Origin of the sequence: Bartonella sp. AP88HLJMH, from assembly GCF_042195605.1 — a bacterium.
GTDB lineage: Bacteria > Pseudomonadota > Alphaproteobacteria > Rhizobiales > Rhizobiaceae > Bartonella.
This window is the reverse complement of record NZ_JBHIOR010000013.1, coordinates 1-56,425: the sequence shown is the minus strand read 5'-3', so window position 1 is coordinate 56,425 and position 56,425 is coordinate 1. Positions and strand designations below refer to the sequence as shown.

Sequence of the window (56,425 nt, the reverse complement as noted above, 5' to 3'; positions counted from 1 at the left end):
TCTTCCCATGATCAACGTGACCAATCGTACCAATATTAACATGCGGTTTTGTTCGTTCAAACTTGCTCTTCGCCATTGCTATTAATCTCTTGTTTTATTCCCTATTTTTATTAGCACCTAGGGACAGTTCTGCAAAACTTAAGTCTGACCAGACTGAAAACAGCCCAATCACCACAACTCTTAGACGGAAAACCCCACCAAATCTATAAATGGAATATCCTCCATCATACCTATTTGCCCAATCATCAACAACCATTTGGAGCGGGTAGCGGGAATCGAACCCGCATATTCAGCTTGGAAGGCTGCTGCTCTACCATTGAGCTATACCCGCATGACCCACGTACTAACTCTCCTTCGATGAATGGTGGAGGGGGTTGGATTCGAACCAACGTAGCATACGCAACGGATTTACAGTCCGCCCCCTTTAACCACTCGGGCACCCCTCCATTACACCGATAAAGTCGCGCAATGAGACATCACGACAACCATCTTGAATACCCATTCAATTCAATCTGATTGCGAAGTGGTTATGACGATTACTATTGTATCTGTCAACAGAATAAATACAATTCTGTACAAATTTCCTGCTCATAATTTTAAATCATAGATTTTTTCTCTCTATTTTTCTTATTAACACGTTATAAAGAAGCTATGAAAGAAAAAACATCACAAAATTCTCATTATGCTCGTTTGCGTCGCCGATATCGCGATACAAAAGGCTCTCCTTCTCGATCTTTTACACACCCAAAGAAGAAAGCTGCTTCTTTACAGCAAGAGATCATCCATCTTTATGGCATTCATTCTGTTCAGGCTGCTTTAGAAAACCCAAAAAGAATTTTAAAATGTCTTTACGTTACACAAAATGCCTTAAAACGATTAAATATATCCGAATCAGATTATCCTTGCTCTGTTACATTATGCACCCCCAAATATCTTGATTCGCTTGTTGGAAGTGAGGCTGTTCATCAAGGTATTGTTTTGGAAACTCTCCCCCTCAAACCATGCAAACTGTCGGAACTAACCAATACTGATCTGGTCATTGTCATGGATCAAATTACCGATCCACATAATGTTGGCGCTATTATGCGCTCTGCAGTTGCATTGAAAGCTAAAGCACTTATTACAACTTGCCGTCACTCTCCCCACGAAAGCGGTGTTCTTGCGAAAGCGGCATCTGGAGCTCTGGAAATGATTCATTATATTACCGTACGAAACCTTGCTGAAGCTCTTCAAGAACTTCATCAAACAGGTTTTACAAGCTTTGGTCTCGATTCAGAAGGTGACCAACCTCTAGAAACAGCATTAACAGGGAATAAAATTGCTCTTGTTTTAGGAGCAGAAGGTAAAGGTTTGCGTAAAAAAACACGCGAAACCGTTTGCGCTTTAACACGCCTTGACATGCCTGGAAATATTAAATCATTAAATGTTTCAAATGCAGCAACAATAGCTCTTTATGTGGCACATCAATATCTTAGATTCTAGTTTTTAATTTTTTGTGAAACATCAAAAAAACCAACCAACAAAAAACCCGCAAAAAACCCGCCAATATGAGCTTCCCATGCTATTGAGATGCCATTTTCTTCAAACAAAATAGAAGAAATACCTATGATCAAATCAGTCGTCAGCCATACACTCATATAAACAAGAACCCCCTTAGAACACAGAGCTTTTTTGACAGATAATAAAGGTCCTAAAAGTTTTTCGTTCTGCGCATTGACAGCTAGATTACCACTAGGAAAACCATAACGTGCAATAGCACCCATCATTCCAGATACGGCACCTGACGCCCCAATAAGTGATATGGTACTTTCTTGATGAAATGTAAAATAAGTCAAAACAGAAATAACTGCCGTTAACACCCAAAAAATTAAAAAACGTAAAACACCAAAATGCCTTGCTAAAGGAGAGCCGAAAACCAAAAGCCAAACCATATTAAGAGCAACATGTTTAAAACTACTATGCATAAATGAATAACTCACCATGGTATAACAAAATGCTACAGGATCCCTCTTAAACAATGCTGGTATAAATGAAAAAAGCTCAAGGCTTTCAACATAAACCTGATGAGAAAAAAAATACTGAGAAATGCAATAAAGACAAAAACAAAATACTATCAAAACAACTATAATAAATGGAACATTCAATAAGGGTTCTTTAGGTTGTTTTGGCAATCGGGAAACATCATTATGTTGGTGACTAGAAACTTTCATTGTATAAAATCTCGTATTTTTTAGAAAATGGGTTATACTTTATACAAAATAAATATACCATTCCCAGTGATGCAGAATCTTCTCAACGCCTTTTCGAAACCCCTTTTTAAATTTTCAATAGCTCTACATGAAAACACGTGTATTTTATACAAAAGATTTTAAAAAGCATGGATATCAAGAATATGATTTACAAACTTAGTGGTATCCCGCTTACTTAAATGTGAAGTTACCATGCAATATACAAGAACTTACGAATAGACAAACTCACTTATGAGGTGGTGTATAATAAAAATATATAAACATTATTTTCTTACTAGAAATATATTGATTATTGCATTTTTTAACCACGCTATACTTCGATTGATAAACTTTAAAGAATCTTAAATCTCAATTTTTCCATTAATATGGCCTGCATTGCTTCTATGCTTTGAACGAAAAACGACATCTCTATGAGAAAAAATACCAATACAGCGTTCTCTAGATATAATAATTAGTGTTTCATGATAAATTACTTACTTGATAATCTGTTTCCCTCATACATGCAAAAGCGTCAATTCATCTCTTTAACAAATATAAACAAGCCTTTCATTTCAATCTTTAACAGATATAATTCAAGAACTGTCTCTTATGAAACACTTAAAAAATATGTTGATTCTAATGATGCATCTTTGAATTTAAACAGTTCATGACGGAATTTTTTATTCCTTTTTTAGACAGTGTTATTGACACATCCGCCACTTGTAACGCGCAAGAGAATAGTTTGGATTATTCAATATAAAAAAAATTAAATGAGGTAATCATAGGAATTTGCTATTAAGTTGTAAAATGATAAAGGACCATTATAAATCAATGTATTATAAATAGATAACACACTAATTATTGAAGAGGAAGATCTTGAGCATTCTGCTTGCAATCCTTTAACCACACATCATAAATAGGATGCTCAACAGCGTTCAAACCAGGACTATCTGCAAACATCCATCCCGTAAAAATACGCCGTACTTTTTTATCTAATGTTACTTCATTGACTTCAACAAAACCAGTTGTACGCGTGGGTTCATCTTTAGAGCTCGTATAACACGCACGTGGTGTTACCTGTAATGCACCGTACTGATAAATTTTACCAAGAGTAACTTCAAAACGTGTTGTCCGTCCCGTGATTTTGTCAAGACCTGCAAAAACAGCAATTCCATTGCTAATACGCTCAGCCCGCACCCCATTATTTAAGGATAAAAACACTAAAATTCCCATTAAAAAAATATATATAAAATGCCTCACCCCTAACAATAAAAAAAATCTCATCATATCAAAATCAATCGCACCTTAAAAAATAATTCTTTTCATAACATAGAGTCAAATAAGACAAAAATACACACGCACATTAAAACATGTTATTTTTTAGGTGACCACGCATCATAATCTTCATGCACACAAAAACGCTCTCCATTGGAGGTGATAGCTCCCTTTGGTCGATAGCCCTCACTTGTTCCTGTCATATTTGCAACATGAGGCTTTTCCCATTCATAAGGATGATAATCCTCTTGTGTTGGTGGACACTCACAGCGATGATGAATCCAGCCATGCCAACCTGGTGGAATAGTAGAGGCCTCAGAATAGTCTTTATAGATAACCCAACGGTGCGGATAACCATCCTTATGAAGTCCTCCTTCATAATATATATTTCCAAACTGATCTTCCCCTATCCGCTTACCTTTGCGCCATGTGAAAAAACGCGTACCAATGGTATTACCATTCCACCATGTGAAGATTTGCTTAAAAAAACGAGCCATCTGCTATTCCATTCATTTAGTGCGCTCATGAAATTAATCGTTGGAATAAAATTATTAACGATTGAAATTATCGAAAAAGTTACTAGTAAATTCAACTACAATTCCAATTGATAGGTTAACGTGCTATCCTTTAATTTCAAGAAGATATCATATGTATGGCTTCTTCTCCACCCCATAAAATTTAATCTATGCCAAGTTTCATCTTAACCAATTCATTAACAGCTTGGGGATTTGCCTTACCACCTGTTACTTTCATTACCTGTCCAACAAACCAACCAGCTAAAGCAGGTTTGTGCTTTGCTTGCGCAACTTTATCAGAATTATTGGCAACGATCTCATCAACAGCTCTTTCAATAGCCTTTGTATCCGTTACCTGCTTCATATTTCGTTCTTCTACAATTTGGCGTGCATCTCCCTCCTCATTCCAAATAATCTCAAAAAGATCTTTGGCAATTTTTCCAGAAATAACTCCTTCTTTTATAAGATCAATAATGCTTCCCAATTGATTTGGCGATACTGGTGACTCTTCAATCTCACGATTATCTTTATTTAAAGCCCCTAAAAGGTCGTTAATCACCCAATTGGCAACTATTTTTCCATCACGCCCACGCGCTACCTCTTCAAAATAATCAGCAATAGCCTTTTCTGTCACAAGAATGGAAGCATCATACACTGTCAATCCCATTTCCTTAATAAAACGTGCTTTTATAGCGTCAGGCAATTCCGGTAAGTCTGCTGCCAAAGCATCCACAAATGCTTGATCAAATTCTAATGGTAAAAGATCAGGGTCAGGAAAATAACGATAGTCATGCGCTTCTTCCTTTGAGCGCATAGAACGCGTTTCACCTTTAGCGGCATCAAAAAGCCGAGTCTCTTGATCTATGACGCCTCCATCTTCTAAAATTGCGATCTGACGACGCGCTTCATATTCAATTGCTTGACCAATAAAGCGAATAGAATTAACATTTTTAATTTCACAGCGCGTTCCAAAATCTTCACCAGGACGACGAACAGATACATTGACATCTGCACGCATAGAACCTTCATCCATATTGCCATCGCAAGTGCCCAAATAACGAACAATCGTACGCAATTTTGTCATATAGGCTTTGGCTTCATCTGATGAGCGCATATCAGGCTTGGAAACAATTTCCATAAGAGCAACACCAGAACGATTAAGATCTACAAAAGACATCGTTGGATGTTGATCGTGCATCGATTTTCCAGCATCCTGTTCAAGATGCAACCTCTCAATTCCCACTTCAATATCCTCAAATTGGCCATTCGAATCTGGACCAACAGATATAATAATCTTTCCCTCTCCTACAATGGGATAGCGAAATTGAGAAATCTGATACCCCTGCGGTAAATCTGGATAAAAATAGTTTTTGCGATCAAAAACAGATTTTAAATTAATATGCGCCTTTAATCCTAACCCCGTTCGAACCGCTTGACGAACACATTCTTGATTAAGAACAGGCAACATACCTGGCATGGCTGCATCAATAAGTGATACATGATTGTTCGGCTCTGCACCAAATTTGGTTGATGCTCCTGAAAAAAGTTTCGAATTTGATATGATTTGCGCATGAACTTCCATGCCAATGATGACTTCCCAATCACCTGTAACTCCAGAAATAAAACGCTTAGAATCAGGAGTACGCGTATCAATGATGCTCATTGCCAATCCACTACCAATATTTTAAAATTCACTCATGGCTTATCTAAAACCATTCTCTCAGTGCAATCCTAGGATATAAATCTTACAACACAAGCCCGATTTTATCGGGCTTGTGTTGTTTGCATAAATATTAAGCTTTTTTAGGAGCCTTTTTCTTAGCTGGTTTTTTCTCTGTAGACTTTTCTTTCACTTCAGACTTTTTCTTTGCCTGCTTTTCTTCAGGGACATCTGATTCGTCATATTCTTTCATCAACTCTTCAACCGTCACTTCTTTATCTGTGACTTTTATCTGTGCTAATAAATGATCAATGACCTTTTCTTCAAAAATCGGAGCACGTAGATTTTCAACAGCTTCCGGAGTCTTACGGAAAAAATCCATAATCTCTTTCTCTTGTCCAGGATATTGGCGAACCTGATCAAAAACTGCTGCTTTTAGCTCATCCTCACTAACTTTAACACCAACCTTCATTCCAATTTCAGAAAGCACCAAACCAAGACGAACACGACGCTGCGCAAGGACACGATATTCCTCCCGTGCCTTTTCTTCTGTAATACCTTCATCTTCAAAACTGCGCCCAGCCTTTTTCAAATCATCATTAACCTGAGCCCATATATTGTTAAACTCAACCTCTAAAAGTTCTTCAGGAATCTCAAAATTATAATCAGCATCTAAAGCATCAAGAATTTGACGCTTAACTTTTTGACGTGTCACTGAACCATATTGGCTTTCAATCTGCCCACGAACGACCTCACGTAAGCGATCTAGAGACTCTAAACCAACTTTTTGCGCTGCTTCATCATCAATTTTTAATTCATCTGGTTTAAAGACAGCTTTGACAGTAATGGCAAATTCCGCTTCCCGTCCCGCCAAATGTGCCGCACTGTAATTATCAGGAAATTTAACAAAAATCGTTTTTACATCCCCAGCTTTCACACCAACCAATTGCTCTTCAAAACCAGGAATAAATTGTTTTGACCCAAGAATCAGTTGTGCATCACTATCTGTCCCACCTTCAAATGGAACGCCTTCAAGCTTACCTTGATAATCTATGGTAATGCGATCACCTTCTTCAGAATTCCCCTCTTTTAGGGAATAATTACGCGTAGAAGAAAGGACGCGATTGACTTGATCATCAATATCCTGTTCAGGAATAGTTGCAATTTCACGAATAACCTTAATATGTTCAAAATCTTTAATGTCAATTTTTGGTAAAACTTCATACTTTAAACTAAAAGTAAAATCAGCTTTGCCATCTAGAATTTTTTCATCTTCATCTATATCAATTTTTGGCTGCATCGCTGCACGTTCATTGCGGTCTGCTAAAATAGAACGGGGTGCATCACTGAGTATCTCATTGAGAATCTCCGCCATAAAGGATTTACCATACATTTTTCGCAAATGCCCACTAGGCACTTTACCGGGACGAAAACCATTAAGCTTGATTTTTCCCTTGGTATCATCCAATCGTTCATTCAACTTTTCTTCTAAATCTTTCGCTGGAACCACGATCTTAATTTCGCGCTTCAGTCCTTCATTAAGCGTCTCGGTAACCTGCATTAAACACCTTCATTTTTCTAAGGAGAGGGATCAACCCACTCTAATAATCATTACATTCTAACACTTCGAGTGTTACATTTACCATGAAGCGGAATTTCAGACACGTAGAAATCCGTAGCACTTAAGGGATTGCTTTGGTGCGGATGGAGGGACTCGAACCCCCACGGTCTCCCGCCAGAACCTAAATCTGGTGCGTCTACCAATTTCGCCACATCCGCTCAAACTTACAAGCTAATAACCTTATACAAGCGGCGTTTCTATACCATTAATTACAGAAAAAAAGCAAACAAATATATTAAAAAAAACAAAATCTATGCTTTTCATACATAACTGCTTACGCTAAAAGTCAATTATGTTAAAGACATTTGATATCCCAATTCATATCATCGGTGGCGGTCTTGCGGGGTGTGAAGCAAGCTGGCAAATCGCTCAGTCAGGAATTTCTGTTGTTTTGCATGAAATGCGACCCGAAAAAAAATCAGATGCCCATAAAACCGATAAATTGGCAGAACTGGTTTGTTCAAATTCGTTTCGTTGCGATGATTCATTAACAAATGCCGTAGGGCTTTTACATGCTGAAATGCGATTAGCAAAATCGTTAATTATGAAAGCTGCTGATGCCAACAAAGTTCCCGCAGGTAGTGCTCTTGCTGTTGACCGTGATGGATTTTCAAAAACCGTTACGACAGCACTTGAAAACCACCCTCTTATAACAATCAAACGTGAAGAAGTTCAAGAAATTCCTAAAGCTTGGAAACATGTTGTCATTGCAACAGGCCCCCTTACATCGCCTGCACTTGCTCAAAAATTACAAGCAATAACCGGTATAAAAGCTCTTTCTTTTTTTGATGCAATTGCACCTATTATCCATACCGATAGTATTGATATCAACATTTGTTGGTATCAGTCTCGCTATGATAAAATTGGTCCTGAGGGAACAGGAAAAGATTATCTTAATTGTCCCCTCAACAAAGAACAATATGAAACATTCGTTGAAGCGTTAAAAAATGCTGAAAAAACAGAGTTTCGTGACTTTGAAAAAACGCCCTATTTTGATGGATGCCTCCCCATTGAAATTATGGCTGAGCGCGGACTTGAAACGTTAAGACATGGTCCTATGAAACCTATGGGCTTAACTAATGCCCATAACCCTACAGTTAAACCCTATGCTGTCGTTCAATTACGCCAAGATAATAAACTTGGAACGCTTTATAATATGGTCGGCTTTCAAACAAAACTGAAATATGGTGAACAAATTCGTATTTTTAGAATGATTCCAGGTCTTGAAAAAGCAGAGTTTGCGCGTCTTGGTGGTCTTCACCGCAATACCTACCTCAACTCGCCAATTATTCTTGATCAAACCCTTCGTTTAAAACAAAAAAAACAACTACGCTTTGCAGGGCAAATTACCGGATGTGAAGGTTATGTAGAATCAGCGGCAATAGGGCTTCTTGCTGGACGTTTTGCTGCTGCCGAATATCATCATATTTCCCCTTGCCTACCCCCACAAACTACAGCATTCGGAGCCCTTTTGAATCATATTACGGGGGGACACATCATAGATGAAAAAGCAGAAACACAGTCTTTTCAGCCAATGAATATCAATTTCGGACTTTTTCCCCCTATTGCTTCTATTAAACATTCAGGGAAACGTTTACCAAGTAAAGAAAAAAAATTAGTAAAAAAACAAGCCATAACAGCGAGAGCTCTCAATGATTGTACTCAGTGGTTAGCAAATAAAGAATCAAAGAGCTCCTGTTTATAAAAAACACACGATTCGCCTCTCTCCTACTGAATAGATCTTTATAACTCTCGTGAAAAAATCATTCTAAAGCCTTTTAAAGACTGTCTCCCCCAATCAATAAATACTACCCTACGTTTCATCATTTATTCAATTATGTAGATGCTGTAAAATAACTTTTGGCTATAAAAAACTTTACCGCTATCAATAATTTAATATGATTTAATGACTAAAAACAAAATAATTATATAAACATATTATGAATAATCAAAATAAATAAATGGAAATACACAAGTAATACTGTACTATCTTTATTAATAGTTTTTATATTACGTAATGTATATTATTTTATAAGAGTAATTTTTCTGTTTTTTAACTTCCTCCCTCAAAGTTTGTGATGTTCTCTCATTTTAACTCTTGTATGATAAAGGAAAAATACTCGCTTGCATATCACAAGTGAAATAACGATATGGAAAAAATATTTGTAGGATAGAGCTGGAGCTATCTCTCCCCTCTCAAATGCCAAGAAAAATCCCAATATTAAAAACCAAATCTGAATATCAAAAGATTTTTTTATTTCAGGATCTTATAATAAATCAATAAAATTATCCTCTTGGTGCGTCACAAGAAAGGTTGGCGTATAAGAGTAAAAGAATAAAACTATCCCTTATGCACTCGACTCAGATATCTGGGGCTAGTCGCAACATTATAGGAACTGAGAAAATAGATAGCACGGTGGCACCAACATGCACTTTTATTAAGCGTAAATGGTGATATATAATAACTTTTATGGACTTTACAGAGTTTTCCGCTTCATATTATTTACGGATCTTGTTTTGAAATAAATACCGTAACACTTCAGCGTAATAAAAGTTAATATTACATTTTATAAGCCATACCCGCGCTCAATTAATACAGTACAATATTTCATTGAAAAGACTAAAAACAATATATTTCAGCAATACATGAAAATAAAAAATATCGCAAGGATCTCAAAGTTTTATGTGAAAAACAAGCATAACACATGTGTTAAAAAAACCCGCTTATAAATAAATCGGGTTTTTTTAATGTAGCTTAAATTATTTTTTATTAACTGCTTCTTTAAGGCTTTTTCCTGCAGAAAATTTGGGTACAGAACGTGCTGGAATATCGATTTCAGCACCAGTTGAAGGATTACGCCCCTTTGTTGCAGCACGATGAGAAACTTCAAAAGTGCCAAAACCTGGAAGACGAACATCTCCCCCTGAAGCCAAAGCTTCTGTCACAGAAGCCATAAAAGCATCAACAACAGCACCAGCTTGCGCTTTCGAAACACCTGCCTTTTCAGCAACGGAGCTAACGAATTCACTTTTATTCATAAAATATTTCCTTTCCCTATATTACCTGAACATGACTTAATCATGTTATTGGTCAGTTTATTGAAAAGTACAGCAAACAGAAGTCTTATTTTTATCCAAAACATTGTTTTTTTAGCAATAATCACAGTTATTCACGGAATTTTTTACTTTTTCCAACAAAAAACAGAATAATAACCTCAACAACACCTTCTACCACCTAAAAAATGCCGTTATAAATGAGATAAGTGAATCAGTGCGCAATCTGTATCCCTTCACTATCACTGCTCTCTGACCGGATTGGCACAGCCCCTGTAGAGGGTTCTTTCCATTCAATAGTGTCTGGAAAACGAACCAAAGCGTGTTTCAAAACTTCACTCACATGATTTACCGGAATAATTTCCATATTATTTTTGACATCATCAGGAATATCAACCAAATCTTTTGCATTTTCTTCAGGAATAAGTACTTTTTTTATCCCTCCTCGAAGAGCTGCTAAGAGTTTTTCTTTTAATCCACCAATGGGTAAAACGCGTCCACGTAAAGTAATTTCACCAGTCATTGCAATATCTTTATGCACAGCTACTCCTGTAAGGACTGAAACAATTGCCGTCACCATTGCAATCCCAGCCGACGGGCCATCTTTTGGTGTCGCACCCTCTGGAACATGAACATGGATATCGCGTTTTTCAAAAAGTGGAGGTTCAATACCAAAATCAACAGCACGAGAACGTACATAAGATGCTGCCGCTGAAATGGACTCTTTCATAATATCACGTAAATTTCCAGTTACAGTCATCTTCCCTTTGCCGGGCATCATAACTCCTTCAATGGTCAATAACTCTCCACCGACTTCTGTCCACGCAAGACCTGTTACAACACCAATTTGATTTTCTCCTTCAATTTGATTGTAATGATAACGTTTAACACCCAAGAAATCATGAATATTACTTTCTGTAACTTTTACAGATTTTTGATGCGTTTTGAGAATTTTTGTAACGGATTTGCGGGAAATTTTCATGAGTTCACGTTCAAGGTTACGAACGCCTGCCTCACGTGTATAAAACTGAATAATTGACCTTAGTGCTCCATCAGAAATACTGAGTTCTTTTTTAGACAAACAGTGATCTTTTAGTGCCTTTGGTAAAAGATGCTGTTTAACAATTTCCATTTTCTCACATTCAGTATAACCAGCGATACGAATAATTTCCATACGATCCATTAACGGAGCTGGAATATTAAGCGTATTGGCAGTTGTGATAAACATGACATCAGAAAGATCATATTCAACTTCCAAATAGTGATCAATGAATGTACCATTTTGTTCAGGATCAAGAACTTCTAATAAAGCGGATGAAGGATCGCCACGAAAATCTTGGCCCATTTTATCAATTTCATCAAGCAAGAAAAGCGGATTAGATTTTTTTGCTTTTTTCATAGACTGGATAATTTTTCCAGGCATCGATCCAATATATGTTCGGCGATGTCCACGAATTTCTGCTTCATCTCGGACACCTCCCAATGAGATACGAACATACTCACGTCCCGTTGCCTTTGCAATAGAGCGCGCTAATGATGTTTTCCCTACACCTGGAGGACCTAACAAACAAATAATGGGACCTTTTATCTTTGACGCGCGACTTTGTACGGCCAAATATTCAATAATTCGCTCCTTAACTTTTTCAAGACCAAAATGTTCATTATTCATGACCTTTTCAGCAAAATCTAAATTGTTTTTAATCTTAGATTTTTTACCCCAAGGCATTGCTAATAACCAATCAAGATAGTTACGTACAACTGTCGCTTCTGCAGACATAGGAGACATATTCCGTAATTTTCTCAATTCTGCTCCAGCTTTTTCCTGCGCTTCCTTGGATAGTTTTGTATTTTTGATACGTTCTTCTAATTCAGAGAGTTCATCTCGGCTATCATCACCTGCTCCTAACTCTTTTTGAATAGCCTTCATCTGCTCATTGAGATAATATTCTCGTTGGTTTTTTTCCATTTGCCGTTTAACATGCGAACGAATACGTTTTTCAACCTGCAAAACAGAAATTTCTCCTTCCATGAAGGACAAAACACGTTCAAGACGGGCCCGCACAGGTAAGAGCTCTAATATTTCCTGTTTTTCTGCCAGTTTAATCATCAAATGAGAAGCAATCGTATCGGCAAGCTTAGAAGGATTATCAAGCTGGCCAATCGCATTCACAACTTCAGGAGAGATTTTTTTATTAAGCTTTACATAGTTTTCAAAATAAGTAATCACTGACCTTGAAAGAGCTTCAATCTCAACATCACTCTCTCTAGGTTCTTCTGTAACAGTTGCAAAAGCCTGATGATAACCTTCACTTAAAGCAAATTGACTAATTTTTGCACGTGCAGTTCCTTCAACCAAAACCTTTACAGTACCATCAGGAAGCTTTAAAAGTTGAAGAATATTAGCAAATGTACCAATATGATAAATATCCTCTGATTTTGGATCGTCATCAGAAGCATTTTTTTGTGTCACCAATAGTATTTGCTTATCAACCGCCATCGTTTCTTCAAGAGCACGAATTGATTTTTCGCGGCCCACAAAAAGTGGAACAATCATATGGGGGAAGACAACAATATCACGAAGAGGTAAAACAGCATAAACCCCATCTCTTACTTCATCTGTCTTTTCATCAATATATTGCATAACTCTCCTTTCTGGAGCCTATGAGCTATCTACAACAATTAGCCCACCTTTAGAAAATCTCAGCTCTTCACTGTACATGAAGTGGTAATTACTCATACATAAATCAAGCATTATAATGATATTATTAGAAACACCTATCAAATACCGTTCACTACCACCTTTTATATTGTGCATCGCACAATGTCATGCTGATACATTTTCTTTATCTTCTGCACGTTCTGAGTAAATATAAAGAGGACGCGCTTTACCATCAACGACATCACTCGAAATAACCACTTTTTGAACGCCTTCAAGAGCCGGTAGCTCAAACATCGTCTCAAGAAGGATCTTCTCCATAATAGAACGTAAACCACGAGCACCAGTTTTACGTTCAATTGCTTTCTTTGCAATAACACGTAAAGCATCTTCATGAAATGCTAACTCAACATTCTCCATTTCAAAAAGACGCTGATATTGCTTTACTAACGCATTTTTAGGTTGGGATAAAATTTGCATGAGGGCGTTAACATCTAAATCCTCTAAGGTAGCGACTATAGGAAGCCGCCCAATAAATTCTGGTATTAAACCAAATTTAATAAGATCTTCAGGCTCTAAATCACGAAAAATTTCACCGACACAACGCTCATCCGGAGCCTTAACAGTCGCAGAAAAACCAATAGAAGTTTTTTCACCACGCCCTGAAATGATCCGTTCTAAACCTGCAAAAGCTCCCCCACAAATGAATAAGATGTTTGTGGTGTCAACCTGAAGAAACTCTTGTTGCGGATGCTTACGTCCACCTTGAGGAGGAACAGAAGCAATCGTTCCTTCCATAATTTTTAATAATGCTTGCTGAACTCCTTCCCCCGAAACATCTCTTGTAATAGAAGGATTGTCTGCTTTACGAGAAATCTTATCAACCTCATCAATATAAACAATACCACGCTGCGCACGTTCAACATTATAATCTGCTGCTTGAAGAAGCTTCAAAATAATATTTTCAACATCTTCTCCCACATAACCCGCTTCAGTCAAAGTGGTCGCATCCGCCATCGTAAAAGGCACATCAATAATACGTGCTAATGTTTGTGCAAGATAAGTTTTACCACAACCCGTTGGACCAACAAGAAGAATATTTGATTTAGCCAACTCAATATCATTGCTTTTAGACTGATGCGCCAACCGTTTATAATGATTATGAACAGCAACAGAAAGAACACGCTTTGCATGCTGCTGACCAATAACATAGTCATCAAGAACTGTTATAATTTCCTGTGGCGTAGGAACACCATCACGCACCTTAACCCCAGAAGACTTATTTTCTTCCCGAATAATATCCATGCAAAGCTCTACACATTCATCACAGATAAATACAGTAGGCCCCGCAATGAGCTTACGCACCTCATGCTGACTCTTGCCGCAGAACGAGCAATAGAGAGTATTTTTTGATTCGTTCCCGCTATTGCTAATTTTGCTCATTTTTCTTTCCTTTCACCACAATATATGAACACTTTGCCTTTTCAAAGGAAGCCTTTCATCATGAAAACTAAAAGACATATAGAAAACCATGCATGTCTCAATACTTTTAGGTGTTTCTCTTATTTTGCGATATTTTTTATAAAACTCTTGATTTAAAGTAGCTGTTTTTTCTATAAAAACTCTTAATCTTTTTCTTCTTTTTCAGTTTCTGCACGGTATTGTATAACATCATCAACTAAGCCAAACGCTTTGGCTTCTTCTGCTGTCATAAAATGATCGCGATCGAGAGTTCTCTCTATAACCTCATAATCTTGACTCGTATGTTGAACATAAATTTCATTTAAACGCCGTTTCATCTTTATAATATCTTGCGCATGTCGCTCAATATCTGAAGCTTGACCTTGAAAACCACCAGATGGTTGATGCACCATAATACGTGCGTTTGGCAATGTAAAACGATGACCTTTTGCTCCAGCCGTTAATAATAAAGACCCCATAGATGCCGCTTGCCCCATGCAAAGCGTAGAAACAGGAGGGCGAATAAACTGCATAGTATCATAAATAGCCATACCAGATGTTACGACACCACCTGGAGAATTAATATAAAGACTAATTTCTTTTTTAGGATTTTCCGCTTCCAAAAAAAGCAATTGTGCACAAACAAGCATTGCCATACCATCTTCAACAGGTCCATTAATAAAAATAATCCGTTCCTTTAAAAGACGGGAAAAAATATCATAGGCCCGTTCACCACGATTTGTTTGTTCAATAACCATAGGAACAAGGCTTAATGCTGTTTTCATTGGATCACTCATATTTTTACTTTCCGTTCATATAACAACCGCTCTTTACACATTCAATGTTTTTGTCCATATGTTAACATTACTCTCTTGTGCAAGCTACAATCAAGAGATTGTATAAGATAGATTAAAATCTCAATAGTTAAAATAGCAATAATAACTCTACCTAAACAAATGATGAACATCCGGAATGCGAGATACCGCCCAATGGTAAAAACTTCCTTCCTGAGGTCTTTTCGTAGTCTTTGTCTTTCTGTGAATATGAAAACCTATCAAGCGTGAATCTGTAAGCGGCTTTACGCCAAAAGCTGGTTCAAAAATACGTTCAGTTTTTCGCCCAGTCCAATAATAAAAAGTTTCCTTTTCCTTTGCTTCATGAAAAAAACCATATCGTTTTGCTAATCGTGAAATACCATCATTGCCAAATATTGTAACGCCAAGATTTCCCGGTAAAATCGGCATTTTTTTCCTCTTTAACCAGAACGGTCTCCAAACACGACGCTTAAACCCAAGCCAATGAGGAATAATTTCTGCACCTGCCCAATAATCCTCAAATATTTTTATAATAGGGTTATTGGGCGGAAAATAAAGTGCAGAAACGCCTACTCTTGTATTATTTTCTCTTGCCAACCAAACCTTATCCGCATCTGGATGAAATTGTTTAACAAGGTAAACATCAGTATCTAACCAAACACCTTGTTGATATTTCATCAGCATAACACGAAAAAAATCCGAGAACTGAACAATTGTACACCCTAGTTTATCATCAGAAAAATCGGGATCAAGGCGATAAATTGCTGAGCGTGGTAAAATTGATTCGGCTTCATACAGCTCAACACCAGCAGGGAGATTATCTATTTTTTTATCATAACTAAAAAGTTTAACGCGCTGTCCAGTTTTAACCATTGAAGACAAACAAAGCCTATCTACCAATCTTAATTGTCCACTATACCAAAAAGTACAAATATCCATAGATAATACATCAAAAATATTCTAAACTTACGCGAAAGAGTTGTTCAACATCACGAACCCTATCAGCAAGAGCAAAAATCACTATTCTATCACCAGACAAAATACGCGTATCTGCCGAAAGCTGTATTATTGTCTTATTGCGATAAATTGCACCAATTCTCAAACCATCTGATAAATTGAGCTCTGATAATGACTTACCAACCAATGAAGATGTTTGCATCACTTCAGCTTCAATAATTTCTGCTCGGCCATTAAAAACTGAATGAACAGAACGAATACGCCCACGGCGCATTTGTTGCAAAATTCTCGATATTGTAACACTATGGGGATTAAGATATGCATCCACACCAACAGCACGACTAAATTCTTGATAGGCAACATTATTAATCAATACCATATTGGCTTTGCAGCCCAATCTTTTAGCAATAATAGCGCTTAAGAGATTAACCTGATCTTGATTGGTCAATGTAATCATTAAATCGGACTGATCAATTCCCGCATCTTGAAGAATCACTGGATCTAACACGTTACCGTATAAAACTGTTGTTTTTTCAAGCTGATCAGCAATTGTGAGGGCTCTTTCTCTATGCGCTTCTATAATCTTCAATTTTAATTTATGAAAACGCTTTTCAATAGCCTGTGCAACATAAAGGCCAATGTGACCACCCCCTGCAATAATCATGCGGTGGGCATCTTGTTCTTTATGACCAAAAAGCCCAACAGCACGACGCATCTGTTCACGAGAAACAACAAGATAGGTTATATCACCAACGCGTAATTGCGTTTCTGAATGTGCAACCAATAATTCCGCGCCACGTTTAATAGCAGTAACCGTCGTATGAAGATCTGGAAAAAGCTCTGTTAATTGACGTAAAGGTGTATTAATAACTGGACAATCTTCCATGCATTCCAAAGCTAGTGCCACAATATCATCATTACAAAAATAAAGAACATCTATTGCACCAGGTAAAGCAATACGGCGCAAAACCATTTCCCCAACTTCAACTTCTGGCGAAATAACCACATCAATGGGAATATTCTCTCTGGAAAAAAGCGTCTTATAACGTGGTTCTAAATAAGATTGTGAGCGAATACGAGCAATTTTTGTGGGCACATTAAATAATGAATGTGCTACTTGGCAAGCTACCATATTAACTTCATCAAACAAAGTGACAGCAATCAACATATCAGCTTTGTCTGCATCTGCAGCCAAAAGAACTTCAGGCCGTGAACCGTGACCAACAAAACCTCTCACATCCAATGTATCGCGAATCTTTTCAATTAATCTCGTTTCAATATCAATAACAGTAACATCGTGATTTTCAGCAGCAAGACGCTCTGCTATCCCATAACCAACCTGTCCTGCTCCACAAATAATAATACGCATCGCTTTAAGAAACTCCAAGCGCTTTAAGTTTACGGTGCAAAGCTGAACGCTCCATGCCTATAAATTCAGCAGTACGTGATATATTTCCACCCAAACGCCCAATCTGCGCCACTAAATATCTCTTTTCAAATAATTCTCGAGCTTCACGTAACGGCAAATCCATTATACTTTCATCTGAATCCATTTGAAGACGTGGCAAAGAATCACTTACTTCACTGGGAAGAAAGTCCGCTGTTATAGGACCATCACCATCCCGCACAAGAATAAGAAGACGCTCAATATTATTACGTAATTGCCGCACATTACCCGGCCAAGCGTGCGTTTGCAAAATAGCAATCACATCATCACTGATTGCACGCGGTTTAATCCCAACCTGCTGTGATATTGTTTTTACAAAATGATGTACAAGTTCTGGAATATCTTCACGACGCGCTGAAAGGGGCGGAACAACAATAGGAACAACGGAAAGACGGTGAAAAAGATCCTCCCTAAAGCGCCCATCAGAAATGAGGTTTTCAAGATTTTGCGCTGTCGAAGAAATGATACGGACATCCACCTTAACACGTTTTGTGCCGCCAATTCTCTCAAATGTTTGCCCCGTTAAAACCCGAAGAATCTTCCCTTGAGTCTCACGCGGCATGTCAGCAATTTCATCAAGATATAAGATACCGCCATGAGCTTCCTCTAAGGCACCAATTTTACGCTCTCTTCCCTCCATTTCGCTGCCAAACAGCTCTATTTCCATTCTTTCCGGAGTAATCGTTGCAGCATTTATTGTAACAAATGGCCCATTCGAACGCGTTGAGAGCGCATGAATAGCTCGTGCAACAGTCTCTTTTCCTGCCCCTGAAGGACCTGTTATCATGATGCGACTATTGGTTGGTGCTACTTTTTCTATGATTTGACGCAAATTTTTTATAACTGTCGATTTTCCGAGCAACTCTAATGTCTCGTTCGAACGCTTTCGCAATTCTAAAAGCTCACGTTTTAAATTTGAATTTTCAAGTGTTCTCTCTGCAACCAATACAAGTCTATCAGCTTTAAAAGGTTTTTCAATGAAATCATATGCCCCTCGCTTTATAGCGGAAACAGCCGTCTCAATATTACCATGACCAGAGATCATAACGACCGGAAGAGCCGGATATTGTGTTTTAATTTCATCAAGCAGTGCTAAACCATCGAGACGACTACCCTGTAGCCAAATATCCAAAAAAATGAGCTTTGGAATACGCTCACTAATTTGAGCCAATGCTTCATCAGAGTTACAAGCAACACGCGTTTCATAACCTTCATCATCTAAAATACCAGCAACAAGCTCACGAATATCTGCTTCATCATCAACAATCAAGATATCTGATACCATACTATTCCCCTATCTTATGATTTATGGCTTGTATAATATTACCCTGCTTACCCCCATCCGCTGGAAATATCAAACGGATCATCGCACCACGACCTTCATAAAAACTCTCCGGTGCATCATGAAGCTCCATGAAACCACCGTGATCTTCAATAACTTTGCGCACAATAGCTAACCCCAGCCCTGTTCCTTTTTCCCGCGTTGTTATATAGGGTTCTAATAACTTTTGTCTTTGCTCTTTAGGAAGTCCTTTCCCGTTATCAACAACATCCACAACCACCCATTCTTCCTGACGATAAGAACGGATAAGAATATGACCGTGAATATTTTCCTCTCGCATAACTGAATCTATGGATTCGCTCGCGTTTTTGATAACATTGCAAAAAGCCTGTACAATGAGACGGTTATCAAATGCACCCATAAGTGGTAGAGTTCCTAAATCTTGCTCAAAATGAATATCATGTCGCGTCACTTCTATCAAGAAACATGCTTCGCGCAACAATTCTCGTATATCTAAAATATGCATTTTGGGTTTGGGCATACGTGCAAAAGAGGAAAACTCATCAACCATACGCCCAATATCTCCAACCTGCCGAATAATTGTGTCAATACACCGCTCAAAGACCTCTCTATCTTGTGTAATAGCTTTGTTATAACGTTTACGAATGCGTTCAGCGGATAACTGAATAGGTGTAAGAGGATTTTTAATTTCGTGTGCAATACGCCGCGCAATATCCGCCCACGCCGCTGTACGTTGCGCTGCAACAAGGTCTGTAATATCATCAATTGTTAGAACCCAAGATTGCCCTTGTCCATCATCCTCCTCCATCGTAACTTGGACATTACAGACACGCTCTTTTCCTGCAACGTTTAAAGTGACCTGCTCACGATGGTTTTTACGATCCAATGAACGCACAAACTGAAAAACCTGCCAAATTTCAGCGCTTAAAGATAAAAGACTTTTTCCAACAACGTGCTCTGAGCGAATATCAAACATCGCTTCAATAGACCGATTGATAATGGTGATATCACCATTATCATCTATACCTGCTACTCCCGCTGTTACACCCGATAACACAGCTTCAGAAAAACGCCGTCTTTCATCAATTTGATCACGCACTGCAATCAATTCATTACGCCGACTTTTCAATTCACTGACCATGTAATTAAAAGTTTTGGATAATTGCCCAATATCTCCATCTTTTGCTCGTACTGGCACGAAAATTTCCATATTTCCAGAAGCAACATCATCGGCAGCACTAATGAGAAGACGAATAGGACGTACTAAGCGATCAGCAACAGCAATAGCAGCCCAAATGGCTGATAAGAATAAACTAAAAAAAAGACACAAATAAAGCATACCAAATGCAATCTGTGTCAGCAGGCGATTCTCATTTAAATCACGATAACGATCTGTATTAACTTCTGTCAAACGCAAAGCAGATAAAACACCTTTATCAACGTCACGCACCAAATATAAAAATGTGTTTGGAATATTGGTAAATTTTAAAATAATACCAAAATAATCATGAACGCCTGGTTGAAAAGAAAAAGGTCTCGCACTGGTTGCACGTTCAATAAGATGAGAAGGAGGAATTGGCAGTTTATCTTCATCACCAAGAGCACTCGATACAAAAATAGCTCCACTAGAACTTAACAAAAATGCACCACGCAAATTGCGTCCTAGAGCATGACGCGTCAATTGCATCCTATATTCAGCTGGATTACGTTCTAAGAGTTTTTTGTTATCAAGTGCAAATGCCATCGCATAGGATAAATTTTTTAAATTTTGGAGCATTTCATCTGCATAAGCATTTGCTAAATCAATAGAAGAGCCCACAATTTGCCGCGTTGTTGTATCAAACCATCGATCAAGTCCCAAATTTAGTGCTGGACCCGATACAAGAGCTACAGCAACAGCTGGCATTGTCGCAACAAGTGCAAACAATGAAATAAGGCGCACATGAAGACGCGATCCTGCACGCCTTGAACGCCAAGCACGAATGATCGGTATCATCTCATAAAAAACGATGACAATAAGCCCTAAAACCCAAAAACTATTAATTCCTATAAGAATAAGGGTTACTGTTCTACTGGGAACAACAGGAGTTAATCCAATAAGAATAATAAATGAAACAGAGGCCGTAAGTAAAGCCAATACAATAATTGTAATCCCTAAAAAAATATATACCTTACTTAAACGATACAACTCATCGTTATAAGTATTTTTATCTATGTCTTGAAGATTCGTCACAGATGTTATATTCGTCATGAGCTTACATACCCTTATCCCATTATTCTCATATAACCTTTTGTAGCAAAAATTGACAATACTAATACTACATTTAAAATAGGCAAATATAGTCAACGAGAAAAAACTTCTACATTTTGCAAAATATCTTTAAAATAGACTGTGTTCGACGATACTTTACGAAGGAAATGAGATGCGATTAACAAAACAAACAAATTATGCTCTTCGAATGCTTATGTATTGTGCAGATAATCAGGGAACTCTCAGTCGTGTTCCAGAAATTGCTAAAGCATATGCCGTTTCAGAGCTTTTTTTATTTAAAATCCTTCAGCTGCTTGTTCAAGCAGGTTTTATACAAACAGTGCGTGGACGCAATGGTGGAGTTAGATTGGCTAAACCCGCAGCAGAAATTTCAGTCGCGGATGTTGTGAAAGTAACAGAAGACAACTTTTCCCTCGCAGAATGTTTCGATACTGCAGAACCAACTTGCCCCTTGTTTGATTTTTGTGGTTTAAATACCGCACTTCAAAAAGCATTAAATGCTTTTTTTGAGGTGTTATCCGTGATATCCCTTGCTGATCTACAACAACCATCCTTTCAAAATCATTTTAAAATTAATGACAAAAAAGCAAACTAAGATTATAATACAAGGAGATTAAGTATTTCTATTGCAGCAATAATATTAGCCGCTGGACGGGGTGAAAGAGCAGGATCTCCCCATAAAATTCCAAAACAATATCGGCTTCTAGGACAAAAGCCAATTATTTATCATACCGTGCATTGTTTTTTGCAGCATCCAGCTATCACAACAATTATTCTTGTTATTCATCCAGAAGATCGTCAAATCTGTGAACAAGCTATTGACGATTTTAAAGAGCGCCTTACTATCGTTGAAGGAGGCAATACACGTCAAATCTCTACCTTATATGGACTTCAGGCACTCAAAAAATTTGCCCCCCAATATGTGCATATTCATGATGGTGCACGCCCTTTTATCGAAAACAAGCTTCTTAATAACATTCACAACACTATCACGCCTCAAGAAGGTGTTCTTCCTGTTCTGCCCATCTCTGATACCCTTAAACGTATAAATAATCAGCATGTTTTAGAAACAATTCCCCGTACCCATCTTTATAGTGCACAAACTCCACAGTGTTTTCCCTTTGAACATATCTTAGCGGCCCATAAACAAGCAAAACAAGCTTGCAAACAAGAATTCACTGACGATTCTGCAATTGCCGAATGGTTTGGAATTCCTATGCGTACCGTTCCTGGGGATCCTAACAACATAAAAATTACATGGCATGAAGATTTTAATGCTGCACATTTATATCTCCAAAAGAAAATGCAAATATTTCCTGATATTCGCACCGGCAATGGTTATGATGTTCACTCTTTTGAGGATGGTGATTTTCTTATATTATGTGGTATAAAAATCCCTTTTCATAAAAAATTAAATGGACACTCCGATGCGGATGTTGCTCTTCATGCATTAACAGATGCCCTTCTTGCAACTCAAGGTGCTGGAGATATCGGTACACATTTTCCTCCCTCTGATCCTCAATGGAAAAATGTATCATCAGAAATTTTTCTCCGTCATGCTCTTGATATTATAAAACAAGCAGGTGGTCGTATCGCCAATGTTGATATCACAATTATCGCTGAAAATCCTAAAATTAGTCCATATCGTCATGCCATGACAGAAAATCTTATAACAATACTTGCAATAACACCTGATCGAATCTCTATCAAAGCAACAACAAATGAAAGGCTTGGATTTATTGGTCGTGGTGAGGGAATTGCTGCTCTTGCAACAGTGAGCGTCCTTTATTCAGGAGAAATTCCCCAATGACATATCTTTGTGAAAAACACGCACATGAAGTCCTTAATACCTTTCGCCAAAAAGGTTTGCTGTTAACAACTGTAGAGTCTTGTACAGGGGGACTCATTGCTGCATGCCTCACAAATATAGCAGGATCGTCAGATGTTCTCGATTGTGGATTTGTTGTTTATTCAAATGAATCCAAAACACGCCTTGTTGGCGTTTGTGCTAAACTTATAAGAACCCATGGTGCCGTTTCAAAAGAAGTTGCTCTTGCAATGGCTGAGGGTGGATTAAAACATTCACAAGCTGACATTGCAGTTTCTGTAACAGGAATTGCTGGTCCAGGAGGTGCAAGTCTTGATAAACCTGTAGGACTTGTGCATTGCGCAGTTGCTTACAAAAACCACTCCCCCCTGCACAAAGAAATGCACTTTGCTCATCTTAATCGCAATGCTATCCGCCACGCAACTGTTGAAAATGCTTTTAAAATGATTCTGGAATTGCTTCACTGAATTCCCCATACTAATTTCAAAATTCTTTATTCCCCATCGTGTCTATAATCGTCAACATCTTGAAAAAATTTTATTGTATCACAACTTGAAAATGAAAGATCTGAATAGCGTAAAGTTATCTCACTTCAGTCCTGTGTAGGTTGAATTAATCAAATTTATTCACTTGCACGCCACAAGAGAAAAAACTGTATAAATAAAATGATTAAAGAAAGAGACACTTGTACTTCTCTTAAGTGCTAAGAGCTGGCGCGCAACATCTTGAGAGATAGCAAATAAATGATGCAGGAGGACTTCTTCATAAGTGTACAGATGTAGATTTTATATACTTTTACGAGAATCTATACTATTTATTATGAGCACTATTATGAAATGGGTATGACGCAAGCAGGTTCTATTTGGGCGTTTTGTTTAACGAGTGTGCATCCATTAAAAAAGAGAGAAACAAAAGCATGAATCTGTGCATCATCTTCATCATTTAAAATGATATTCCTTCAATATGCTTTTGAAAGCTGAATTAAAAACAAATAGTAAAGATGAAAACCAGTTTTCACCTTCACGCTGTTTAAGCAATAGGTATTGTTAAAAAATAACAGAATAGACTATGTTACCGTAGAGCCATAAATCTGATGCGCACGCTTCTCAAAAGCCTCGGTAAATTTACGAAACGCAATATCAAACATTGAGCCCATCACTAATCCAAGCGTTTTACTTTTAAATTCATAATCAATAAAAAACTCTACATTACATGCATTGGTATTCTCAATATCATGAAAGGCCCAACGATTTTCAAGATATTTGAATGGACCATCAATATATTTAACTTCTATAAGACTTTTTTCCGGCTGAAGAAATACTTGAGTCGTAAAAGTTTCACGAATAATCTTATAGCCAACGGTCATATCTGCAAGAAGCAATATTTTTTTTCCATATTCTTTTCGAGAACGTATTATTAAAGACTCACACATTGGTAAAAATTCAGGATAACGCTCAATATCTGAAACCAGATCAAACATTTCACTGGCACTATGGGTGATCTGCCGATGTATTGTAAAAATCGGCATAATTATCTCTGTAAGGAAAATTTTTCATCACGCGCTTTTTGCAAAATGGCAAAATCATCTCCAGCATGATGAGATGAACGCGTTAGAGGATTGGAGGCCATATGTAAAAATCCTTTTACTTTACCAATCTTGGCAAAAGACTCAAATTCTTCAGGAGGCACAAAACGAACAACTGGATGATGTTTTCGTGTAGGCTGCAAATATTGTCCAATTGTCATAAAGTCAACATCAGCAGCGCGCAAATCATCCATCAATTGCAAAACTTCATTTCGCTCCTCCCCAAGGCCAACCATAATTCCCGATTTTGTAAAAATTGTTGGATCAAGTTCTTTAACACGTTGTAATAAACGAATTGAATGAAAATAACGTGCCCCTGGACGGACCTTCAAATATTTAGAAGGAACTGTTTCTAAGTTATGATTAAAAACATCAGGCTTAGCAGCAACAACAACTTCTAAAGCGCCATCCTTATGACGAAAATCAGGTGTAAGAACTTCAATTGTTGTCTTAGGAGTTTTTTGACGAATCGCATAAATAACTTTTGCAAAATGCTCAGCACCACCATCAGCAAGATCATCACGATCAACAGATGTAATGACAACATGTTTTAATTCCATCCTTGCAACAGCATCAGCGACACGTTCTGGCTCATTATCATCAACGGCAAGTGGAATACCTGTTGCAACGTTACAAAAAGCACAAGCACGCGTACATATTTCACCTAAAATCATAAAGCTAGCATGCCTCTGGCTCCAACATTCGCCAATATTAGGACAACCAGCTTCTTCACATACAGTCACTAACTTATGCGTACGTACAATACCATGTGTTTCCTTATAAATTGGTGATGTTGGCGCTTTTACACGAATCCAATCTGGCTTTTTTTGAACGCTTGTATCAGGACGATGTGCCTTTTCAGGATGACGCAATCGTCTATTTGCAACTCTATCAACAACCGTAACCATTTAAGCCTTTGCCTTATAAATACGAAGTAACAATCAAAAATATAAAATTTTTCATACAATCCAGTCATCAAGCGTTTAAAACTTGACCATAAGCATCTAATACACTTTCTTTCATCATTTCCGATAAGGTCGGATGTGGAAAGATAGTATGCATTAATTCTTCTTCTGTTGTTTCAAGATTCATAGCAATAACAAAACCCTGTATCAATTCTGTTACCTCAGCCCCTACCATATGGGCCCCGAGAAGCTGTCCTGTTTTTTTATCAAAAATCGTTTTTACTAACCCCTGATCTTCACCCAAAGCAATCGCCTTACCATTCGCAGCAAAAGAATAACGCCCAATACGTATATCATAACCTGCTTCTTTTGCTGCCGCTTCTGAAAGCCCTACAGAGGCAACCTGTGGTGTACAATATGTACACCCTGGAATTTTTCTTTTATCAAGCGGATGAGCACTCTTCAAACCTGCAAGATGCTCAATACATATCACACCTTCTTCTTCTGCTTTATGGGCCAACATAGGAGGACCTGCTACATCACCAATAGCATAAATGCCTTCCACCCCCGTCCAACTCCATTCATCAGTTACAATGCACCCGCGATCGGTTTTTATTCCCAAAGCTTCTAAACCAAGATTCTCAATATTACCTTGCACCCCAACAGCGGAAATCAACCGGTTAACAGTCATTGACTCTATTTTACCTTGAACATCAATATGTACACTTACAGAATCGGAAGATTTTTCAACCTTTGTTACTTTTGCTTGACGAAGAATGCGTAAACCTTTTTTCTCTAACTGTTTACGAGCAAACGTTGAAATTTCAATATCTTCAGCAGGCATGATATGGGGCATCATTTCAACAACAGTTACTGTCGCCCCCATATCATGATAAAAAGAAGCGAATTCAATGCCAATAGCCCCAGACCCTATAACCAAAAGCGATTTTGGCATTGCTGGCGGTATCATAGCTTCAAAATAAGTCCAAATGAATTTTCCATCTGGCTCAATACCAGGAAGGACACGAGGACGTGCGCCCGTTGCAATAATGATATGCTTTGCTTGATAAGTTCCCTCCCCTAACGTCCCTTTAGGGACTGGATTTTGCGGTTGCATAATCGGTTTGGAGGATGAAGAAACCATAATTTCCGCAGGAAGGCTTCCCTTTGCTTCTTTAGTAAGCTTTGCTTCACCCCAGATAATATCAATTTTGTTTTTTTTCATTAAAAAACCAACACCAGCATTTAAACGTGCTGAAACACCCCGTGAACGTGCCACAACATCTTTGATGTTTGCCTCAATTGAACCATTAATTTTTAATCCATAATTTGTCGCATGTTCAGCAAAATGTTTCATTTCCGCTGAACGTAGAAGGGCCTTTGTTGGAATACATCCCCAATTTAAACAGATCCCTCCCAAATGTTCACGTTCAACAATCGCAGTCTTAAAGCCACATTGTGCTGCACGAATTGCGGTTACATATCCGCCTGGACCTGATCCAATCACAATTACATCATAAAGATTTACCACAGTAATTCCTCCATGGATATATATAAAATGGATATGCATTTTTTGAACTTAAGTCTGTAAAAAAACATGAGAGAATTATCTTATGTCTTTGCTTTAAGCTTCACGCAAATGCTTTATCCAAACCAGAAATAGCAATAACATTGCTCTTTAAACTCTTTAAATTTGTTTCTATTCTCTTAACACGCTTTCTCACAATTTACGTGAAGAACTGTTAAACAGTTCAAACCAACATTGCTAATGGATTTTCAATCATCTTCTTAAAAGTCCGCGCGAGCTCTGCTGCTAAAGCACCATCGACAGCACGATGATCCGCAGAAAGCGTAACTGACATAACTGTCGCAACAACTAATGCACCATTTTTAACAACGGCGCGTTGCTCCCCTGCACCAATCGCAAAAATCGTCGCATGCGGTGGATTAAGAATAGCCGAAAAACTTTTTATACCATACATCCCCATATTTGATACAGCTGTTGTTCCACCCTGATATTCTTCCATTTTTAACTTGCCCTCGCGCGCACGCTTTGCAAAATCCTTCATCTCTTTGGAAATAAGTGATAACGGCTTTTCCTCTGCATGGCGAATAATCGGTGTAATTAATCCATTGGGAATAGAAACAGCAACCCCAACATCACAATGTTTATGATGAAGCATCCCGCCTTCAAGCCAAGAAACATTCGCATCGGGAACCGCTTTCAAAGAAAGTGCGACAGCTTTGATCACCATATCATTAACAGAAAGCTTATAAGTAGGCTGAGTTTCTTCCTGCCCCTTAACCATTGGAGCAGCAGCATTCAGTTGTGTACGCAGTGCTAATAGCGCATCAAGTTCACAATCTACCGTTACATAGAAATGTGGGACTCTCTGTTTTGATTCCACCAAACGTGTCGCGATTGTTTTACGCATATTATTATGGGGAGCGAAGCTATATTCATCCTCTTTGAAGAGTTTCAATATCTGTTTGTCCGAAGCACCTGTAGCTATTAGCTCCCCTATCGATGATGAATAAGACACTTTAGACATATCGCTGCTCACAGCTTTTTCTACATCGCGCTTAATAATACGCCCATGCGGACCACTTCCAGAAATAAAGGATAAATCAAGACCTGCCTGAGATGCTAATCGCCGCGCTAAGGGAGAGGCAAAAAGACGAGCTTCTTTTTTATCTTGCTGTATTAATTGCCCAGTTGATGATTCATGAGACATTTTTATTCCCTTTGAGTCCGTCTGTTTCAGAGAATCTGTCTGTTTGATGCCCTCTGATTCTTGTCTTGTAGAAGAAGAGATTTCTTCTGTAACTTTTGCAGCTTCAGCTAAATCTTCACCTTCTTCTGCTAAAACAACAATTAAAGCATTTACTTTAACGCCTTGTGTTCCAGCAGGAACAACAATTTTAGCAACCCTACCTTCATCAACGGCTTCGACTTCCATTGTCGCTTTATCCGTCTCAATTTCAGCAATAACATCACCAGAGGAAACCTTATCTCCCTCCTTAATATTCCATTTTGTTAAATTTCCCTCTTCCATCGTAGGGGAAAGCGCTGGCATTGTAATTTTAATGGGCATTATGCTTTCCTCCGTTATGCTCTGTATGTCACAGCCTTAACGGCCTCAATAATTTCAGCAGTATTAGGCAAAGCCAACTTCTCAAGATTAGCGGCATAAGGCATCGGAACATCTTTACCAGAAATCGTAGCAATTGGCGCATCAAGATAGTCAAAAGCCTGCTGCATAACACGCGTTGCTATTTCAGTTCCCACAGATGACTGAGGAAATCCCTCTTCAATTGTGACCAAACGACCTGTTTTTTTAACTGACGAAAGAATTGTTGGAAGATCCATCGGGCGAATGGTTCGTAAATCAATCAATTCAACATCAATACCAAGTTTTTCAATTTCTGGTAACGCTTGAACAGCATAATGCATCCCAATTCCACATGCAACAATCGTCACATCTTGTCCAGACTTATGAATACGTGCCTTACCAATAGGCAAAAGAAAATCATCCAGTTGAGGAACATCAAATTGATGCCCATACAAAATCTCATTTTCAAGGAAAATAACAGGATTATCATCACGAATAGCAGATTTCAGCAAACCTTTTGCATCTGCAGCACTATAAGGCATGACAACTTTCAGACCTGGTACATGACTATACCATGCAGCATAACATTGAGAATGTTGAGCACCAACACGGGCAGCCGCGCCATTGGGACCTCGGAAAACCATAGGAGCGGTCATTTGTCCACCAGACATATAACGTGTTTTGGCTGCTGAGTTAATAATTTGGTCCATCGCCTGCATCGCAAAATTAAAGGTCATAAACTCGACAATAGGACGTAACCCACCAAAAGCAGCCCCGACAGCCAGCCCAGCAAAGCCGTGTTCTGTAATTGGGGTATCAATAACTCGGCGTTCTCCGAATTCTTCCAACAAACCTTGACTAACCTTATAGGCACCTTGATATTGCGCGACTTCTTCCCCCATAAGAAAAACTGTTTCATCACGCCGCATTTCTTCAGCCAAAGCCTGATTAAGCGCTTCACGAACTGTCATTGTAACCATTTGTGTTCCCGCTGGAATATCAAAATTAAGAGATGTATCAAAAGTAGGAGCAGCCTGCGGAACTGACAAAGGCAGAGAAAGAGCAGATTCCTTAGTTTTTTGTGCTGTATCAGTAGGTTGCGAAATATCCTCAGCACGCTCACCTTCTTCTAACAAAATTGCAATAACAGTGTTAACCCTTACGCCTTCTGAACCTTCAGGCACAAAAATTTTACCAAGAGTACCTTCATCAACGGCCTCTACTTCCATTGTAGCCTTATCCGTTTCAATTTCAGCAATAACATCGCCAGAGCTAACCTTATCACCTTCTTTCTTGAGCCATTTAGACAGTTTACCTTCTTCCATAGTTGGTGAAAGCGTCGGCATCAAAATATCAATAGACATACTTGCTTCCCTCGCATCAAACTAAAATATCAGTATAGAGCTCAGAAGCATCTGGCTCTTGATCACTTTGTGCAAAATCTACCGCATCAGCAACAATTGCACGGACCTCTTTCTCAATAGATTTTAAATCGTCTTCGCTCGCCCAATTTTTTTTAAGAATCCGACTTTTTACTTGATCAATCGGATCGTGCTCCTCTTTTATTTTTTGGACTTCTTCCTTTGAACGATATTTTGCTGGATCAGACATGGAATGACCACGATAGCGATAGGTCTGCATATCAAGAATGATCGGTCCTTTACCTGAGCGTGCCCAAGAAATTGCTTCATCAGCAGCTCCTTTTACTGATCGAACATCCATACCGTCAACAACAATACCTGGAATTTCAAAAGAAAGACCACGTCGTGAAAAATCAGTTTCTGCAGATGCACGTGAAACTGACGTTCCCATAGCATACTGATTATTTTCAATAATATAAACAACGGGAAGCTTCCAAAGTGAAGCCATATTAAAACTCTCGTAAACCTGCCCCTGATTTGCAGCACCATCACCAAAATAAACCAATGTCACATTATTTTTACCAAGGTACTGATTCGAAAATGCCAAACCTGAACCAATGGGAACCTGCGCACCAACAATACCATGTCCTCCATAAAAGTTCTTTTCTTTAGAGAACATATGCATCGAGCCACCTTTCCCTTTGGAAAAGCCACCTTGACGTCCCGTTAATTCTGCCATAACACCACGCGGACTCATCCCAACGGCTAACATATGACCATGATCACGGTAAGACGTAATAACCTGATCACCTTCTTTTGCCGCTTTCAATGTTCCTATAACAACGGCTTCCTGACCAATATAAAGGTGACAAAATCCCCCAATAAGCCCCATACCATAAAGTTGTCCTGCTTTTTCTTCAAAACGGCGAATTAAAAGCATTTCACGATAGGCATCAATTTCTTCTTCTTTTGTAAAATCTGCTATTGGTGCTTTCTTTGTGGTGCTTGATAATGCAGTGCGCGCCGCCGACGCAGAATTTTTTTTAAGTCGTTCTGCCATATTAAACTCCCTTTTATGATTATTTAGGAATAACCTTTACGAACAAAAGTTACAAGCCTTATCAATCGGCTTAAACAATATCATTGCTGATTGTTGTTTAAATTAAGCGATTTTTCATTTACCTTTGGTATCATTTCAAGGTATTAAGATTGTCAATTCATTTGGCTTAGAAAAGTTCAAATTCTTTCGGACATACTCATCCAACATATCTTTTTCTATATGCCCATTGCGTAAAAGAGAAATACGCTTTTCCATGAATATCCGCTCAGCTTCTATTTCATGAAGCTCCTTTTCTAATTCGCTAATATGCTGATTAACTTCACTGCGTGAATACAATCCATACTCACCATGATAAATGTGATAACTGAAATAGCTTAAGACTCCCACCGTCATAAGAGGTAGTACAAAGCGTACTTTGATTGATCGACGTTTCTGCTTTGTCCACATAAAATAGCACAGTCTTTACAGCACAAATTTCTTGATATTTTGCCCAACTATGCATGATTTTGATTAATACCTCATTACCAAATCTACACCAAAATAATTTGTTATTTCAATTTATCCCCCCCTTAATACGATCAAAGTAAGTTGAATGCCTCACTTTTTATATTATAAATATTGGATATCCTCTAATTTGTAGCTTTTTTCCTAAAATTTCCTATTAAAATGAAGATAAAATCAACGGTATCCCCTATGCTTGGTGGTTTTTTCCTAACCAATTCCAATCCTCAAATTGATAACGCTTATCATCACCTCCCAAAACGAAATAAACCCCTTGATTTTGAACAATAATTTTACTCTTCATCCTTACCCACGCTCCTTATGTGTTATTCATAAAGAGATTATTTCTAATTTGATAATATGCGGATTAACCTCACGGTGTAAATACAATTTGTAGCAGCCGTAATAAACGTGAAATTAGGATAGTTTGAAGCCTCCAATAATCCAATGCTATCCACTGCTATAAGCAGAAAAATAATGCACGCCTTAATTAATTTGCGTCTTTTCTTTACCCGTATAAAATAGCATTACCTTTTTCAATACTTTTACTTAGCTATACATGTTTTTTAATATCTCATATCAAATAAATATAGTACAATAATTTCGCATAATGCAACTTAATTATTTATAAAAATAAAAAGCGAACTGAATTACTTTCTCTTTATTATAAAATTTTTAAAAATCTGTAATCTGATTCCCATCTTTATCCGTAAATCTTCCTCCAAGAATGACTATAAAATCAACAACTGCCCAAATTCCGGTAATTATCAATCCAAACAATGATAAAGATAGAACCAGCATTAAAGCACCAGTCCTAACTTTACCAACCATAAAGCGATGGACACCAAAGATACCTGCAACCCAACAAAGCAGTGCGAACATTATCTTTGTGTTCTCTGTACCTGGTCTCAACAATGGGAAAACAGAACTGACAACACCTCCTTCACAGACAAAATCAACAGCATTACCAATCCTTGGTGGATTCTTTCCCAACCAATCCCAAGTCGCAAACTGATAACGTTTACCATCATCACCCGAAACGAGATAATTTCCTTGATCTTGACTAATAATTATACCTCTCATCTTAATCCCTATAAATTTAAACACTTAAAAATTATTGCGTATATGCCTTTGATAAGAAATATCAATTTCATAATCTAAATGATCTTATACTTTCATATTTTGTGCTCACAACTATACACGATATAAATCACCAGCATAATGCGCTTGGGCTCCTAGCATTTCTTCAATACGGATAAGTTGATTGTATTTTGCTAATCTATCCGAACGTGCAAGAGAACCTGTTTTAATTTGTCCACAATTCGTTGCAACAGCAAGATCTGCAATGAAAGAATCCTCTGTCTCGCCTGAACGATGAGATATAATGGCACGATAACCTGCTTTATGTGCTACTTCTACAGCATCAAGTGTTTCACTCAATGTACCAATTTGATTAACTTTTATGAGAATAGAATTGCCTACCCCCATTTTGATACCATCACGCAAACGTGCTGAATTCGTTACAAACAAATCATCGCCAACAAGCTGACATTTTTCTCCAATTGTGTCAGTAAGTAGCTTCCAACCTTCCCAATCATCCTCTGCCATTCCATCTTCAATTGTAATAATAGGATAATTTTTCACAAGCTGCGCTAAATAATCTACCTGCTCTTGGGTGTCACGGCATTTCCCCTCACCTTTATAAAAATACGAACCATTTTTATAAAATTCGGTTGAAGCACAGTCTAAACCAATGGCAATTTGTTCACCTGGTTTATAGCCACATATCATGATAGATTCCATAATAAAATCAATTGCTTGATCAGCACTTTTAAATTGAGGAGCAAAACCACCTTCATCACCAACATTGGTATTATAACCCGCATCTTTTAAACGCTTTTTCAATGCATGGAAAATCTCAGCGCCATAACGGATAGCTTCTTTTACAGTAGGAGCTCCTATAGGAATAATCATAAACTCTTGAAAATCAATCAAATTATCAGCATGAACACCACCATTAATAATATTCATCATGGGGGTTGGAAGAATATGCGCTTGTGTACCACCAATATAACGATACAAAGGTAAATTTAATGAATCCGCAGCTGCTTTTGCAACAGCTAATGAAACACCAAGAAGTGCATTGGCACCAAGACGGGCTTTGTTTGGCGTTCCATCCAAAGCAATCATTGCTTGATCAATAGCAATTTGATTTGTTGCATCCCGCCCACCAAGTTCTTCAAGAATTTCGCCATTAACTGCAGCAACCGCTTTTTCAACACCTTTCCCTTGATAGCGCAAACCACCATCACGAAGCTCTATAGCCTCGTGTGCTCCTGTTGAAGCTCCCGAAGGAACCAGAGCGCGACCAAAAGCTCCATTCTCCAAATGAACATCAACTTCTACCGTTGGATTACCACGGCTATCAAGAACTTCACGCCCAATGATATCGACAATTATAGTCATATGTGTTTCCTTATCCAATAAAAGTCTCGATTCATTTATAATGCCCTATTAATGAAATATTTTTTCTCTTCTCAACTCAACTTTTTTGACAGATAATCAAATTCCATTAAAGTCTCAAGCAATCTTTGTAAATCATCAACTTTAACCATATTGGGTCCATCAGAAGGTGCATTATCTGGATCTTGATGTGTTTCTAAAAAAATACCAGCTACCCCAACAGAGACAGCTGCACGCGCTAAAATTTCAACAAATTGACGCTGTCCACCAGATGAAGCCCCCTGCCCCCCAGGTTCTTGAACAGAATGCGTTGCATCAAAAATAACAGGAGCACCAAATGAACGTAAAATAGGCAACGAACGCATATCAGAAATAAGTCGGTTGTAACCAAATGACGTGCCTCGCTCACAAAGCATAACATTCGGATTACCACTGTAAACAACCTTTTTTAAAACATTCTCCATGTCCCACGGCGCTAAAAACTGACCTTTTTTAATGTTAATAACACATTCTGTTTTGGCGGCTGCTACCAAAAGATCTGTTTGACGACATAAAAAAGCCGGTATTTGTAAAATATCAACTGTAGAAGAAACAATTGTACATTGCTCTTCTGTATGCACATCAGTTAATATGGGACAATTAAACTCTTTTTTTAAATCAGAAAAAATGGACATTGCTTTTTCAAGACCAATACCACGTGCCGCCCCCAAAGAGGTTCTGTTGGCTTTATCGTAACTTGATTTATAAACAAACCCGATACCAAGCTGATCGGTAATTGTTTTAATACGACCAGCCATTTCAAAAGCATGATCACGACTTTCCATCTGACACGGCCCTGCAATTAATGAAAGAGGCATTTCATTTGAAAAAATCATATTTCCAACTTTCACACGGGCATTTGGTTTAGTCATTTTATCCCTCAAAAGCAAAGTAATCCAATTTACGCATTAAACCAATCGACTTTGTTCTACAGCGGCTTCAATAAAAGAAGAAAAAAGCGGATGTGGATCAAAAGGACGTGATTTTAATTCTGGATGATATTGAACACCAATAAACCATGGATGATCTACATATTCTATCGTTTCTGGTAAAATACCATCAGGAGACATCCCAGAAAAAATCAAACCACACTGTTCTAACTTATCCTTATAATCAATATTGACCTCATAACGATGACGATGTCGCTCGACAATCTTGGTCATCCCATAAATTTGAGCAATATGACTCTCTTCTTTTAACTCAGCAGCAAAAGCACCAAGGCGCATTGAACCGCCGAGATCACCATTTCTTGTACGTTTTTCAAGAACATCTCCTTTAAGCCATTCTGTCATTAAACCTACAATTGGATTGTCTGTTTCGCAAAACTCACTTGATGAAGCATTCTCAATCTGTGCAATATTGCGCGCAGCTTCTATACAAGCTAATTGCATCCCAAAACAAATCCCTAAAAATGGAACTTTACGCTCTCGCGCAAATTGAATTGCTCGAATCTTCCCTTCTGCCCCTCGTGCCCCAAAAGCACCTGGAACTAAAATTCCATGGGCTTTTTGTAAAGCTGAAACAGAATCTTCTTTTTCAAAAAGCTCCGAATCAATCCACTCAATATTAACCTTCACTCTATTCGCTAAACCACCATGCGCAATCGCTTCAATAAGAGATTTATAAGCATCCTTTAAGCCCGTATATTTTCCCACAACAGCAATCGTAACTTCTCCTTCAGGATGATGAATACGATGCGTAATATCTTCCCAACGATCCATCTTGGGGGAAGGTGCCGAATCGATTCCAAAAGCGCAAAGAACTTCAGAGTCCAAACCCTCCTTATGGTATGCCATAGGAACATCATAAATTGTTGGCATATCTAATGCCTGAATGACTGCATTGGAGCGAACATTGCAAAAAAGTGATAATTTGCACCGTTCTGTTTCTGGAATAGATCGATCTGCACGTACAAGCAAAATATCAGGAGAAATACCAACTGCTTGCAATTCTTTGACAGAATGTTGTGTTGGTTTCGTTTTTAATTCACCTGCTGAAGGAATATAAGGCATTAATGTGAGATGGACATAAACGACATTTTGTCTCGGTAGCTCATTGCGAAGCTGACGAATCGCTTCTAGAAAAGGCATTGCTTCAATATCACCAACCGTTCCACCTATCTCACACAAAACAAAATCAAATTCTTCATTTCCCATCGTAATGAATCTCTTAATTTCATCTGTAACATGAGGAATAACTTGGACTGTTGCCCCCAAATAATCACCACGCCGCTCTCGTTCAATGATATTGCGATAAATACGCCCTGTTGTAATATTATCTTGGCTATTTGCAGAACGCCCAGTAAAACGCTCATAATGACCAAGATCAAGATCCGTTTCTGCACCATCATCGGTCACAAATACTTCACCATGTTGATAAGGCGACATCGTACCTGGATCAACATTTAAATAAGGATCAAGTTTGCGAAGACGTACGCGATAGCCACGAGCCTGTAATAACGCTGCTAACGCCGCCGCTGCGATGCCTTTTCCAAGGGAAGAAACCACACCACCAGTAATAAAAACATAACGTGCCATGGGCTTATGGTGATAAGCAATTTATAATGATTTTTCCAGCAAAAAATGCAAAAAGAAACAATTTTTCTTCTAAAATAAAAAAGGCGAAAAAAATCACCTTTTTTAAAAAGTCTATGTTTTCTTAAAAAACTATTTTGTACTGTTATCGGGAACTGTATTTTCAAGAACCTGAGGAACTGGACTTTCTGCTTCAGGATTTGTGGACTGTTTCTGTTCCTGCGAAGAATTCGAAGTGCCTCCTAGCTGTTCAAGAATAGAAGGGGAGGACTCACCATCTGACGATGGGACTGATCCTGAGTCTTTATTGGTAGAATTCTGTTCTGAATTAACCGGTATACGCTTTAAGATATCAGAACTAGAATTTGATATATTACTCACCACGGTAAGTCCAATAGACACAACAAAAAAACAACAGGCTAAAATAGCAGTCAAACGTGTTAAAGGGTTTCGAGATCCACGAGTTTTCATCAACCCTGAGCTATTACTCACACCTAGCCCACCACCTTCTGAAGGTTGAATTAATATAACACCAACCAAAGTAATCACAATCAAAAAATGAATAACTATAAGTACTGTTTGCATAAACCCTGCTCTTCAAATAACTCTTTAATAGCTATTTACACATAAATAACGCACAATCCAAGGGGAAACTCAAATTTCTCTGCTATAGTTTACGACAAACATCGCAAATAGTTAAAAAATCAATCGCTTTTAAGCTTGCTCCACCTATCAAAGCACCATTAACATGAGCAATGCTTAAAAGCTCAAATGCATTGGATGGTTTTACGGATCCACCATAAAGCAAACGTATCTTATTGCCTTCATCACCAAAACGAGAGCGCACCCTATCACGAATGAAATGATGTACTTTTGCAATATCTTCTGGAGTCGCTGTGTTGCCGGTGCCTATCGCCCAAACTGGTTCATAAGCGATAATGGTATTCTCTGCTGTTGCATCATCTGGGAGAGATTCTTCAAGCTGCTGCGTGAGAATATCCAGTACTTTATTATTATTACGCTCCTCCAATGTTTCACCAATACATACAAGAGCCACAAGACCTGCTCGCCACGCAGCTTGCACTTTGGCACAGACAATCGCATCATTTTCCTGGTACACTGTACGACGTTCTGAATGCCCAATAATAACATGACTTGCTCCCGCTTCTTTAAGCATAAAAGCTGAAATATCTCCAGTATAAGGACCATGATCATCAAAGTGACAATTTTGTCCTCCCAAAAGGAGATTTTCACCATTCAGCGTATTAGAAGCACGCGATAAAAGCGTTGCTGGAACACAAATAAGCGCCTCAAAAAGATGACCTAGATCAGAGCTAACGCCTGTAGCAATAGCACGCAACTCTCCAAGCGATTCACTCGTTCCATTCATTTTCCAATTTCCAGCAAGAAAAGGCCGAATATTTTGAGACATATTTTCACCTCAAGAGCTTTTACAATACATTGTTTATCTGTAGTTACCAAATTATAAAATGAAAGCAAGTCTTTAAAGCTTGCATCTTTCATCCCTTTATTGCAAATTCCATTACAGCTTTGATAATAACTCACATTAAAAATGGACTTGAACAATGCTTGACATCATAAGAAATGCTACAAATTCTTGGATTTTTAGAATTTTCCTTGCTATTTTACTCTTATGCTTCATTCTTTTATGGGGGGTACCGCAGTTACACAAAAAAAGTGAAAGAGATCTTATTACTTCTGGAAAGTCCACAGTAACTGTCGATGATTATCGTCTTGCACTCGCCGATCAAAGCGCACGTTTAGCATATGCTGCTCATCTTGGACGAATGTTTACAGCAAATGAAATGCAGCAATACCAAATTCCTGCTTTTGTATTTAATCAATTACAACAAAATGTACTGCTTGATGAACAAGCACGTAAAATGAAAATAAGTCTTTCAAAAGATACAATAGCTCATGCGATTGGTTCTGATAAGATGTTCCAGGTAAATGGCACTTTTGATAAAAACTTGTTTTATAACTATCTTCAGCATTTACACATTAGTGAAAGTGCTTTTCTTAATTATTACACCAAACAAGAAAAGCGTAATCAGCTTATTGCTGCTTTACTTTCTGATATGAAGGCACCAAATCTCTTTTATAAAGCACTTGCTCTTTATCAAGAAGAAATGCGTATTGCTGATTATCTCGTTATTGATCTAAAAGAAAAGAAAACAATTGCTGATCCTGATTACGCAACATTACAAAAATGGTTTGAAACACATCAAAGTCAATTTCGTGCTCCAGAATACCGCACTGTCTCTTTGCTATCTATGGAACTTAATGATTTTGTAAAACCTCAAGATATCTCAACAGATGAGGCGAAAGCCTATTATACACAAAATGCTTCACGTTTTGTAACGCCTGAAAAGCGTACATTCGAAGAACTGCGATTCCCCTCACGCGAAGAAGCCGATAATGCAGCAAAAAAAATAGCTGATGGATTGAGTTTTGATGAACTGGTAAAAGCTGAAAAAAAGACTCTTAATGACATAAAAAAAGGTCCTCTCGCAGAAAACGAACTTCCTAATCATCTGACATCTGAAATTTTTGAACTTCAACAAGGCCAAGTCAGTCCTGTGATAAATGACTTACAGGGACCTGTTCTCATTCGCGTTACGCATATTGAACCTTCAAGCTCTCTTCCTTTTGAAAGTGTAGAAGAAAATATTCGCCAAACACTTGCCAAAAATCGTGCTACTGATGATATCCGTAACAATTATGTAGCCATTGAAAATGCTCGTTTTGAGGGTGCTTCTCTCAAAGAGTTAGCTGACCAATACAAGTTATCTTTGCGCACAATTACTATTGATAAAACGGGAAAAACGCTTGAAGGTGCAATACTCACGGATTTACCTCAAAAAGATATTTTACTGAATGCCATCTATCAATCAAACGAAGGAGTCGATCTTGATCCTCTCTCTTTTCAAAATGGTGGATATCTCTGGTACAAGGTCGATAAAATTATTCCTTCCCGCGATAAGACACTTGAAGAGGCTAAGCTAGATGTTCTTTCTCAATGGAAAAATGAGGAAATCCAACGTCTTCTTGATGAAAAAGCCCAAAATGCTCTCAAACAGCTCACGGAAGGAAAAAGTCTTGTTGCTCTTGCTCATACCCTTGGTGTTACAAAACAAACAACACCAACCCTCCGGCGTCAAGACTCATCTGAAACCCTTGGCGTTGAAGGGATTAAAGCATTATTTGCTGCTCCCAAAGGTCATTATGGCATCATAAAAGGTCCGGTTGCAACAAACCGTATCATTTATCAAATAAAGACTGTAACCATGCCTAAAGATATCACGTCTCATAATCTTTCAACTGAGGTCCGCGCCAATATAGATATGATGATAAGAGAAGATCTCAAGCTAGAAATGCTACAAGTTGCCAATAAAGAACATCCTTTGGAAATTAATAGCACAAATTATAATCAGATCTTTAACGCTCTCCAATAAAAAGATTGTGCATAATTTTAAGAACTTATTGATAAAGTTTTCATCAGCTCTTCGTCTATAGTTGAAGAGGTAAGACGGATTTCTTGTCTGCATATCTTAGGATCAGCGTTTGTATAATGATTCATTTTCTCGCAAAACAGTGCATGTATGGATTTGCGAGAAAATAGTCAATGGAATGTAGAATCGTTTTTGCAATGCATTAAAAAACATTATCCATCCAAAGGTCGTAAAGGTTGCCGCCCATTAAAGCTATAAACATCATCCCTATCGTCATTCATTCATAGCTCATTATATTGCTACTCTTAATATTCATTCATAGGGAGCGTATTGCTTCTTCCTTAAATGATTTCATTTACACATCCAACTTATAATAGATAAAAAAACTATTTTTAAAATTCATTATAAAAATGGAGAAATCTTTTTCTATTCAAGACTCTCATTCAATATAAGAAAAAACGTATTATCATTATAAATCAATATATTCATCAATCATAACAGTCATCAATTATGATGTTATAATTTCTCAAAAATAAGAGTTTTTTATAGACTTATAGACTGCTAAGATAACTTCTCTCATAAAATAGAAATTTCATTTCATTTGCAAATGAGATACAATCAATACATTCAGAGTACTTAAAAGTTCTTCTTCAAACAAACCAATGTATTAAGATTTATCTCATGTTTTTCTTTCTCTGCATCTCACCCATCCAATACACTGAATAAAACATATTACTGATGAAGAAATACAGCGTATTTTCAAGATCATAAAATTTCTTATTCTTTTGCGTTCATAACAACCAAAACATCAACATTTTTTATAACAAAAAAATGGTTTGGAATCACAATAGCTCCTTTTATCTTCATATGAAAAAATCAGTCTACATGTTACGCATTCCAACGTAGTAATATTTTTTTACAATATCTTTGGAAAATTGCCGCTTATTGCTGCCCTTGTTATCAACCAATAGCGATACATCAATGGCAAAGTTGCACTCTCTTGAAAAATTGCTGCCCCCAGCTGTATAGCTTTTTGAAGAGAAGCTGGTACAATGACCAATGGAAGAAAAGCTGGCTTAAGAACTCTCGGTAAAGTACAAGAATACTCGTAAAATTGGGTATAATGATCGCGCGATAATGCTACCATAGCTTCAACAATACAACCCTTTTGTTGATCGCTGAGACGATGAGATTCCAAATCTTCCCTATTCACTCCTACAGCCTTTAATATATCAGTGGGTAAATAATATTGATATCGTGATTGCATGAATGATAAAAGACGCAATACACCGCTTAATCCTTGAGAAATCCCTCCATGTTCATAGATATCTGTAAACTCTTGTGCAGTTTCAGGATCTAATATCTGACAAGAAAGCTGTAAAATTATGCCTGCTGTCTCACCACAATAATGCTCTAGATCATGAAGTGTTTCTATTGGATTGTGATAAAGATCTAAAATTTGCGCATCACAATAACGTAAAAAAGCTGTCTTAGGTAAATTAAAAAGAGTGATTGCTTTTAATAAATCATTCAAAATCGGATTGTTTCCACTCGTTTGCATTTCACCATGAGCAATAGCATCATACCACCAACGTAACCGTATTTCTCCTATGAGTGGGTCATGTACACTTTCGCGGATACGAGAAACTTCAGCATTAAATACATAAAGAGCAGCCAATGCTTGGCGCTTTTTTTTAGGTGCAAATAAAACCGATATATAGCGATCACGATCTATGGTACGTAAAATATCAAGACAATAAGGAAGAGAGCCTATCATTCTATGAACCTATTAACGTCCCTTTTTTAGCAATTAAATTAATACCCTCTTTTTATTCATATTAAAAAATGAAGGATAAGCAAATACAGTTCAGAAAATAAGATTTTTAAATGTGTCTCTTAACTGTATTATGAATTAAAATTTCTTTTCTAATCCCTTTTCGTTTTAGAAAGAAAAAAATTAAATAAATAATTTTTCTGATAAAACTTATCTTATCGGACTTCAAGTTTTCATTTGCAATAAAAAAGCTAAAAACCTATCGTAACATGCATAGTAAAACTTGAACAACAAGCAACGCAAAACACTTTTTCAGTGGATAGATGACAATGTTATTTTATAAAAAATGCACTGATCACAAAAACTTCATCAATCATTGACCTCCTCCCCATCCTAAAAGACAAAGGTTCTTACCAACACCAATTTGTAAAAAATCCAATTGCTCTCGGTGCGTTTCTGTTACTATAAACGCATTGATTTATAATGATAATTTTGTGTTTTGTATATTAAATTAGAATCCCAAATATCGTAGATATGCTTTCATTTCAAACCAATTCCATGTTACATCAATAAAAACTATTCCCTTGCACGTCATAAGCGGAACTGGCTTGTAGGTAAAAATTGTATAAGAAAGAATTAAAATGCCTCTTATGAACTGTCTTAAGTCCCAAGAGGTGATCACTCATGTGATTCATTAGGAACTATGAGCAAACTTTGTCCTGAATACTTGCTGCTGTATTTAAAAAACACTTAATGTGTTAAGTTATGTATATTCTATACCCTTATATCACCGCCTTAAACGACAGTATTTTACAGCGCAGAAAATAATCACACAAGTCTTTCATGCTAGACCAGAGCCTTTGTTTTATTAAACAATACTCTATTCTACCGCAAATAATAACGCCGCAACAGCGCGATCTTCAGCCAATAAAACATTAAATGTACGCACCGCTGCTCCCGTACTCATTGTATCTGATGAAATACGTTTTTCCCATAAAAGCACCCGTAACTCTTCAGGTAATCGTAATAATTCAATTCCAGTACCTATTAATAAAACTTCGATTTCAGAAGCTTCTTCTAAAATACGAGATATATCCCTTTGAGTGGGAACAGGCCCTGCCATCTCAATGCCATAAATACCTGATGGTACACAAATAATAGAACCTCTATGAGACATATCAGCAAAACGAAACCCACCATTTCCATAAGCATCAATAGGTGCGCGACTTGGAAAATGTGCTTCACGAATTTGAATTGCATCGAACATGAATATGCACCTTTTATTTTTGAATAATCCAATTGTCTTTGCTTCTTCTCATCATAAAAATTAAAGTAAGGCTAATATAAACATTGATATGTTAAACATAGCCTAGTATTGAAGTGAAAATTTTATATAATGCCCTAATCTTCTCATACAACAAATATATGAAAATTTGCGAATAAACCGCGGTAAAATGCTATACCTGCTTAAATAAATCTATCTTTTAAAAAGTTTCCTCAGCTTATTTACTCACAAATTGCTTTTTATAAAAACAATGATCTTGTTTAAAAAACAGAAAAAAATTGCGTAATATTCTATAAATAAAACAACTATTTTAATCATCTAAAGAAAACAAAAACTCCATTTTCTGTAGCCACTATAAAAGCCTCTTTTTCAATGAAATTGTCTTGATCTTGCCAAGCTTTTTATAAAAATGCTTAAAAAATGTAATAAACTGCCATTACACCTTAAGATGCATTTTCCTTTGATATAGCTTTTTTCTCTTTAGAGATACTCATATCTTCTTTCGTTGTCGTTTTAGATTTAGACTTTTGTGGTCTTTTTGCTTTAGCATTAAGTTTTGATTTTTTTTCTGCAACCGGCTCACCTTTAACGCGCACATCAGCTAATGTTGAGCGAATAACACGAATATTCATACTCTCACCAATTTCAACCTCTAATTCACCGCTCTCGTCGTGAACCTTCGTAACCTTGCCGATAATACCACCACCCGTTATAACTGTATCACCACGACGTACTGCATTAAGCATTTCTTGGCGTTTTTTCATTTGGGCACGCTGTGGACGAATGATAAAAAAATACATAATTGCAAAAATTAAAATGAATGGGACAGCGCTAGCAAATGAAATTCCACCGGAAACATCGCCTGCAACTTGAGCATAAGCGTTCGTAATAAACATTTTTATCTCCTATAGTTAAACCTCAGGTATTTCCCACTCTATTAAAATGAAATTCCGATACAGAAAAAATTCCTAAAGAATTTATCATAAAAAGCAATAACTACATAATCTAATCACAGCTTTACAAAAATACAATAAATCCTTAAGAGGCAGAATACCAAAATACAATGAGAAAAATCTTAAAAAATAGATTCACTTTCCCCTATTGTATATCCTACAATACAAATCTTTTCACTAACTCAATAAATTATACAAGATAATTTTTCTAATGAACAAACTTAATTTATATAGATAATTTATCGTTTTTGATATCAAATGACAGATCTAAATACAATAAAACGATCTCATTTCAAACCTTCTGAATTAATCAAAACGATTTTCTTGCACGTCACACATATGAAACGAGCCTGTCGATAAAAACTTTTTAAGAAAGGCGTGAAATATCTTTTTTCATGCTTCTCTCAAATGCAAGAGCAATTGGAATACTCAAAGCTGACAAACAGTATGATACTATTGTCTTACACTTTCATAAATACAAAGATGGTAATATCTAACGACCCCAACGAACTACTCTCCTGAAACCAATGATTTTTTGCTGCTATATTATTGATTTAAGAAAATCAATTGTTTTTCATGAATTTTCTATAAACTGTAAGACTATTCAAATGTCAAAGTTATCAATAAATTAGTTTTCTAAATATTTAAGGGGATCAACAGGTAATGAATTCTTACGCATCTCAAAATAGACACGTGGCGTTTTAACATTTCCTGAAACACCAGATTTAGCAATCTCATCACCGCGCCTTATCCTTTGTCCTTTGTTAACAACAAGCTTACTATTACATCCATAAATAGTGATAATATCATTTTCATGTCGAATCATCACAACATTACCAAGCTCTTTTAATCCATCTCCCGCGTAAATAACCACACCATTTTCTGCCGCCTTTACCGAAGACCCTTCAGGCACTGCAATATCTATTCCTCGATTCATTACTGTTCCCTTTTTTTGACCGAACTGGCTTAATAAACGCCCTCGTACTGGCCAACGCATCTTAGAAATTCCTGTGGCTTGCGGAGTCGTCATATTATCTGTATTCGTAACAGTACTTGACAAACCAGTCTCATGTTTCAATTGCGTCATCTGTTTAGAAAAATTTTTCTCAGAACTTGATTTGTTCATCTTTGCAGAGGGTGGCGTTGTTACAGGAGCTTTATATATAGGAGAGGACTTCTTGTTTTTTATAGAGGACATCACTTGAGATTGGGATGCAGATTCTGTTGTTGACACTGCCCAATCGTTATTATTGTGTGCATTTGAAGATGCTAATGTACGCCTGCTTGGAACAACAAGGACCTGACCAATATAAATGGAATTGCTGTTTATACCATTTGCTAATTTTAATGCCTCAACACTAACCCCTACTTGTCGTGCAATATTGAGCAGTGTATCTCCACTCTGGACAATATAAGAATTCCGCCGAAAAATAGGAGATTTATCCATTTGTGAACGAGAAAGTGTTCCAAGATTACGTGGAGGGGAGCCCATAACGCGACCATCAGAAGAAGTTATCCTATCTTGATGTGGAAAATTATAGGGGGAATTATCATCTCCCCACGAATCATCGCTTGATTCCACAGGTGGCAATTCAGTGCTTTGTATCATACCACTACCGTATGATAGCATTCGCGGGTCTGTATACATAGTGCTTGATATATTTGATTGAGATGATACCGTACGATGAGAGAACGTATTGGAAAAACGCTGTGTACCAGAACTACAACCAGCAACAATAGTTACCACCGCTAACAAAGTTATTCTCTGAAAATTATGCTGGAAAATATTATCCAAAGCTTTTAGACACATCGTTTTGCTCACTCATCAATAATCAACTCACTCCATTAAAGCTTTTTTAAATTACCGAAGAGTTAAAATGAGATGTTTTATTCATAAATATCTTTATATAAGATCAAAATGAACTTAACGTAGACAATTTGCAGAAACTTCTTAGCTTGTAAAAATTAAAGTATCTCCGCAATGCCTTTAATAAAAGGTTGGTAACGCACTTGGAACAGTTCTAAACACTCAAATCGACTACCAATTTTTGTATAGCGCGTCACCGTTTGTACCCCTTCGTCAGGTCCTATCGCCTGAATGAGAATTCCATTTTCAGCTAAAAGTTCTAAAAATTCCTTTGGTTCATCAAAACGTGATGGCCAAATAAGAATGCGATCAAATGATCCTAAGCCTGTCACGCTATGACTTCCATCAATCTGCCGTATAACAATATTTTCAATTCCTAAAGTTTGAAATTTTTGGCGTGCTAAATCAACAAGCGTTTTATAACGATCAATCGTTGTCACACGGTCACTCAGACATGCCATAAGAGCAGTACAAAAACCAGATCCTGTACCAATTTCTAAGACACGATGCCTTTTTTTCAACGATAATGCCGAAAGAATTAAGAGTTGTTCTTCCAAACGTTCCATATATTCACCACACTCAAGGGGAATAACTTTATTATCATAAGCACTATTGAACCAAGGAGCAGCAACAAACTGTTGACGCGGAATTTTCTCTAATGCCGAAAAAAATCGCACGTCATCAATGCCTTTGCTACGCATTTTCAGTACAAGAGCGGCTAACTCCTCACGAAATTGTAAAATACCCTTTTGCCCCATAGTATCATTCAATCTCCAATGGAGGTACACTTTTATCATACTGACAAACTGCTTCTTTTAAAATGGCAAAAACTTGCGTCTGTGTATCATCACCTCTTGGCAATAAACGCATATTGTCTCTCCTTTCGTAAAATTAAGCAGTAATACAGCGCATGCCTCCCATATAAGGTTGTAAAACATCTGGAATAATAATTGATCCATCAGCCTGTTGATAATTTTCAAGTACAGCAATAAGACAACGTCCAACAGCCGTACCAGAACCATTAAGGCTATGAACAAAATGCAATTTTTTATCGCCGTCTTTACGATAGCGCGCATTCATACGACGACCTTGAAAATCTCCACAAACTGAACAGCTAGAAATTTCACGATAACATTCTTGACCAGGAAGCCAAACCTCGATGTCATAGGTTTTACGCGCTGCAAACCCCATATCACCCGTAGAAAGAACCACTGTGCGAAAAGGCAAACCAAGCCGTTTTAATATATCTTCTGCACATTCCGTCATACGTTCCAATTCAATTAAAGACTGCTCTTCACTGGTAATCGAGACCATTTCAACTTTCCAAAATTGATGCTGACGCAACATACCGCGCGTATCACGACCGGCTGCTCCCGCCTCTGAACGAAAACAGGGAGATAAAGAAGAAAATCGCAGTGGTAAATCTGATATTTCAAAAATTTCATCGTTGACCAAATTGGTTAATGGCACTTCTGCTGTGGAAATAAGCCATCGACCATCTGTTGTACGAAAAAGGTCTTCAGCAAATTTCGGTAATTGTGCTGCTCCGTAAACAATCTCATCACGAACAAGAAGAGGTACTGAGACTTCTGTGTAACCATTCTCATTGACATGCACATCAAGCATAAATTGGCCTAATGCTCGTTCTAGCCGTGCTAACGCCCCTGAAAGTACTGTAAAACGTGTTCCAGACAAACGACTAGCTCGTTCAAAATTCATCTGTTTGAGATCTTGACCAAGATCAAAATGTTCCTTTGGTGTAAAATTAAATATTGGAGGTGTACCAAAATGTCGAATGACGACATTATCACTTTCATCTTTACCTTCTGGAACATCATCTAATGGAATATTTGGAAGTGCTGAAAGAATTTTCTCAAGACTCTCCGTCAGCTGTTTTTCTTCCACTGTTGCAGAGGAAAGAAAAGCTTTAATCTCTTCAACTTCAGCTCTAAGACGTTCAGCCATTTGCTGATCCGATACCGCTAAAGCCTGTCCTATTTCCTTTGAAACAGCATTGCGACGTTCCTGCGCCAATTGCACCTTAGCAATATGCGACCGACGTGCAAGATCAAGTTGTATTAACCTTTCAGCTTGTGGCTCAAGACCTCTACTTACGAGTGCTTTATCTAATTTCTCAGGATTGTCACGAATCCACTTAATATCAAGCATAAAAATTCCTCATTTATATTGTTTTTATTCATTCCTTATCGCATAAGATTATACACTTTTCTTAAGCGGATTTTCTTCTCTTTTCTATACTGTAAGCAATTAAAATTGAAATCTCGTAAAGTGCTATTGTTGGTAAAGCCACTGCAAACATCGTAAAAAAATCCGACGGCGTTATGATTGCCGCAATGATAAAAGAGAGCAAAATAGCCCATTTTCGTTTAGACACCAAATCATGAGACGTTAAAAATCCAATTTTTGTTAAAAGACTGATGACAAGAGGTAATTGAAAAATCAAACCAAAAATTAGGATAAATGATGTCATAAAGCCCAAATAATCAGAAATACGCACTATAAACTCTATTTTTAAATGAACATCTGGAAGAAATTGTTGAGAAAGGCTAAACCATAGTATTATTGGCGCTAATAGACCATAAACAAACGCTCCCCCAATACAAAATAAAATAGGCCCCCCAATGAGAAATGGTAAAAAAGCCATCCGCTCATTTTTATAAAGCCCTGGTGCAATAAAACTATAAAACTGAAAAGCCGTATAGGGAAAAGATAAAATAATTCCCCCAAAAGCAGAAAGCTTCATCTTCGTTAAAAAAGTTTCCCATACTTGCGTTGATTGCAAACGAATACCCTCAGGGTTACCCCCTGCTATTTTCATTGCCCACTGATATGGCCATAGTAAAAAATTTAAGATATAATCTTTAACAAGAAAACACATCATAAAAGCGATCATAAATGCAACCAAGGCAGAAATAATTCGCTGACGAAGTTCAATTAAATGTTCTAAAAGTGGAGCCATATTAGCATCAACTTCATTTTTTTTTACATTCATGACACATCTTCTTTTTCTTTATCTTTAGGAGAAACAAAAATGTTTTCAGAATGATGAGAAGCTATAGAAACTGTCATATCTTTCTTGATTACCTTTTGATCACATTCCAAAATTTCTTTATCTTTTTTTGATTTATGATGTGTTTCCTTAACATCCCAATTATCGTGGATATCCTCTAATATATTTTGAGTGGGATCAAAAGTTTCTGCCAACTTCTTGCTTGAATTGCTAATATCCGAACATACTTTTTGCAAATCATCGCGCTCGATTTGTTTTATTACATCATCAAACTGATGACGAAATTCATTTGCTGTTGAATACACATACGCTCTTATCTTTGCTACTGTCTTTAATATTTTAGGTAAATCTTTTGGTCCAACGACAATGATGAGAACAAGTAAGATTACGATAAACTCTGGTCCGTCAATCCCAAACATCTCTTAATTCGACTTTCTCATCAAAAAATATTGCACAATGATGATTGCGTTTTTGTTACTGTTTTTTAGCAACAGATGTTTTGCTTTTTTTAGAAACAGAAGAAACCTTTCTGCGCGCTGTTGCATGTTTTACCGATAACGGCTGAGATTGTTGAGATTCTACATCAATCATTTGGGAAGTAGGAGCCATTTCAACTTTATCCTCAATGCCGTCATCTTCTTCTTTCATATTTTTTTTGAAGGCTTTAATTCCTTTAGCAACATCGCCCATTAATTCAGAAATTTTACCGCGACCGAAAAGCACAAAGATAATCAATAAAATTATAATTAAATGCGTTGGTGAAAAAATATTACCCATTATTCTCTCTAACTTTATGCTTTTAAATTTGATTTCATTTATCCATGCTTCCTCTGAAGAATGTATCAAATATAATATCTTACTTATATATTTTCTTCTTAACTTAAAAGCAATTACACGCTTTTATTGCAAAAAGAACTTTTTATCCTCTCATCCTTTTTTAGCGTATTATAACACAAACCATTCAAAAATGATAAACCACTTCATACAAAGTTCAAAACACTTAAAAACTTTTCTAAAATAACTTCATCTGATCTCTTAGGTTACTCATCTTCCTGTAAATACTATAGCCAATGTCTTTCCTTTTAAACAATGCTTTACATATCATTACAAACATTTCCGCCAAATTATCCTTTACTGATAAAAATCATAACATGCTGTAAAACATTTTACGTATTCAATTAAAAAAATCAGAAAGAAAAATCTCTAAAAAACTTTCTTAACACATCATCAGTCTCTTCAAAAACGATCATCTTACGCACAACATTTATTCTTTGCGTTGGGGTGGAAATTTTATCATCCATTATTCCATATACAATACGAAATATGAGCCATCATAGCATTCAATTAAATATCTGGCGTGTAAATAAAACTATTAGCGGAAAGAGTAAAAATGTACTTTATGAACCAACTCAAGTGCCAAGAGGTATGGCAATACTGCTAAAAAATAAAAAAGGTACCAGCTTGTGCCTTTATTCAGTAAAATACCTCCATATAACCAGCTCTCTAAGCCACTGTATGCTCTAACTATTACAAGTCTCCGGATTCTGGGCATGCGTTCTCATAATATCATGTGTTTAACCTATCTCAGTATTGAAAACAGAATGGGCATGAATAGAAAATTACATTCAATCAAAAGCATGGTATAGAAGCATAATCCATATAAAAAGAATTTCTTATCCTAGCCTTTTTTATAAGATTACCTCATAAAGCCGCTCGATAATACAGTGTTAGAGATAGATAAACCTATTTACTTTAGTTTAAAATTCCTCATTTTGATTGAGATAGCTTGCAGAGCACATATCAATTTTCAAAAGTTTTATTTTAGCATCATACACAATAACCTAGCTATTTAGCGTGTATAATGTAAAGCTTCGGCTCCGCTTAAAACAATGAAATTCATTCACACTTTTACAAAAATCTATCACTATAACACCAGCACTTTATTGCTCTATCCATAATTTTACGCTTGCTAAAAAACTTATAAATGTAACAATGTTTTTATCAAGCATTTGAAATTCTTTAATCTTTAAACAAAATGAATTTGAAAGATACCCTTCAATTTTTCAACAAACTTCACTAATATTCTCGTTAATTGAGTTTTTTATAGTTTTCCTGAAAGAGTCCGCGGTCATAAAAAAATTCTCTTACAACATAAATATCTCTATTGAAATGTTTGATCTCTTCTTGTCTATCTTTCATATAAAAAAATTAAAATTTTAACGATTAATCTCATTATATAAAAATAGCTCTGTGAATAAATGCTCTGATGACATTAATATTTTTTCTGTAGTGTATAATGTGGGAGTGAGGGTATTGTTTGATTTCTACAAGAGTATTTTTATGGATATCAATTCTATTATTCTATGCTAATAATCCGGTACAGTTATACATATGATAGAGTTTACTCCATGAATTATCGGCATATTTATCATGCTGGCAATTTTGCTGATGTTTTTAAACACATTATTGTCACTCGCATTGTAGAATATCTCAAACGCAAAGAAAAAGCTTTTCGCGTTATAGATACGCATGCTGGAATCGGTATTTATGACCTTTCTTCTTTAGAAGCACATAAAACAGGAGAGTGGCGCGAAGGTGTCCAACGACTTTTTTCAACTCCTATCCCAGAAGATTTAAGAACACTCCTTTGTCCATGGTGTGATATCATTGATGCCCTCAATAAAGGGGAAAAAGAAATTGTATTTTATCCTGGATCTCCTGTTCTTATTCGTCAATTATTACGGAAACAAGATCGCCTCACCGCAATAGAATTGCACAATGAAGATTATCATATTTTAGCAAAAAACTTTGCAGGAGATTATCAAACAAAAGTTCTGCATTTAGATGGTTGGCTTTCCTTAAATGCTCATGTACCACCAAAAGAAAAACGTGGGTTTATCCTTGTTGACCCTCCCTTTGAAAAAACTGGAGAGTTTTCCCGCCTTATTGATGGATTAACGAAAGCCTATCGTCGCTTTTCTGGAGGAATCTACGCTTTATGGTATCCTGTTAAATATGACAAAGAAATTGAAAGTTTTCTTCACGCGCTTTATCAAACCGGAATTCCTAAGATTCTACAGCTTGAAATGCGTATCCGAAAAAGTTCAAGTCCACCGACAATGAATGGAAGTGGTATGATTATTATTAACCCTCCCTACCTTTTGGAAGAAGAAATGAAAAAACTCAGCCCCTTTCTTATCAACCGTCTGGGACAAGATGAAAATGCCCAAATAACGCATAAGTGGCTTCAAAAAGAACATCTGTTATGTTAGATCTTTCTCTGATATTTTTTCTAAATCAAATATCATGTTGTAAAATACAAAGGCATTAAATGATAAAGTTCTTTGATTCTTTGGATAATACCAACATATTATAATGGTAAGCTAATAACGATCAGCGTGAATTAATTTTTTTCCTTTTAGAAAGTCTATCCTCTTAATCATCATGGATTTCTTATTTCAATCATTTTAATGGATAAATTGGGCAAATTCATAAAGCTGTCTTAGAATAACAACTCTCATATTTTTTATGAAAGATCGGCTCTCTAAAATCATACTCTTATGCTATAAGATATTATTTATAGAAAAAAATTATAAAGACATAAATAATCATTATTTAATAAAAAAGAATATTTCATATATTAAACAAACAACATATTCGTAACAAACGGAATGGTCCTGAAAAATAATACAAATTGTCCGCAAAATGAACGGGAAAAACTTTCTTTTCTCTCTAATGTTACATGGCATAATGCCAATCAAAGCAATGAGAAAAATCAGTTCCAAGGTATCAAATTCATACAAGAGTTTGTTAGACACCTTCCGCATAAGCCAGGGGTTTACCGGATGATTGGTGAAAATGGTGATATTCTCTATGTTGGCAAAGCCCGTAATCTCAAAAAACGTGTTTCAAACTATACACGTGAACAAGGACACAATAATCGTATTACCCGCATGATTCGTGCAACATATCATATGGAATTTATCGTCACCCATACAGAAACAGAAGCACTCCTTTTAGAAGCCAATCTCATCAAAAGATTGCATCCACATTTTAATGTACTCCTACGTGATGATAAAAGTTTTCCTTATATTATGATTACAGATGATCATCGAGCGCCTGCACTTTACAAACATCGTGGTGCTCGAACACGAAAAGCTCACTATTTTGGTCCTTTTGCTTCTGCTGGTGCAGTGACACAAACAGTTCATATTTTACAACGCGCCTTTTTATTACGAACCTGTACTGATTCAGTTTTTGAAAACCGTACACGCCCCTGTTTGCTTTATCAAATTAAGCGATGTTCTGCACCTTGTACTCATGAAATTAGTGACAGTGATTATAAAGAACTGGTGAAAGGAGCAAAAGCGTTCCTTTCGGGAAAAGATCAATCTATTAAAAGCGATATGGTTCAAGCTATGCATAAAGCCGCAGAAAATCTTGATTTTGAACAAGCAGCTTCCTATCGTGACCGCTTATCAGCCCTTTCTCACATACAAAGCCATCAAGGTATTAATCCTCAAACGATAAAAGAAGCGGATGTATTTGCAATTGCGCAAAAAGAAGGAATGACTTGTATTCAAGTGTTCTTTTTTCGCATGGGGCAAAATTGGGGAAACCGTGCCTATTTTCCTAAAGCAGATCCCTCTTTTTCCCGTACTGAAATTTTAGCGAGTTTTCTTGCCCAATTTTACGATGATAAACCACTTCCCAAAAGCATCCTTTTATCTGAAGAAATTGAAGAAAAGGCACTTCTTACAGAAGCATTTAGTCTCAAAGCAAACCACAAAGTATCCCTCTCTTTACCTAAACAAGGTGAACGAAAAACTCTTGTTAATCGTGCCTATCTCAATGCTCATGAAGCACTTGAACATAAGCTTTCTGAAACAGCCACCCATACAAAATTGCTTCAAGGTCTTGCTAAAACATTCCAACTACCTTTTCCTCCACACCGGATAGAAGTCTATGACAATTCTCATATCATGGGAACAAATGCTGTAGGGGCTATGATTGTTGCTGGTCAAATGGGATTTATTAAAAATCAATATCGAAAATTCAACATTCGCTCAACAGATATCACGCCTGGCGATGATTTTGGCATGATGAAAGAAGTGATTAAACGAAGATTTTCACGCCTTATCAAAGAGCATGATCTGCCAAATAGAAGTCATAACATAAAAGATGATGATCTTTTTCCCATTTGGCCTGACCTTATCTTAATCGATGGTGGTGAAGGACAAATCAACAGCGTACATGCAATACTTGCTGAATTACAATTAAATGATCTCTTCACAGTTGTTGGAATCGCCAAAGGTGTTGACCGTCATGCGGGACGTGAACGATTTTTTATAAAAGGTATTCCCCCCTTTACACTTCCTCCACGTGATCCTATCCTCTATTTTTTGCAACGTCTGCGTGATGAAGCACACCGTTTTGCGATTGGAACTCATAGGATAAAACGAAAAAAAGCAACATTCAAAAACCCACTTGATGAAATCGAAAATATCGGTCCGACAAGAAAGCGTGCATTGCTTCATCATTTTGGAAGTGCCAAAGCTGTTGCTAGTGCCTCATTTGAAGATTTAAAAAAAGTTACGGGAATCTCTATGACAATTGCACAAAAAATTTATAACCATTTTCATGAAAAATAGGCTTGTTTCATAACCTTCGCCTTGTTACGTTTAGGAAATATATTCTCTTTCACAAGAATTAAAAATGGCTCCATGAAAAATCATACTTTTTCTTTTCCAAATATTTTAACTTATGCACGAATTGTTGCAGTCCCAATGGTTGTTGCATGCTTTTTTTTAGAAGGGCGACTACAATCAAGTGATATCACTCGCTGGATTGCTGTTTCTATTTTTATCGTTGCATCCATTACTGACTTTCTTGACGGTTACCTTGCTCGTATTTGGGAACAAACATCCAATATTGGTCGCATGTTAGATCCAATCGCCGATAAACTTCTCGTCTCTGCTTGTTTGCTCTTGCTTGCCGCAGACAGTACCATCGCTGGGTGGACACTATGGGCAGCTATTATCATTCTTTGCAGAGAAATTCTTGTATCAGGATTACGTGAATATTTGGCTGAGTTAAAAGTTAGTGTTCCTGTCTCTCGTCTTGCAAAATGGAAAACTTTTGTACAGATGATCGCTATTGTATTTCTTTTAGCTGGACCAGCCGGTAATAAAATTTTCCCTTACACAGTAGAGTTTGGCATTACTATGTTGTGGATTTCTGCCCTCCTTACATTGTGGACAGGGTGGGATTATTTTCGTGCAGGTTTAAAACACGTTATCCTATGAATCATATGGAATTTTATAATGGTGATTTATCTTTTTGTACTTAAATAAGAGATGAGAATAGCATAAGATTGATTTATTTTAAATCTATTAATGATAGATCAATAAAACACTTTTTTGCACATTACAAGTAAGGGTAGCGTGTAGATAAAAACTCTTCAGAAAAGAGTAAATAGGCTTTATATTTTCGTAAAAGCAGCTGCAATATTAAAAGCTAAAAAAACGATTAATGCTTCATATACTTTCAAAAAAATCTATAATCTTATAAGCAAAAAACCGAAACATAGTGTTTCGGATTTTTGCTTCTTATATACGCTTTATTATTATAAACGCTTTATTAACCAACAATTTCTGCCTCAGAAAACCAAAAGGCGATTTCTGTTTTTGCCGTTTCAGCACTATCGGATCCATGGACAGAATTTTCGCCAATCGATAAAGCATGAACCTTACGAATTGTCCCTTCTTCTGCATCACTAGGATTCGTAGCCCCCATTACTTCACGGTTTTTAGCTATTGCATTTTCGCCTTCCAAAACTTGTACAACGGTTGGACCAGAAGACATGAATTCAACCAATTCACTAAAAAAAGGGCGTTCTTTATGAACAGCATAAAATTTTTCAGCCTCACGTTTACTCATCCAGACACGTTTAGATGCAATAACACGTAGCTCCGCATCCTCAAGCATTTTAGTAATTTCGCCAGTCAAATTACGACGGGTTGCGTCTGGTTTAATCATCGAAAAAGTACGCTCTAAAGCCATTTAACCACCTTTATTTCATTTATAATATTCTCTAGCCATTTCTATAGCGAGCAAGGAGCCCTTTGCCAAGTGACTCTGCAAAAATCTATACAAATTCTCAAAAATATAGAATGAATTATAAAGAAGACTTTAATAAAAATACCTGCAATTGCTCATCCCATCATAAAGATGCGCTACCGCCCCTCAGCAAATGTTGAACTTCTTTTATATTCCTCAACGCTTTCCATCAAAATTATCATTGAAATCAATCAAAAAATAACCATGTCGTTAGAAACTATAGCGTACACCTAAAATACCCTGAAAGGACTGTTTTGTTTTACGCCCTTT

General features: G+C 37.0%; 45 protein-coding genes, 3 tRNA genes and 1 pseudogene. 9 read left to right on the top strand and 40 right to left on the bottom strand.

All coding sequences use genetic code 11. The features are described from left to right. From ACFIMA_RS07025 to ACFIMA_RS07015, 3 genes and pseudogenes are all read right to left on the bottom strand, one after another. Window positions 1-76: pseudogene (locus tag ACFIMA_RS07025) on the bottom strand (elongation factor Tu); the annotation flags it as partial. A gap of 181 nt (window positions 77-257) precedes the next feature. Continuing rightward, window positions 258-331, bottom strand: a tRNA-Gly gene (locus tag ACFIMA_RS07020). 31 nt (window positions 332-362) lie between these two features. Continuing rightward, a tRNA-Tyr gene (locus tag ACFIMA_RS07015) sits at window positions 363-446 on the bottom strand. 205 nt (window positions 447-651) lie between these two features. Here ACFIMA_RS07015 and ACFIMA_RS07010 point away from each other — a divergent pair. Next, window positions 652-1,482 (top strand): TrmH family RNA methyltransferase, encoded by an 831-nt coding sequence (locus ACFIMA_RS07010; RefSeq protein WP_375612889.1) that lies wholly within the window; start codon window positions 652-654, stop codon window positions 1,480-1,482. Here the strand turns inward: ACFIMA_RS07010 and ACFIMA_RS07005 are convergent. From ACFIMA_RS07005 to ACFIMA_RS06980, 6 genes are all read right to left on the bottom strand, one after another. Beyond that, a complete protein-coding gene (locus ACFIMA_RS07005; RefSeq protein ID WP_375652266.1) occupies window positions 1,479-2,210 on the bottom strand; it encodes a rhomboid family intramembrane serine protease in 732 nt (243 codons plus the stop codon). The two genes, ACFIMA_RS07010 and ACFIMA_RS07005, sit on opposite strands and share 4 nt — an antisense overlap. Window positions 2,211-3,086: 876 nt before the next feature. After that, a complete protein-coding gene (locus ACFIMA_RS07000; protein ID WP_375613043.1) occupies window positions 3,087-3,512 on the bottom strand; it encodes a DUF2155 domain-containing protein in 426 nt (141 codons plus the stop codon). A gap of 89 nt (window positions 3,513-3,601) precedes the next feature. After that, complete coding sequence (locus tag ACFIMA_RS06995; protein WP_375631793.1) at window positions 3,602-4,000, bottom strand: NADH:ubiquinone oxidoreductase subunit NDUFA12; 399 nt, start codon at window positions 3,998-4,000, stop codon at window positions 3,602-3,604. A gap of 181 nt (window positions 4,001-4,181) precedes the next feature. Beyond that, entirely contained in the window at window positions 4,182-5,681 is a 1,500-nt protein-coding gene (gene gatB, locus ACFIMA_RS06990) for an Asp-tRNA(Asn)/Glu-tRNA(Gln) amidotransferase subunit GatB (RefSeq protein ID WP_375693257.1), read from the bottom strand. Between the two features lie 130 nt (window positions 5,682-5,811). Then, the gene (gene tig, locus ACFIMA_RS06985; protein ID WP_375631789.1) at window positions 5,812-7,239 is read right to left on the bottom strand and encodes a trigger factor; all 1,428 of its coding nucleotides are present in this window, start codon (window positions 7,237-7,239) and stop codon (window positions 5,812-5,814) included. Window positions 7,240-7,374: 135 nt separating this feature from the next. Further along, a tRNA-Leu gene (locus ACFIMA_RS06980) sits at window positions 7,375-7,457 on the bottom strand. A 134-nt stretch (window positions 7,458-7,591) separates the two neighbouring features. Between ACFIMA_RS06980 and trmFO the strand changes: the two genes are divergently transcribed. Then, complete coding sequence (gene trmFO / locus ACFIMA_RS06975) at window positions 7,592-9,004, top strand: methylenetetrahydrofolate--tRNA-(uracil(54)-C(5))-methyltransferase (FADH(2)-oxidizing) TrmFO (RefSeq protein WP_375612893.1); 1,413 nt, start codon at window positions 7,592-7,594, stop codon at window positions 9,002-9,004. A 1,055-nt stretch (window positions 9,005-10,059) separates the two neighbouring features. Here the strand turns inward: trmFO and ACFIMA_RS06970 are convergent. From ACFIMA_RS06970 to ACFIMA_RS06935, 8 genes are all read right to left on the bottom strand, one after another. Beyond that, window positions 10,060-10,338, bottom strand: a complete 279-nt coding sequence (locus tag ACFIMA_RS06970) for an HU family DNA-binding protein (RefSeq protein ID WP_375611283.1) — start codon at window positions 10,336-10,338, stop codon at window positions 10,060-10,062. 229 nt (window positions 10,339-10,567) lie between these two features. After that, on the bottom strand, window positions 10,568-12,994 hold the full coding sequence (gene lon / locus ACFIMA_RS06965) for an endopeptidase La (RefSeq protein WP_375693258.1): 2,427 nt from the start codon (window positions 12,992-12,994) through the stop codon (window positions 10,568-10,570). A 183-nt stretch (window positions 12,995-13,177) separates the two neighbouring features. After that, complete coding sequence (gene clpX / locus ACFIMA_RS06960; RefSeq protein WP_273723371.1) at window positions 13,178-14,452, bottom strand: ATP-dependent Clp protease ATP-binding subunit ClpX; 1,275 nt, start codon at window positions 14,450-14,452, stop codon at window positions 13,178-13,180. A 182-nt stretch (window positions 14,453-14,634) separates the two neighbouring features. Next, window positions 14,635-15,267, bottom strand: coding sequence for an ATP-dependent Clp endopeptidase proteolytic subunit ClpP (clpP, locus tag ACFIMA_RS06955; protein WP_375611281.1), 633 nt, complete (start codon window positions 15,265-15,267; stop codon window positions 14,635-14,637). A 147-nt stretch (window positions 15,268-15,414) separates the two neighbouring features. Next, window positions 15,415-16,224 (bottom strand): hypothetical protein, encoded by an 810-nt coding sequence (locus ACFIMA_RS06950; RefSeq protein WP_375630199.1) that lies wholly within the window; start codon window positions 16,222-16,224, stop codon window positions 15,415-15,417. A 10-nt stretch (window positions 16,225-16,234) separates the two neighbouring features. Further along, the gene (trkA, locus tag ACFIMA_RS06945) at window positions 16,235-17,611 is read right to left on the bottom strand and encodes a Trk system potassium transporter TrkA (RefSeq protein ID WP_375611279.1); all 1,377 of its coding nucleotides are present in this window, start codon (window positions 17,609-17,611) and stop codon (window positions 16,235-16,237) included. A 4-nt stretch (window positions 17,612-17,615) separates the two neighbouring features. Further along, window positions 17,616-18,974 carry a sigma-54-dependent transcriptional regulator gene (locus ACFIMA_RS06940; protein ID WP_375611278.1) on the bottom strand — a complete coding sequence of 453 codons (1,359 nt, stop codon included), beginning with the start codon at window positions 18,972-18,974 and terminating at the stop codon, window positions 17,616-17,618. Window position 18,975: 1 nt separating this feature from the next. Continuing rightward, complete coding sequence (locus ACFIMA_RS06935; RefSeq protein WP_375631782.1) at window positions 18,976-21,243, bottom strand: ATP-binding protein; 2,268 nt, start codon at window positions 21,241-21,243, stop codon at window positions 18,976-18,978. Window positions 21,244-21,415: 172 nt separating this feature from the next. Between ACFIMA_RS06935 and rirA the strand changes: the two genes are divergently transcribed. From rirA to ACFIMA_RS06920, 3 genes are read left to right on the top strand one after another with little or no spacing between them, the layout of a single operon-like run. Beyond that, the gene (rirA, locus tag ACFIMA_RS06930) at window positions 21,416-21,859 is read left to right on the top strand and encodes an iron-responsive transcriptional regulator RirA (protein WP_375611276.1); all 444 of its coding nucleotides are present in this window, start codon (window positions 21,416-21,418) and stop codon (window positions 21,857-21,859) included. 24 nt (window positions 21,860-21,883) lie between these two features. Beyond that, window positions 21,884-23,074 (top strand): bifunctional 2-C-methyl-D-erythritol 4-phosphate cytidylyltransferase/2-C-methyl-D-erythritol 2,4-cyclodiphosphate synthase, encoded by a 1,191-nt coding sequence (locus tag ACFIMA_RS06925; protein WP_375693262.1) that lies wholly within the window; start codon window positions 21,884-21,886, stop codon window positions 23,072-23,074. Beyond that, complete coding sequence (locus ACFIMA_RS06920; protein WP_375693259.1) at window positions 23,071-23,559, top strand: CinA family protein; 489 nt, start codon at window positions 23,071-23,073, stop codon at window positions 23,557-23,559. Before ACFIMA_RS06925 ends, ACFIMA_RS06920 begins: the two co-directional genes overlap by 4 nt. 599 nt (window positions 23,560-24,158) lie before the next feature. Here the strand turns inward: ACFIMA_RS06920 and ACFIMA_RS06915 are convergent. From ACFIMA_RS06915 to tpiA, 13 genes are all read right to left on the bottom strand, one after another. Further along, window positions 24,159-24,620: a type II toxin-antitoxin system RatA family toxin gene (locus ACFIMA_RS06915; RefSeq protein WP_273791149.1), complete on the bottom strand. Its 462-nt coding sequence runs from the start codon at window positions 24,618-24,620 to the stop codon at window positions 24,159-24,161. Window positions 24,621-24,622: 2 nt separating this feature from the next. Further along, window positions 24,623-25,585 (bottom strand): lipoyl synthase, encoded by a 963-nt coding sequence (gene lipA, locus ACFIMA_RS06910; protein ID WP_375611273.1) that lies wholly within the window; start codon window positions 25,583-25,585, stop codon window positions 24,623-24,625. A gap of 67 nt (window positions 25,586-25,652) precedes the next feature. Next, entirely contained in the window at window positions 25,653-27,113 is a 1,461-nt protein-coding gene (lpdA, locus tag ACFIMA_RS06905; protein ID WP_375631778.1) for a dihydrolipoyl dehydrogenase, read from the bottom strand. 220 nt (window positions 27,114-27,333) lie between these two features. Next, entirely contained in the window at window positions 27,334-28,677 is a 1,344-nt protein-coding gene (locus ACFIMA_RS06900; RefSeq protein WP_375652268.1) for a pyruvate dehydrogenase complex dihydrolipoamide acetyltransferase, read from the bottom strand. Between the two features lie 14 nt (window positions 28,678-28,691). Continuing rightward, on the bottom strand, window positions 28,692-30,059 hold the full coding sequence (locus ACFIMA_RS06895) for a pyruvate dehydrogenase complex E1 component subunit beta (protein WP_375620767.1): 1,368 nt from the start codon (window positions 30,057-30,059) through the stop codon (window positions 28,692-28,694). 16 nt (window positions 30,060-30,075) lie between these two features. Further along, window positions 30,076-31,116 carry a pyruvate dehydrogenase (acetyl-transferring) E1 component subunit alpha gene (pdhA, locus tag ACFIMA_RS06890; protein ID WP_375677777.1) on the bottom strand — a complete coding sequence of 347 codons (1,041 nt, stop codon included), beginning with the start codon at window positions 31,114-31,116 and terminating at the stop codon, window positions 30,076-30,078. A gap of 135 nt (window positions 31,117-31,251) precedes the next feature. Then, complete coding sequence (locus ACFIMA_RS06885; protein WP_375612902.1) at window positions 31,252-31,563, bottom strand: septum formation initiator family protein; 312 nt, start codon at window positions 31,561-31,563, stop codon at window positions 31,252-31,254. Window positions 31,564-32,292: 729 nt separating this feature from the next. Continuing rightward, window positions 32,293-32,700 carry a TM2 domain-containing protein gene (locus ACFIMA_RS06880; protein WP_375612903.1) on the bottom strand — a complete coding sequence of 136 codons (408 nt, stop codon included), beginning with the start codon at window positions 32,698-32,700 and terminating at the stop codon, window positions 32,293-32,295. Window positions 32,701-32,811: 111 nt separating this feature from the next. Next, on the bottom strand, window positions 32,812-34,083 hold the full coding sequence (gene eno / locus ACFIMA_RS06875; RefSeq protein ID WP_375628970.1) for a phosphopyruvate hydratase: 1,272 nt from the start codon (window positions 34,081-34,083) through the stop codon (window positions 32,812-32,814). Window positions 34,084-34,154: 71 nt separating this feature from the next. Further along, window positions 34,155-34,991, bottom strand: coding sequence for a 3-deoxy-8-phosphooctulonate synthase (kdsA, locus tag ACFIMA_RS06870; RefSeq protein WP_273791141.1), 837 nt, complete (start codon window positions 34,989-34,991; stop codon window positions 34,155-34,157). 36 nt (window positions 34,992-35,027) lie between these two features. Then, window positions 35,028-36,656 carry a CTP synthase gene (locus ACFIMA_RS06865; RefSeq protein ID WP_375631768.1) on the bottom strand — a complete coding sequence of 543 codons (1,629 nt, stop codon included), beginning with the start codon at window positions 36,654-36,656 and terminating at the stop codon, window positions 35,028-35,030. Between the two features lie 129 nt (window positions 36,657-36,785). After that, complete coding sequence (gene secG, locus ACFIMA_RS06860) at window positions 36,786-37,238, bottom strand: preprotein translocase subunit SecG (protein ID WP_375612906.1); 453 nt, start codon at window positions 37,236-37,238, stop codon at window positions 36,786-36,788. Window positions 37,239-37,320: 82 nt separating this feature from the next. Beyond that, the gene (gene tpiA / locus ACFIMA_RS06855) at window positions 37,321-38,085 is read right to left on the bottom strand and encodes a triose-phosphate isomerase (RefSeq protein ID WP_375612907.1); all 765 of its coding nucleotides are present in this window, start codon (window positions 38,083-38,085) and stop codon (window positions 37,321-37,323) included. A 154-nt stretch (window positions 38,086-38,239) separates the two neighbouring features. Between tpiA and ACFIMA_RS06850 the strand changes: the two genes are divergently transcribed. Then, complete coding sequence (locus ACFIMA_RS06850) at window positions 38,240-40,129, top strand: peptidyl-prolyl cis-trans isomerase (protein ID WP_375693260.1); 1,890 nt, start codon at window positions 38,240-38,242, stop codon at window positions 40,127-40,129. A 913-nt stretch (window positions 40,130-41,042) separates the two neighbouring features. Here ACFIMA_RS06850 and ACFIMA_RS06845 read toward each other — a convergent pair. The 9 genes from ACFIMA_RS06845 to tatA all read right to left on the bottom strand — a co-directional run bounded on the left by ACFIMA_RS06845 (window position 41,043) and on the right by tatA (window position 49,813). Beyond that, window positions 41,043-41,903 carry a phytoene/squalene synthase family protein gene (locus ACFIMA_RS06845; protein ID WP_375611260.1) on the bottom strand — a complete coding sequence of 287 codons (861 nt, stop codon included), beginning with the start codon at window positions 41,901-41,903 and terminating at the stop codon, window positions 41,043-41,045. An 877-nt stretch (window positions 41,904-42,780) separates the two neighbouring features. Next, window positions 42,781-43,167: an Mth938-like domain-containing protein gene (locus ACFIMA_RS06840; protein ID WP_375611259.1), complete on the bottom strand. Its 387-nt coding sequence runs from the start codon at window positions 43,165-43,167 to the stop codon at window positions 42,781-42,783. Between the two features lie 461 nt (window positions 43,168-43,628). Further along, window positions 43,629-44,081 (bottom strand): preprotein translocase subunit YajC, encoded by a 453-nt coding sequence (yajC, locus tag ACFIMA_RS06835; RefSeq protein ID WP_375612910.1) that lies wholly within the window; start codon window positions 44,079-44,081, stop codon window positions 43,629-43,631. 685 nt (window positions 44,082-44,766) lie between these two features. Then, a complete protein-coding gene (locus ACFIMA_RS06830) occupies window positions 44,767-45,948 on the bottom strand; it encodes a peptidoglycan DD-metalloendopeptidase family protein (RefSeq protein ID WP_375630192.1) in 1,182 nt (393 codons plus the stop codon). Window positions 45,949-46,103: 155 nt separating this feature from the next. After that, complete coding sequence (locus ACFIMA_RS06825; RefSeq protein WP_273791164.1) at window positions 46,104-46,763, bottom strand: protein-L-isoaspartate(D-aspartate) O-methyltransferase; 660 nt, start codon at window positions 46,761-46,763, stop codon at window positions 46,104-46,106. 133 nt (window positions 46,764-46,896) lie between these two features. Next, a complete protein-coding gene (gene serS, locus ACFIMA_RS06820) occupies window positions 46,897-48,174 on the bottom strand; it encodes a serine--tRNA ligase (protein WP_375620754.1) in 1,278 nt (425 codons plus the stop codon). A 61-nt stretch (window positions 48,175-48,235) separates the two neighbouring features. Next, on the bottom strand, window positions 48,236-49,018 hold the full coding sequence (tatC, locus tag ACFIMA_RS06815) for a twin-arginine translocase subunit TatC (RefSeq protein ID WP_375611255.1): 783 nt from the start codon (window positions 49,016-49,018) through the stop codon (window positions 48,236-48,238). Beyond that, window positions 49,015-49,455 (bottom strand): twin-arginine translocase subunit TatB, encoded by a 441-nt coding sequence (locus ACFIMA_RS06810; protein ID WP_375620752.1) that lies wholly within the window; start codon window positions 49,453-49,455, stop codon window positions 49,015-49,017. Before ACFIMA_RS06810 ends, tatC begins: the two co-directional genes overlap by 4 nt. Window positions 49,456-49,510: 55 nt before the next feature. After that, the gene (gene tatA / locus ACFIMA_RS06805; RefSeq protein WP_375611300.1) at window positions 49,511-49,813 is read right to left on the bottom strand and encodes a twin-arginine translocase TatA/TatE family subunit; all 303 of its coding nucleotides are present in this window, start codon (window positions 49,811-49,813) and stop codon (window positions 49,511-49,513) included. 1,631 nt (window positions 49,814-51,444) lie between these two features. Here tatA and ACFIMA_RS06800 point away from each other — a divergent pair. The 3 genes from ACFIMA_RS06800 (at window position 51,445) to pgsA (ending at window position 55,341) form a co-directional block, all read left to right on the top strand. Continuing rightward, the gene (locus ACFIMA_RS06800; protein WP_375631751.1) at window positions 51,445-52,308 is read left to right on the top strand and encodes a 23S rRNA (adenine(2030)-N(6))-methyltransferase RlmJ; all 864 of its coding nucleotides are present in this window, start codon (window positions 51,445-51,447) and stop codon (window positions 52,306-52,308) included. Between the two features lie 399 nt (window positions 52,309-52,707). Then, complete coding sequence (gene uvrC / locus ACFIMA_RS06795; RefSeq protein WP_375693261.1) at window positions 52,708-54,687, top strand: excinuclease ABC subunit UvrC; 1,980 nt, start codon at window positions 52,708-52,710, stop codon at window positions 54,685-54,687. Between the two features lie 72 nt (window positions 54,688-54,759). Next, complete coding sequence (gene pgsA, locus ACFIMA_RS06790) at window positions 54,760-55,341, top strand: CDP-diacylglycerol--glycerol-3-phosphate 3-phosphatidyltransferase (protein WP_273723320.1); 582 nt, start codon at window positions 54,760-54,762, stop codon at window positions 55,339-55,341. Between the two features lie 334 nt (window positions 55,342-55,675). Here the strand turns inward: pgsA and ndk are convergent, their stop codons facing one another. After that, window positions 55,676-56,098, bottom strand: coding sequence for a nucleoside-diphosphate kinase (ndk, locus tag ACFIMA_RS06785; protein ID WP_375652273.1), 423 nt, complete (start codon window positions 56,096-56,098; stop codon window positions 55,676-55,678). Window positions 56,099-56,425: the final 327 nt, after the last annotated feature.

What these genes read in the sequence shown, in the direction of transcription:
- ACFIMA_RS07010 (WP_375612889.1), top strand. Translation starts at nt 652, where the DNA reads ATGAAAGAAAAAACATCACAAAATTCTCATTATGCTCGTTTGCGTCGC.
- ACFIMA_RS07005 (WP_375652266.1), bottom strand. Translation starts at nt 2,210, where the DNA reads ATGAAAGTTTCTAGTCACCAACATAATGATGTTTCCCGATTGCCAAAA.
- ACFIMA_RS07000 (WP_375613043.1), bottom strand. Translation starts at nt 3,512, where the DNA reads ATGAGATTTTTTTTATTGTTAGGGGTGAGGCATTTTATATATATTTTT.
- ACFIMA_RS06995 (WP_375631793.1), bottom strand. Translation starts at nt 4,000, where the DNA reads ATGGCTCGTTTTTTTAAGCAAATCTTCACATGGTGGAATGGTAATACC.
- gatB (WP_375693257.1), bottom strand. Translation starts at nt 5,681, where the DNA reads ATGAGCATCATTGATACGCGTACTCCTGATTCTAAGCGTTTTATTTCT.
- tig (WP_375631789.1), bottom strand. Translation starts at nt 7,239, where the DNA reads ATGCAGGTTACCGAGACGCTTAATGAAGGACTGAAGCGCGAAATTAAG.
- trmFO (WP_375612893.1), top strand. Translation starts at nt 7,592, where the DNA reads ATGTTAAAGACATTTGATATCCCAATTCATATCATCGGTGGCGGTCTT.
- ACFIMA_RS06970 (WP_375611283.1), bottom strand. Translation starts at nt 10,338, where the DNA reads ATGAATAAAAGTGAATTCGTTAGCTCCGTTGCTGAAAAGGCAGGTGTT.
- lon (WP_375693258.1), bottom strand. Translation starts at nt 12,994, where the DNA reads ATGCAATATATTGATGAAAAGACAGATGAAGTAAGAGATGGGGTTTAT.
- clpX (WP_273723371.1), bottom strand. Translation starts at nt 14,452, where the DNA reads ATGAGCAAAATTAGCAATAGCGGGAACGAATCAAAAAATACTCTCTAT.
- clpP (WP_375611281.1), bottom strand. Translation starts at nt 15,267, where the DNA reads ATGAGTGATCCAATGAAAACAGCATTAAGCCTTGTTCCTATGGTTATT.
- ACFIMA_RS06950 (WP_375630199.1), bottom strand. Translation starts at nt 16,224, where the DNA reads ATGGATATTTGTACTTTTTGGTATAGTGGACAATTAAGATTGGTAGAT.
- trkA (WP_375611279.1), bottom strand. Translation starts at nt 17,611, where the DNA reads ATGCGTATTATTATTTGTGGAGCAGGACAGGTTGGTTATGGGATAGCA.
- ACFIMA_RS06940 (WP_375611278.1), bottom strand. Translation starts at nt 18,974, where the DNA reads ATGGTATCAGATATCTTGATTGTTGATGATGAAGCAGATATTCGTGAG.
- ACFIMA_RS06935 (WP_375631782.1), bottom strand. Translation starts at nt 21,243, where the DNA reads ATGACGAATATAACATCTGTGACGAATCTTCAAGACATAGATAAAAAT.
- rirA (WP_375611276.1), top strand. Translation starts at nt 21,416, where the DNA reads ATGCGATTAACAAAACAAACAAATTATGCTCTTCGAATGCTTATGTAT.
- ACFIMA_RS06920 (WP_375693259.1), top strand. Translation starts at nt 23,071, where the DNA reads ATGACATATCTTTGTGAAAAACACGCACATGAAGTCCTTAATACCTTT.
- ACFIMA_RS06915 (WP_273791149.1), bottom strand. Translation starts at nt 24,620, where the DNA reads ATGCCGATTTTTACAATACATCGGCAGATCACCCATAGTGCCAGTGAA.
- lipA (WP_375611273.1), bottom strand. Translation starts at nt 25,585, where the DNA reads ATGGTTACGGTTGTTGATAGAGTTGCAAATAGACGATTGCGTCATCCT.
- ACFIMA_RS06900 (WP_375652268.1), bottom strand. Translation starts at nt 28,677, where the DNA reads ATGCCCATTAAAATTACAATGCCAGCGCTTTCCCCTACGATGGAAGAG.
- ACFIMA_RS06895 (WP_375620767.1), bottom strand. Translation starts at nt 30,059, where the DNA reads ATGTCTATTGATATTTTGATGCCGACGCTTTCACCAACTATGGAAGAA.
- pdhA (WP_375677777.1), bottom strand. Translation starts at nt 31,116, where the DNA reads ATGGCAGAACGACTTAAAAAAAATTCTGCGTCGGCGGCGCGCACTGCA.
- ACFIMA_RS06885 (WP_375612902.1), bottom strand. Translation starts at nt 31,563, where the DNA reads ATGTGGACAAAGCAGAAACGTCGATCAATCAAAGTACGCTTTGTACTA.
- ACFIMA_RS06880 (WP_375612903.1), bottom strand. Translation starts at nt 32,700, where the DNA reads ATGAGAGGTATAATTATTAGTCAAGATCAAGGAAATTATCTCGTTTCG.
- eno (WP_375628970.1), bottom strand. Translation starts at nt 34,083, where the DNA reads ATGACTATAATTGTCGATATCATTGGGCGTGAAGTTCTTGATAGCCGT.
- kdsA (WP_273791141.1), bottom strand. Translation starts at nt 34,991, where the DNA reads ATGACTAAACCAAATGCCCGTGTGAAAGTTGGAAATATGATTTTTTCA.
- ACFIMA_RS06865 (WP_375631768.1), bottom strand. Translation starts at nt 36,656, where the DNA reads ATGGCACGTTATGTTTTTATTACTGGTGGTGTGGTTTCTTCCCTTGGA.
- secG (WP_375612906.1), bottom strand. Translation starts at nt 37,238, where the DNA reads ATGCAAACAGTACTTATAGTTATTCATTTTTTGATTGTGATTACTTTG.
- tpiA (WP_375612907.1), bottom strand. Translation starts at nt 38,085, where the DNA reads ATGTCTCAAAATATTCGGCCTTTTCTTGCTGGAAATTGGAAAATGAAT.
- ACFIMA_RS06850 (WP_375693260.1), top strand. Translation starts at nt 38,240, where the DNA reads ATGCTTGACATCATAAGAAATGCTACAAATTCTTGGATTTTTAGAATT.
- ACFIMA_RS06845 (WP_375611260.1), bottom strand. Translation starts at nt 41,903, where the DNA reads ATGATAGGCTCTCTTCCTTATTGTCTTGATATTTTACGTACCATAGAT.
- ACFIMA_RS06840 (WP_375611259.1), bottom strand. Translation starts at nt 43,167, where the DNA reads ATGTTCGATGCAATTCAAATTCGTGAAGCACATTTTCCAAGTCGCGCA.
- yajC (WP_375612910.1), bottom strand. Translation starts at nt 44,081, where the DNA reads ATGTTTATTACGAACGCTTATGCTCAAGTTGCAGGCGATGTTTCCGGT.
- ACFIMA_RS06830 (WP_375630192.1), bottom strand. Translation starts at nt 45,948, where the DNA reads ATGTGTCTAAAAGCTTTGGATAATATTTTCCAGCATAATTTTCAGAGA.
- ACFIMA_RS06825 (WP_273791164.1), bottom strand. Translation starts at nt 46,763, where the DNA reads ATGGGGCAAAAGGGTATTTTACAATTTCGTGAGGAGTTAGCCGCTCTT.
- serS (WP_375620754.1), bottom strand. Translation starts at nt 48,174, where the DNA reads ATGCTTGATATTAAGTGGATTCGTGACAATCCTGAGAAATTAGATAAA.
- tatC (WP_375611255.1), bottom strand. Translation starts at nt 49,018, where the DNA reads ATGAATGTAAAAAAAAATGAAGTTGATGCTAATATGGCTCCACTTTTA.
- ACFIMA_RS06810 (WP_375620752.1), bottom strand. Translation starts at nt 49,455, where the DNA reads ATGTTTGGGATTGACGGACCAGAGTTTATCGTAATCTTACTTGTTCTC.
- tatA (WP_375611300.1), bottom strand. Translation starts at nt 49,813, where the DNA reads ATGGGTAATATTTTTTCACCAACGCATTTAATTATAATTTTATTGATT.
- ACFIMA_RS06800 (WP_375631751.1), top strand. Translation starts at nt 51,445, where the DNA reads ATGAATTATCGGCATATTTATCATGCTGGCAATTTTGCTGATGTTTTT.
- uvrC (WP_375693261.1), top strand. Translation starts at nt 52,708, where the DNA reads ATGGTCCTGAAAAATAATACAAATTGTCCGCAAAATGAACGGGAAAAA.
- pgsA (WP_273723320.1), top strand. Translation starts at nt 54,760, where the DNA reads ATGAAAAATCATACTTTTTCTTTTCCAAATATTTTAACTTATGCACGA.
- ndk (WP_375652273.1), bottom strand. Translation starts at nt 56,098, where the DNA reads ATGGCTTTAGAGCGTACTTTTTCGATGATTAAACCAGACGCAACCCGT.